Raw genomic sequence first — 47,451 nt, forward strand, 5'->3', positions numbered from 1 at the left:
CAACTCGCCGTCGGCGGCGCCACCGGCATCGCCACCACCTTCACCATGGACGCCATCAACGGCAACCTCGGCGACGCCCTCACCAACGGCCTCGCCGCGACCTCCGGCGCCATCGGCGGCCTCTACGGCGGAAGACGAGGCGGCGGCCCCCACGACGAACCCCACCTCACCGACACCGACTTCAAACTCCCCGACCTCCCAGACCTCAACACCCCCGGACCCGACAACGCAGACGGCATCTTCACCACCCCCCTCCCCCTCGACCCCACGCAAACCGGCAACGGCACATGGGCCCGCACCCAATGGCAACAACAGAACCCGCCACCCGCCCACGGGGAGCATCCGGAGGAGTCGCCGAGTGCGGCGGTGCAGCGGGCGTGGGCGCAGGAGCGCACGGATCTGCCGCCGGGGGTGCGGGCGTCGGCGATGGCCGCGGTGGCCGCGAACGAGCGCTCCTTCGGCACGGGGGAGGCTGACAACGCTGTCATCGATCCGGTCGAGGTGCGGCGGCAGCTGGACCGTCAGGCAGACATCGAGCAGGTGGTGTCGTCGGCGGGGGAGCGGTTCGACAGTGTCTTCACGGCGTGGGCCGCGTCGGCTGGAGCGCCAGTCTCGTCGGGTGGGAAGGGCGCGGGGCCGGAGTCCGATCCGCGTGCGCATGTGCTGACGGTGCCGGGTGCGGCGCAGCGGGTGCATGAGTCTGCGTGGCGGGCGGTGGAGCGGGATGTGCGGGCGTCGGCGGTGGCGGGGCGTGCTTTCTCGCAGGGCGAGCTGCAGGTGCACCGTCTGCTGGACCGTGCTGCGGCGGACGATGTGCGGAAGGTGGCGGCGGTCCGCGCGTTCGACCAAGCGGTGCTGCGGGGTGTGCAGGGCGGGCATGTGCTGGGTGCCGACGGGGTGCTGTCACAGGTGGGCGAGCAGCACCTGCGTCGGGAGTTCGTGTCGCAGGTGTTCGCGGACCATCGGGAGGTGTTCGGTGATCCGACGACGAACGGGCGTGTGCCCTTGGAGTTGTCGGGCCCGGGGGCGTCGGGCGGGGACACGGGAACCGTTGCTGGCGGCGTCACTGGTGCTTCCGGTGGGGTGGGTCCTGTGGTGGGGCGGTCGTCTGCGGAGTCGGTGCGGAGGGCGGCCACGCCTTCCGAGCAGCCGCACACCGTGAACACGGCGAGCACGGCCAGCACAGTCAACACCGCGGGTACGGAGGCCCGTTCGGCGCCTGGTGCGCGCACGACGGGGGCCGACACACCCGTTCCGACGGCAGCGGCGAGCGAGCGCACGGCGACCGGCGGGCGCGAGGCGAACCCCCCGGCAGTGGGCGTTCGCTCGAGCGTCGATACTCCGGCAGGGCAGCGTGCGGCCACGGAGGGCGTGGGCGGTTCGGATGTCAGCCGGTCGGTGCAGCAGTCCCGTTCCGAGGCGGACGCGCCAACCCCCCTGCCCCGTAGTGTCGGTGGGCTCGACGCGGGGCGTGGCGGTGACGTCAAAAGCCCCGCAGCGGAGGCCGTCGCGTCGCCCGAGCGGGTGTGGCAGGACCGGGTCGCTTCCCGCTTGGACGCGCTGCCGGGCAGGGTGGAGGTGGAGTTGGCCAAGGAGGCTGCAGCGCGCAACGCCATGGACACCGTGCACGAAGCCGCGAAGGGGTCCTGGCGCCAGGCGCTGCCCGACCTGGGCAACCGTTTCACCGAGGCGTTCGGCCTGGACCGCCACGGGGCCGACAGCCGTACCGAGCAGGCAGCCGCGCTCGCGCTCGCCCGCGACGCCCACGCCCGTATCGACACCTGGGCCGCCGCACCGCACGGCCCGAAGGACCCCGGCGGCACCCCGCTGCCCGGCGCCCGCCATGTCGCCGAGGAGGCCACTGCCCCGGCCGCGGCGCGTCACCAGACGGCGTTGGCCGTCGCGCGCGCGACTGCTCTGGACGACGCGGCTCATGAGGCCCGCACGCAGGCCCGCCGGCAGCCCGGCAGCACTCCCGACAGCGTCGAGCGTGCCGTCGAGGAGCACACCGACCACGTGGGCCCCTTGTTCGACCGCCTCTTCCGCGGTGCCGGACCCGGTTCGCTCGACCGCGCCACCGCCACCTGGACGACCGAGCGCGGCGGTCTGACCGCGCGCCTGCACCAGGATGTGGGGGTCGGCGCACCGCACGTCCCCACTGCGACGACCGAGACGCCCGAGACGGTTGGGCACGCCCCCCTTGTTGGGCGCGAGGTGACAGACGAGGTCGTACGGTCGGTGCGGCACGAGGTCAACAGGGCGCTGCGCACGCTGAAATGGCCAGGCTCCGCCACCGAGGCGACCGTCCGCGAGCGCCTGGCCGATCTGCCCTTGCACATTGCGCGTCAGCCGGAGCGGGCCATCGGCGAGTGGATCGCGGGCACCCTCGCCCACCACGGCGACCCGCTGGGCCTGAGCGGCGGCGCCCCCCGCCCCGACAGCTTCTCGCACGAAGAGGGGTCCGAGGCCGGCCCTTCCACCGTGACCGCCCACCTCGACGAGCCGTCCACATCCCCCCTCGTCCCCGAGCCGCCCGCCGTGCAAGGGAACGACGTGCCGACCGAACTCCCGTCCCCACAGCTGGCGCACTCCTCCTCCATGCCCGAACTCCGCGGCGCCGATGGGCTCCGGCACGACACGGAACCCTCGACACTGCCGACGCCCCCTACGCGTCCGGCGCCCGTCCCGGACCGGGCCGCCGCCCACGGGCCGAACCTCTCGCCTGAGCCGCAGCCACGCTCCGAGGGCGAGGGCACCGTGCAGGACCTTCAGGCCGTACGGGTGGCGAGGATGCTCGTCGCGCGGCCCACCGGGATGGACGAGGACCTGTACGAGGCCGCCATACGGCAGGTCGCCGAGGTGGTGCGCGATCCCGACATCGGGATCCGGATGTGGGACAACGGCGTGCGGGTCGAGGTCGGCCGCGCGGTCACGGCGGCCGACCGCGGCGGCAGGACGGTCCGGCTGGACGAGGCCGACCTCGACGGCAGCGCGGTCGGCCGGGACGCCGTACTACGGGAGGTGGCGATGGCCGTGCACGCGCACGGGCTGACGGACGGCGAGCGGGCCGCGGTCGCCACCGCCCACGTGCGGGCCCAACTCGCTGACCAGTACGGCCTGGAGGCACCAACCACCGACGAATACTTCGGAGACCTCACCGTCCGCCACCTCGACGGCTCGCCCCTGCTCCCGCCCCCCGAACTCACCGATCTGCTCAACCGGTTGTACGACGACCGCTCCGACACTCCATTCGAACGGGAGGAGTTGACGACCTCGCCTCCGCCCCTTCCGGACACACGCACCCACCGCGAGCGCTACCCGGAGATCTTCCGCAGCGACGACGACATCCTCTTCCGCGCCGCCGCGGACCAGCGTGCCGACCGCGACCGCTTGGCCGACCTGTTCGGCTCCGAAGAGGACTTCCTCGCCCCTCGCCCCCCTGACCGCTCCCGTCTGACTGCCGGACTTCCGCCAGAGCCGGCACCCGTACAAGGCCACGCCCCCTCGTCCGGCCGCCCCGCTCCTGTGCGGCGGCCCGTCGAGGACGTGGTGGACGTGGTGGAGGACACCGGCGAAGGGGCCCCGCCTGTCCGGGAGCCGGTCAGGGACACGGTTCGGGATGTAGTTCAGGACATCGGCCGGGATACGGAGAGGGACACCGCGAGCGACGCGGTCCACCACACCGCCCGGGGCGCAGCCAAGGTTCCGGCGGCCGAAGAGCAGGTGACCGAGGAGCAGAGGCTCAAGGAGAAGGAGCCCGAGGCCGAAGTCGGCAAGGCGCCCAAGGAGAAGGACACCGAGGCGTCGGTCACCCGCAAGGCCCTGGCGACCCCGAAGGAGCCCGAGGGCGCCACCAAGGAGAAGGCCCCCGAACCGCCCAAGAAGGCACCCTCCGTGCACGAGGAGCCCCCCTCGCACGAGCGCCCGAGGATGCGCGCGGGCAAGGAGCCCACGCGCGGCGAGCGGGACTTGGAGCGCCGTGATGAACGGCCGCGCCGCGAGCCGAGCCCGGTCGGCCGGGGCCGGGACAACCCGGCGTGGGCCGAGCAGTGGCGGCGCCCCATCGGCGTGCCCCGGGCCGGGCTGCCGCACATCCCGGCTGTGGTGGAGCGGCTGCGGGACTGGGCCCAGGAGCTGGGCTACATCGTGCCCGAGGGGATGTGGAACCGCCTGCCGCAGCGGCTGCTGTCGAACTACCCCTTCATGGTCGTGGGCCGCGGGGACCGCCCGGAGGGCCTGCTGGTGTCGCTCGGCCCGGTCGAGGCGTTGATCGGCCTCGACCCCAGCGACCCCCGGCCGTACGAGGGCTCAGGCCCAGTGAACGGCCGTCGGCTGCCGACCATCGCCGAGGAGGACGAGGGCGAGGACGGCGGGCCGGCCACCAGGGGCGACGGCACCCTGGTGAGAAAGGCGAAGGCGGACACCCGCAAGCCCTACCACGCGACCGCCACCGTCAACTCCTCCTTCGCCACCGGCGGCCACACCCAGACCGAGTCCGGCGGCACCTCGGGCACCCGCGTCGGCGTCTCCACGGGCTACGGCATCGGCCTGCCCGGCGTGGCCCACCTGCTCAACCTCGGCGTGGGCGTTTCCGGCACCGCGAACGCCTCCAGCCGCTCGCGCACCCACCTCGCGGACTCCGAGCGCGGCCACGTGGAGGACAATCGCGACGGGCGCGGCCCGCAGCTGCTCTCCTACCGAGCGAACTGGCAGCTGCGGCTGCGCCCGGTGGACCGGGGCGCCGCGTGGCCAGCCGCTCGCCGGGTGCACGAGCCCGACAGCGAGTCGCTGCTGCTGTGGGTGGCCCGGCCGTACCTGGACCGGCCCGGAGAGCAGATCGTGGCGACTGGCCCGGACGTGCGGACCGACCGTATCCCCGGCACGTACTTCGCCTCGGGCCTGACCGGGCTGCCTGCGCTCTTCGACGGCATCGGCCGGGTGATGGCCGAGGGCGGGCTGCCGCTGTCGGCCGACCCGCGCACCCGCAGCGAGCTGGTGCATCGGCTGTGGAACCTGCAGACCTTCCTGGACGAGGCGGTCAACTCCCCGCAGGGCTACACTTTCCGGCTGCATGACCGCTACGGGCGCACCGTGGCGACGATCCGCGTGCACAGCCAGCGGCTGCTGCCCGGCGAGGAGCAGGTGGTCGGCGTCAGCAGCAGCACCGCGCACCTGGAGAACGTCCGCACCTCCATCGACGGCATCGGCGGCGGCCACACCCTCGCGCAGAGCTCCACCCTGACACCGCTCACCGCCGAACTCGACATGCTGCCCAGCCCCGTCAGCCACCCCGACGCCGGGCTCGGGGTGAACCTCAACCTGTCGACCACCTGGAGCAGCTCGGAGGCGGTGGGCTCGATGCGCACCGGCCTGTGGGTGATGGTGCCCCGCTTCAGCGGCCCGACCTCCGCCTACGTGGGCAGCTTCCGGCACTACGCCGAGGTGACCCTGCGCAGCGATGGCGCGGACCAGGTGCACTTCACCGACCCGGTGCCGGGAGACGCGCTGATCCGCGTGCCGCGCCACCTGGCGTTCCAGCACGGCTTCCCCGTGGACCGCGACGCGCTGCACGACGACTCCGCCGTCGTCGGTGACACCGTGGCCTACGACGCGGACGCGATCAAGGACGCGCCCTCGGCCGAGCAGCGCCAGGCTCGCCCGCTGCCCGCCCACCTGACCGACCCCGCCCGCTACACCGGTATCGGCATGGGCCTGGTGGAGGTGCACGAGGAGACCGCCGACCGGCTGTACAACGCCATCTCCGGGGTGCTCGACCAGCACGGCTTCCTGCTGCCGCGCCAGGACAACCCGGTCGGCGGCCGCTCCTGGTGGCAGCTCGGCTCCGGTCTGGACAGCCGGGTCGACAACGAGGACATCCTGCGCAAGTTCCTGGTCGACGGCCTGCCGTCGCACCACGACCGGATGCACCAGGCCGACGGGATGGTCCTGGAGCTGCACCGCCGGCGCGGCTTCGCCGGGGTGGAGTTCGACGTGGACACCGCCCGCATCACCATCACCGCCACCCGCACCAAGCCCGTGGAGTTCCTGGACTCCGCCTCCGACCACCACCTGGTCAACCTCGCCATGGGCATGGACAGCGCCTCGGCGACCGCCGCCGGCGGGCACAGCGTCTCCGCGGCGCTGCGGGTCAAGGGCTCCTTGCGGCAGCTGCTGGGCGGCGCCGAGGGCTTCGGCGTCAACTTCGGCCGCTCCGCCTCCGACTCGGTCTTCTACCTCAACAACCGCCCCGAACTGCTGGAGTACGGCGAAGGCGACTTCCTGCGGGTGCGCATCACCAGCACCTACACCGCCACGATCACCTTCCGGCACAGCGGCTGGGCCGGAAGCGTCAACCCCGGGCGTAGGGACCCCGTACCGGTGTACGTGACCGACCAGCCGGCGATCGCGCGGGTGCTCCCGCTCGGCGACGGCAGGGAGGGCTACGCGGTCGGCCCCAAGGACCACACGCCCGCCCGCGTGCTGGACCAGGCGGTCATCTACCACCTGGACACCAGCGGCTTCCGCCGGGTGCTGTCGGACTCGATGGGTGCCGACCTCGACGGGCCGTCCGGCCCGGCCGCCCGTTTCGCCGACTCCATGACGGCATCCTTGCGCGCACACCTGAAGGAGGCCGCCTTCGGCGCGCTGACCACCGACCTGATCTTCGACAACGGCCTGTTCCGCGACACCCACGTCGCGGTGGACGTGAAGGCCTCCCTCGACCGCTCGGACTTCATCGGCGCCACCAACAAGGCGTTCGTGCACGGCATCATCAAGCTGTGGCTGGCGCAGTCCACCATCAGCACCTCGACCTCGCGCGGGGTGACCTGGATCCAGGCCGACATCACCGCTGGCGGGCCCAACGCGGCCGGCACCGTGAACACCTCGGGCGGCGCCGACGCAAGCCGGCACTTCCAGTTCAACTCCTCGCAGAGCCACGGCGTCGCCGGCGCCAAGGAGCTGATCGCGCTCAGTTTCTCGCACGTCTACCTCTACCGCTCGCACGCCGCCTTCGACATCAACACCATGCGCGAGGCCCACGGCAAGCTCGCCCCAGCCTCCTACCGGCCCGACAGCCGCCAGGTGCGCGGCCGCGAGGTGATGTACCTGGTGCCCGAGCCCGAGGCGCTCGGCCACTACGCCGACGGCGACCTGCCGGTCTCTCACGAGCAGCTCACCGATGCCATGGACCGCTGGACCGCCGGCGACCTGAAGCTGCACCCCAACACCGCGGCCGGCGTGCTCGCCCGCTGGCAGCAGACCCCCGCCGGCCGTGCCGCGACCGCCCCGCACGCCGCCGCGCTCCACCAGCGCCACCACGACGGGGCCGACGTCGTCTGGGACGCCAAGGCCCGCGCCGACTTCACCGCCGCCTTCCCGCACCTGCCGCTGGACGCGCGGGCCAACCCGCTGGCGTCCCTGCGGCTGCCGGAGTACCTGACCCGCCAAGACGTCGGCGGCAGCCTGCTCGGCCACAGCAACGTGCTGAGCATCGACCACAAGGACGGCCTGTCCACGGCCGACCTCTTCCACCAGGCCGTGGACGACGCCGCGCCCGGCCTGCTCACCCACAGCCCCCACCTGTGGACCGCGGGAGGCCGGCACATCGGCCGCCTGCAGGGCTCGCTGGACACCGTCGTCGGCCTCTTCGGCCGGGGCCGCGACGACGCCGCCTACGAGGACCTGCTGTCCGCAAACGGCGCCGAGTTCTACCTCACCAACCAGGTCGGCTGGTTCCTCGCCGACGTCGTCAAGGTGACGATCCGGGCCCGGCTGCTGCCCGGCGCCACCGTCGTCGGCCGGCGCGCCGACGCCGGCCTGGAGAACTACAGTCACCACTACACCAACACGTCGGTGGGCGCCTCGCGCGACGACACCCAGTCCGCCACCGCCGGCAAGATTGGCGCCGCGCGCCCCGACGGCGGCGGCGGGACCGCCCTCGCCGCCGCCAGCGGCGTCCACCGCGGCACCACCCACAGCGAGGCCGGCGTCCAGGAGCAGACCGTCTACAGCTGGAACGGGCTCGCCGAACTGCACGTCCCGCACTACTTCACCGTCACCGCGGTCCGCGTCGACATGGCCCACCGCCCGCTCAACGAACTGGCCATCGGCGCCTTCCGGGCCGCACGCGGCTTGGGCGAGCCCGGCATCGCCGGGGCCCGCGGCATCACCCGGCTGCAGATCCCCGGCGCCCTCGTCGACGCCACCCACCACCCCCAGCCGGACCCGCTGGCCGCCCTCGCCGACCTGCCGCCGGCCACCGCCGGCTCCTCCCACCACCCCGCCCCGAGCTTCGACCGCGACCTGCGACGGCTGCCCAAGCTGCCCGGCGACGCCTACGTCGCCGGCGTGGTCGTGGACGACGCCCTTCCCGCCGCCCGCCGCATGCTGCAGCAGGCGTTCGGCAACGCCGCCGACGCCGAGCGCTACCGCGGCAGCCCCTCCCTGCCGGTGCTGCTCTCGCGCACCCACCTGGCCAACGTGCTCGGCCGGATGGGCCCGCAGGACCGGGCGCTGCTCGCCGAGCACCTCTTCGTCCCCGGCCGCTCCTCCTACGGCCTGCGGCTGCACCTGCAGAGCAGCGCCTACGACCTCCAAGTGCTCTCCGACATCGACGGCACCGGCACCGGCCGCTACAACAAGCACCAGAGCGGCACCAACGTCTCGGCGAGCACCGACCACTGGCGGCCCACCCTGTCCGCGAACGGCAACGCCGGCAGCCCCTTCGCACGGCACCCCGCCGACTCCGGCTCGGGCTCCAGCAGCGCCAACCACCTCACCTCTCTGAACCACGCCGCCGCCGGCACCAACAACTACCGACGCGAGCAGCACGTCAAGCAGCAGGGCGACACCCAGCTGGTCCGCATCCGGGTCCAACTGCGCCTGCACGCCCAAGGCTTACACCGGCACATCTTCGCCAAGCCCAGGCCGGACGGGGAGTTCACCAGCGAGCCGGTCAACGGCGAGATGTACGTGGAGATGTCGCGCGACGAGGTCGCCCAGGTCCGCGCCCAGCTCACCGAGATCCGCCGCAGCACCGCCGGGCAGTACGCGCACTGGCACAGTGCGGCGACCGCCCGCCCGATCGACCTCGCCCCGCTGCTGCTGGGCGCCGCGAACGCACCCGGCGCCGACGCTGGCCGGGCCGACCTGGCTGTCAGCCGCCTGGTGCGCGAGGACGCCGGCGCGTCGGCCCCGGACGCGCCGCGCGGCCTCGCGCTCACCGTGGACGGCGATCACCTCGCGCTCGAAGGGCACCGCGCGATCCTGTCGTGGGCGGTCAACACCCTCTCCGACGACCACGCCGCCATCCGCACCGCCGACGCGTCCGCGCCGCCCCCCGAGGAGATCAGCTCCTTCACCACGCAGCTGCACGCGCTGCCCGCCGCCGCCTCCGACCCGGCCCGGGCCGCCGCCTGGCGCAGGGCCACCCGCGACATCGTGGCCACCGTGCAGAAGTACCACGTCCAGCGGCCCGATAACCCCCTGCGCGACGGAGCCCCTCTGCCGCCCCGGGCGACCTTCGCCGCCGTGGACCCCCGCGCCCTGGCCCGCGACATCGCCCACCACCTGGACGCCTACGTCCGCTACGTGCCCCACGGCAACCCGGACGAGCCCCAGTGGATCGCCCCGGACGGGGAGATCCACACCGTGCGGCCCGCCCCGCCGGCGATGCCGCCCACCATGGCGTACGCCTTCACCCCGGCGCCGCTGCGGATGGGGCCGCTGCGCTCGGCCGCCACGGCCGCCCGCGAGACCCGCCTGGCGCTGGGCGGCGCCCCGCCGGTCGCCTCCGACCTCGTCACCGGCAAGCCGTCCGACTGGTACGCCGGGAAGCTCGCGCACACCCCACGGGCCGGCCAGGAGGTCAACCGGCCCTCCGGCAGTGGCGCCGTCCGCAAGGAGACCCCGGCCGTGGCACCCGTCCCGAACCCGGTCCAGGCACCCGCGCCCATGCAGGAGCCCGCGCCCGCCGAGTGACCGCTGCGGGCGGGCCGCCCCCGGACCCGAAATGGACCCGGCCCGTACCGCAGGTGCAGCTTGCGGTACGGGCCGGGCCTCAAGGGAGGCACACGTTCTTCGATTCACTTCACCGAGCCGGCCATCACCCCCTCCACGAAGTGCCGCTGGAAGGCGAAGAAGACGATCAGCGGCACAATCAGGGACAGGAAGGCACCCGGCGCGAGCACGTCGATGTTCGCGCCGAACTGCCGCATCTGGGACTGCAGCGCGACCGTCAGCGGCTGCGAGTGGCTGTCGGCGAAGATCAGCGAGACCAGCAGGTCGTTCCACACCCACAGGAACTGGAAGATGGTCAGGCTGGCCAGCGCTGGGCGGCCGACGGGCAGGATCAGCCGGGTGAAGATCGTCCACTCGCTGCCGCCGTCCATCCGGGCGGCCTCCAGCATTTCCCGGGGGATCTCCGCGAAGTAGTTGCGGAGCAGGAAGATCGCGAACGGCAGTCCGTAGGCGACGTGGAAGAGGATCACGCCGTAGATCGAGCCGAAGATGCCGATCGCGCCGAAGAACCGCGCCACCGGCAGCAGGCCGATCTGCACCGGCACCACCAGCATCCCGACGACGATCAGGAACACCGCGTCGCGGCCGGGGAACTCCAGCCAGGCGAAGGCGTATCCGGCCAGCGCCGCGATCACCACCACGGCGGCGGTGGCCGGCACCGAGATCAGAACCGTGTTCCAGAACGCGTGCGTGATGTCGCCGTTGTCCAGCAGGTGCGAGTAGTTGGAGAAGGTGAGCGTGGAGGGGTGGGTGAAGGCCGTCCACCATCCGGAGGAGTCCTCCTGGGCGCCCGGCCGCAGCGAGGAGACCAGCAGACCCACGGTGGGGGTCAGCCAGACCAGGCCGACCACCACCAGCACGGCCTGCACGGCGCCGCTGCGCAGGATGCCGCCGGCCCTGCGGGCCAGCCGGGAGCCGGCCGGTGGGTGGGAGGCTGCCGGGCCGGGACGGGCGGGGGCGTGGGTGGGTGGTGTGGCGGGTGCCGGGCCCGCGCTGCTCGCGAGAGTCATGAGCCGCTCCTGCGGAAGCGTCGGATGTTGAGGACCATCGCCGGCACCACCAGCAGCAGCAGGACCACGCCGATCGCGCTACCCAGCCCCTGGTTGTTGCCGCCGCCGAAGGAGACCAGCCACATCTGCAGCGCCAGCACATTGGCGTTCTGCTGTACCGGGCCCGGCGCGATGATGTAGACGAGGTCGAAGACCTTCATCACGTTGATGACGAGCGTCACGAACACCACGCTCAGCACCGGCGCCAGCAGCGGCACCGTGATCCGGCGAAAGGTCTGCCACTCGGTGGCGCCGTCCATCCGGGCCGCCTCCAGCACCTCCCGCGGCAGTGCGGCCAGGCCCGCGCCGATCAGCACCAGCGCGAAGCCGGTCCACACCCACAAGTAAGCGGCCATGATCGCCGGTGTCACCAGGCCCGGGCCGAGCCAGGAGATGCCGCTGTAGGCGGTGGCGAAGTTCGACTTCGGCAGGATTACCTTGTAGGAGCCGTCGGGCACTTTCGCGAAGCGGAAGGTGCCGTCGGGACCGCTGGTGGCCTTCGCGACGGTGTGCCCGTCCTTCTGCAACTGGACGTGCACGCTCGGCAGTCCGCGCTCGCCGCTGTCCACCTGCCCGGGTCGTCCTCCGCCGCCGGGCCGGAAGTCCAGGAAGACGGTTCCGGTCACGCTGCCGGGCCGCGCGGCCGCGGGCGCGGCCTGCACCGAGTCCTTGGGCAGCTTGGCCGGCAGGATGCCGACCATGCCCAGGCTTACAGTGCTGCCGGGCGAGGCGGCCGCCGAGGTGGTGTACCCGCCGTGCCCGTCACCTTCGAGGGCGGCGCCCGCGCCCTGGCGGGCCCGGGCCCCGGGGTAGCTCGCGGAGTCGTGGAAGGCGTCGTGCACTGAGACGGCGACCGCGTTGAGTACCCCGCGGTCGGGGTCCTGGTCGTACACCAGTCGGAAGGTGATGCCGGCGGCCAGGAAGGACACCGCCATCGGCATGAAGATGACCAGCTTGAATGCGGTCTTCCAGCGCACCCGGTCCGTGAGCACCGCCAGCAACAGTCCGATGCCGGTCAGCAGCGCCGGGACGACCAGCACCCACACCATGGTGTTGCGCAGGGCGATCAGCGTCGCGTGGTCGCTGAAGAGCGTCCGGTAGTTGTCGAGGCCGACGAAGTGGTCGCCCTTGGCGTCGAAGAGGCTGCGGATCACCGAGTAGACGATGGGGTAGCCGACGAGGGCGCCGAGCAGCACCAGGGCCGGAAGGGCGAACACCGCGGCGGTGATCTTCGCCCGGCGGGACCGGCGGCGGGCGCGGGTCTCCAGGGGGCCGCCTGCGCGTGCGGGCGGCAGTGCGGTCTGAACAGTGGCCACGGGATCCGCCTCAGCCCTGGTACGCCTTGGCCGCCGCGGACTCCAGCGTCTGCGCGGTCTTGGCCGGGTTCGACGGGTCGCGCAGGAAGTCCTGCAGGATCTTCCACTCGCCGGTGCCTGCCGTGCCGCCGAATGCCGCGGGCGCCTGGTCCGACATGTCGAACCGCACCCCGTTGCCCGCGTCCACGATCGACTTGGCGGTCTCGCGCAGCGTCGGGTCGGTGTAGTCGGTCAGAGGCACCGCCTTGTTGGGCGAGATGAAGCCGCCGGCCTTGGCCCAGATCGCCGCCGCCTGCGGGCTCGCCAGGTACTTCACCAGCGCCATCCCCGCGGCCTTGTCCTTGCCCTTGTTGAGCACCACGGCCGCGTCGCCGCCGCCGACCACCGGGGGCTGTCCGCCGTCGACCGCAGGGAATGGGAAGAACTTCGCGTCGGTGCCGACCTTCTTGTGCAGCGACTGCACGTTGCCGCTGACGAAGTCGCCCTCGTAGGTCATGCCGGCCTTGGGCGAGTCGCCGAAGACTTGCTCCACCGAGGTCGGGAAGTCCGTGGCCAGCGCGCCCTTGCGGCCGCCGGCGATCAGGTCGTCCTGCTTGAAGAAGTCGCCCAGCGTGGTCAGCGCCTTGACCACGGTCGGGTCGGTCCACTTGATCTGGTGCTGCGCCAGTTTGTCGTAGTTGCCCGGCCCGGCCTGGGAGAGATAGATGTTCTCGAACCAGTCGGTCAGCGGCCAGCCGTCCTGCCCGCCGACGGAGAAGGCCGCGAGGCCTGAGTCGGAGATCGTCTTGGCGTCGGTCATCATCTGCGCGTACGTCGTGGGCGGTGTGACGCCGGCGTTGGCGAACGCGGTGGGGCTGTACCAGACGGTCGACTTGTCGGACGCCTTGAAGTAGAGCGCGTACAACTGGCCCTTGACGGTGCCGTAGTTCTTCCACACCGGCGCGTAGTTCTGGGTGACCTCCGCGTCCACCGCGGAGGACAGCGGCTGCAGCCAGCCGCTGCTGGCGAACTGCTGCACCACGCCGACCTGCGGCACCATCACCACGTCGGGCGCGTCGCCGCCGGCGATCTTGGTGCCGATGACGGTGGAGACGTTGTCGCCGGTGGAGACGAAGTCGGTCTTGGCCCCGGTCGCGTCGGTGAAGCCCTGCAGCACCTTCTTGAAACTGGCCTGCTCCTCGCCGGTCCACACACCGGCCACCGTCACGGTGTGGCCCTTCAGGCTCTGCCCGCCCTTGGCGGCCGACGAGCCGCTGTCGGAGGAACCGCCGCCGCAGGCGGTCGCGGTCATCGCCAGGCCAGCCACGGCTACGGCGGCGGGAAGGGTGTGTCGCACTCTCATGGTGAACTCCGTTGTCCTTGGTGAGGGCCCGCCGGCGGCGGGCGTTCGGGCCGCGACCCGGGGTGGTACTCAGGTGGGGCCGGGGCTTGGGGCGCGGGCCGCCGGAGGAAGTGCGGCACCTGACGGGGGGGGAAGGCGCCGCGACAGGACGGCGGCCCGCGCGTCTTGGGGGACCGGCAGACGCGGTCCGTTCTTCTCGGGGTGGGCTGCGCGGGGAGCGGTCAGTCGGCGTCGCTCGGCAGCACCCACCAGGCGGCGGTGTTGGCCGGCAACTGCCCTTCCGTACAGGGCCCGCTGGCCAGCAGCGGCGCGCCCGAGGTCGGCGCGGGCACCGGCTCGGTGCCGAAGTTCACCGCGCAGACGAGGCTCTCGCCGCGGACGAAGGCCAGCACGTCCGGCTCGCTGTCCAGCCAGCGCAGGGACTCGCGGGACATCTGCGGCAGCCGGGTGCGCAGCGCGAGCGCGTCGCGGTAGAGGTGCCAGGAGGAGCTGGTGTCCAGCTGGGCCCGGTCGGTGGTGTACCCGGCGAACCACTCAGGCTGCGGCAGCCACGGCCGGGCCGCGCCGCCGGAGGCGGTGAAGCCGAACGGCGAGGCGTGCCCTGACCACGGCAGCGGCACCCGGCAGCCGTCGCGCACGTACCGGCGGCTGCCGGTGCGGCGGAAGATCGGGTCGGTGAGCACGTCGTCGGGCAGGTCCAGCACTTCGGGCAGCCCGAGCTCCTCGCCCTGGTAGATGTAGGCCGCGCCGGGCAGCGCCAGCATCAGCAGGGCGGCGGCCCGGGCCCGCGCAGTGCCCACCACCGGCGTCTGATCGCCGTAGCGGGTCACCGTGCGCACCTGGTCGTGGTTGTTGAGCACCCAGGTGACGGTCGAGCCGGTGCCGGCGATGTCGCGCAGCGCATCGCCGATCGCCTCACGGAAGGCATCCGCGCTCCAGGGGGCGCTGAGCAGGTGGAAGAAGAACGCCTGGTGGAGCTCGTCGGGCCGCACATAGCGGGCCTGCTCGGCGGCGGTGGGCACCGACACCTCGCCGACCAGCAGGCGTTCGCGGCCGTCGCGGGCGGTGTACTCCTCGCAGATCGCCCGCCAGCGCCGCCACACCCCGTGTACCTCGGGGCGGTTCCAGGCCAGCGGGTTCACCGAGTCGCGGGCCCGCTCGTCGGCCTCGGGGTCGGGGGAGTCCGGCAGGTCGGGGTGGCGGAAGAGCCCGGCGGCCACGTCGATCCGGAAGCCGTCCACGTCCCGGTCCAGCCAGAACCGCAGGATGCCGTCGAACTCCACCGCCACCCGCGGGTCACGCCAGTTCAGGTCCGGCTGGTCAGGGGTGAACAGGTGCAGGTACCACTGGCCCGGGGTGTCGTCGGGTTCGGTGACCCGGCTCCAGGCCGGCCCGCCGAACATCGCCCGCCAGTTGTTGGGCGGCAGCTCCCCGTGCTCGCCGCGGCCGTCGCGGAAGTGGAACAGCCCGCGGTACGGGCTGCCCGGGCCGCCGGCCAGCGCCGCGCGGAACCACTGGTGGTCGGTGGAGCAGTGGTTGGGGACGATGTCGATGACCACCCGCAGCCCGTGCCGGTGGGCGTCGGCCACCAGCCGGTCGAACTCGGCCATGTCCCCGTAGACCGGGTCCACCATGCGGTAGTCGGCCACGTCGTAGCCGTGGTCGCGCTGCGGGGAGGGGTAGAAGGGGCTCAGCCAGATGCCGTCCACGCCGAGCCGGCGCAGGTACGGCAGACCGGCGCGGACCCCGGCGAGGTCGCCGATGCCGTCGCCGGTGCTGTCCAGGAAGCTGCGGATATAGACCTGGTAGACCACGGCGTTGCGCCACCAGGGGTGGTGTGCGGCCTGGCCGGTGGCGTCCGGTCCGGCGGGAGTCGGCGCGGCGCAGGAGCCGGGCTCCTGGGCGACGGGGGTTGCGTACACCCAACACCGTCCAATGCGGGATCAGTAGAGCAGAACAGACAGGGACACGAGAGACAGGCAGGGCAGGAGGGGCAGAGAAGCGGGAGGTACGGGCAGGGCGGGGCAGCCTGGCCTCCAGTTGCCCGGCTGACTGCTCGTTATACATACACGTTAGCTACAACGGAGCGAGTCGTGTCAACGGTGTTGCGCCCAAGTGACGGCCGAATTGCCGCTTCGTCCTGCATGCTTGGTAGAAAAGGGCACACTCTGACCCTGTGCGGGGCGCAGGCAGCTGCATAACGCGTAAGAAAGAGGGAATCCCGACTGGAGGTGGTGGGCGTGGCGCAGCGCTCGGCCCGCCCCGCCGTCGCGGGGCCCCGCGGGCCCGGCGGGGTGCGGTCAGCCGGTGCGGACGATCGCCGCCAGCTCCCGCTTCAGCCGGGCGAGCGCCTGGTCCACCGTCACCCGGCCGCGCAGCGCGTCCCCGGCCACCGCGGCCACCGCCAGGCTCACTTGGTCGTAGTGCGCGCTCTTGGGCCGCGGCTGCGCGTGCTTGACGCTCTGCTCCAGCACCGGCAGGTAGGGGTAGCGGCGCACCAGTGCCGGGTCGGTGTAGAGCGAGGCCCACACCGGCGGCAGCGAGCCTGCGGTGAGCACCTGGCGCTGCACGCCCTCGCTGGTCAGATACCTCAGCAGGTCGGCAGCCGTGCGCGGGTGCCGGGAGTGCGCATTGACCGCCAGGTCGGAGCCGCCCAGCACGCTGGAGCCGGGCCCGTCCGGGCCGGGCAGCGGCACCACCCCGAACTTCCCCGCCACCGGCGAGCCCTTCGCCGACGCCGAGTCGTACACGTAGGGCCAGTTGCGCAGGAAGAGCAGGTGGCCGTCTTGGAAGTCCCGGCGGGACTCCTCCTCCTTGAAGCCCAGCGCCGCCTGCGGGATCCAGCCCTGCCGCACCCCGTCGACCAAGAACGACAGCGCCTGCCGGGCCGCCGGGGAGTCCACGGTCACGGTGCGGCCCTCGTCGCCGAGTACGGTGCCGCCGACCGACTGGATCGCCTCGGTGACATTGACCGTCAGGCCCTCGTAAGGCAGCAACTGGCCCGCGTAGCCCTGCAGTCCGTACTTCGGCGCGATCGTCTTCGCGTCCTGCTCCAACTCGGCCCAGGTGCGCGGCGGCGCCACCCCGGCCGCGGCCAGGACGTCCTTGCGGTAGTACAGCAGCCCGGCGTTGGTGACGTAGGGCATCGCGTACAGCCGGCCGCGGAAGGTCGCGGTGTCCAGCACCGAGGGCAGCAGGTGGCCCAGCGGCAGGCTGCCGCGGTCCAGCGGCGCGATCCAGCCCGCGGCGGCGAACTCCGAGGTCCAGGCCACGTCGATGTTGAGCACGTCGAAGCGCGAACTGCCCGAGCGCAGGCTGCTGGCCATCTGCGCGTACGTCTCGTCAGCCGCCTCGGGCAGTTGGACCAGCGTCACCTTCTCGCGCGGGTGGCCGGCGTTCCAGCCGTCCAGCACGTGCTGCAGGTAGCCGGTCAGGTCCCGCCCGGTGGCCAGCGTGATGGGGCCGCGGTCTTGGTCGCCGGCACCGCTCGCGCCCTGGGAGCAGGCGCTGAGCAGCATCAGCAGGGCGGCGAGCAGCAGCCGTACGGCCATCCCGCTCCGCCGCCGCATGATGTGCCTCCCTTGCCTTTCGTGCTGACTGGCCCGCACGCCGGCAACACGTCATGTATATCGGTCAGGGAGCATGCGATGCTAGGGTCTGGCGCAGACCGAGCGCCGTCCGCCCGGAGGGCGGGGCCCGACCGGCCCCGGCGCCGGACAGGGCCGGGAGGAGGCCGATCCGACGTGCGCTTCGCGCTGCTGGCGCTCCTCGCCAAGGGACCGGCGCACGGCTACGAGCTGAAGCAGGCCCTGGAGGGCCGGCTCGGCGCCGCCTACCCGCAGCTGAACATCGGCCAGGTATACGTCACCCTGACCCGGTTGGAGAAATCCGGGCTCATCCGCGGCCGGGACGTCGAGCAGGCGGGCCGCCCCAACAAGCGCACCTACGAGCTCACCCCCGCCGGCCACGAGGCGGTCGCCGCGTGGCTGGAGGACACCTCCGACGAACCGCGGGTGCGCGACGAGTTCTTCATGAAGCTCGCCCTCGCCAACGACACAGGCATGGCCGACCCGGTCGGCCTGATCAACAAGCAGCGCAGGCACTACCTCAACCTGATGCGGGCCATGTCCCGCCTGGCCGACGTCGACCAGCCCGGCAACCCCTTCCCGCGGCTCCTGGTCGAGGGGGCCGTACTGCACCTCCAGGCGGATCTGGACTGGCTGGAGAAATGTCAGGAGGAACTCGAGTGAGACGCAATGGCGCGTCCGGCCAGGACGGGCAGGAAGCCGAGTCCATACTCCTCGTCGCCGACCTGGTGAAGACCCACCGGGTCGACGGCTCCGTCGTGCGCGCCGTGCGCGGCGTCGACCTGCGGGTGGAACCCGGCGAGTTCGTCGCCGTCACCGGCCCCTCGGGCGCCGGCAAGTCCACCCTGCTGCACCTGCTCGGCGGCCTGCAGCGCCCCGACAGCGGCCGCATCGAACTCGACGGCCGCCGGGTGGACCAGCTGGGCGAGGCCCGCTGGGCGGTGCTGCGCCGCCGCCAGATCGGCATCGTCTTCCAGTTCTTCAACCTCGTCTCCACCCTCACCGTCGCCGACAACGTGGAGCTGCCCGGCCTGCTCGCCGGCCGCTCCGCCCGCCAGGTCCGCGCCCGTCGCGAGGAGTTGCTGGACGAGCTGGGCCTTGCCGGCAAGGAGGACAGCACCCCGCAGGACCTGTCCGGCGGCGAGCAGCAGCGCGTCGCACTCGCCCGCGCCCTGGTCAACCGGCCCAGCCTGCTGCTCGCCGACGAGCCCACCGGCAGCCTGGACAGCAGCGGCACCCGCCAGGTGCTTGGGCTACTTACCCGCTACCACGCCCAGGGCCAGACCATCGTGCTGGTCACCCACGACGCCGGAGTCGCCAGCGCCGCCGACCGCGTGGTCAGCCTCTTCGACGGCCGCGTCACCGACGATGTCCGCTTCGCCGAACCGCCCACCCTGCAAGGGGCCGCCGGCGCCGTCGTCCGCCTCACCGGCTGATCGCCGTGCGCGCCGTACTGCGCTGGGCCCAGGCCGACTTGCGCACGCACCGGGGCCAGGCGCTGACCATCGTGCTGGCCAGCGCGGGCGTCACCGTCGCCCTGCTGATGTCCGTCGCCCTGCTGGTCGCCGCCGCGCACCCCTGGCAGCGGCTGTTCACCGCCACGCACGGGGCGCACGTGTGGATGCGGGTGGACCCGGGCGCCGACACTGCCGCGCTGCGGCACCTCGACACCGTGACGGGGATCGCCGGCCCCTTCCGCACGGTCACCGTGACCGTGCAGCACGGCGCGGACAAGGCGGCGGTCGGGCTGCGGGCGGCCGAGAGCAGGCCGGCGTCGGTGGGCCGCCCCGAGATCGTCTCGGGCGACTGGCTGAGCACGGCGGGAGCGGTCTCCTACGAGGTGCCGGTCGCCGGTCCGCCTGCGGGCGGCCCGGGGGATACGCCGTCGGGCACCGGGAGTTCGGCGTACGCGAGCGCCGGGAGGCCCGGCACGGGCGGTACGCCCCAGGGGCCGGCGAACTCCCGTGCGCACGCCGGGACTTCGGGTTCCGACGGGCCCGCGTCTGGCGCTGTGCCTGCCGGGTCCCAGGACTCCGGTTCCGGGGCCGCCCCCTTCGGGCCGCAGGCGCCCGTCGAGATCGTGCTGGAGCAGTCCGTGGCGACCGCGCTGTGGGCCTCGCCCGGCGACGTGCTCACCGCGCGCGACGGCGACCGCACGCTGCAACTGCGCGTGGCCGGGGTCGCCGACACCGCCGAGGCGCACTACTCGCCCGGCGGCTCCCCGGGCATCGGCTGGGCCCCGGCCAGCTTCGTCGGCGACCTCGCCGCCCGCACCCACCAGAGCACCCTGACCGTCGGCCTGGTCACCTCCGACCCCGGCGACACCCGCTACCTGGTGCAGCAGGCCGTCGCCGCGGTCGGCCCCGACAAGGTGGTCTCGGTGTCCACCTGGCGCGACGCCCGCGCCGACGCCGAGGGCGACAACCACCTGCTCGGCCTGCTCACCGGCATCTTCGGGCTGGGCGCCCTGCTCGCTGCCGCCGTCGCCGCGACCGGCGGCATCGGCGTACGGGTGCGCGCCCACGCCCGCGACGTCTCCGTCCTGAAGGCGATCGGCCTGACACCCCTCCAGGTCGCGGGGATGTTCCTCATCCAGCACCTGCTGCTCGCCGGGGCGGGCGTGCTCGCCGCCCTCGCCGCCACCGAGGCGCTGGGCACCCGCGTGCCCGGGCCGCTCGGCCAGGCGCTGGCGGTGTGGCAGACCCTGCCCTCGCAGAGCTGGGCGCTGCCGCTCACCGCGCTCGCCACCCTCGCCGTCATCGGCACCGGCACCGCGCTCGCCGGCTGGCGGGCCGCCCGCCTGCCCGCGATCCCCGTCGCCCGCACCGCCGTTCCCGGCCGCCGGCGGCTGTCGGGGGCCACCCGCACCGCCCTCCGGCTGCGGGTTCCGCCCTCGCTGGTCCTCGGCTGGCGGGCCGTCGCCAACCGCCCGGGCCGCTCGGCCGCGGCAGCCGCCCGGCTCATGGTGCCCGTCTTGATGATCAGCGCGGCCCTGGGCACCTGGGCCACCATGGACGCCTTCCAGCACCAGCCCGTCCGCTACGGTCTGGCCGGCCAGCTCACCGCCCGCGCCGGCACCGATCCCGCCCGCGTCGCCGAGCAGGTGGCGCACGCGCCCGGCGTCGCCGCCGCCCGCTCCGAGGTCGAACTCGCCGCGCTCGCCCCCGGCCAGACCGAGACCGTCACCCTGCGCGGTGTCGGCACCGCGGCACACCCCTACCCGTACGCGATCGTCGACGGCCGGGCGCCCACCGCGCCCGACGAAGCGGTCGCCGGGCAGGGCCTGTTCACCGCGCTCAACGTCTCGGTCGGGCAGTGGATCAGGCTCACCGTCGGCAGCACCCCGCACATCCTGCACCTGGTCGGGCGCTGCATCGAGACGCAGAACGCCGGTCGGGTCGTCTCCACCGGATTCGACACCCTCCAGGACCAGGACCCCACCCTGCGCCCGGCCTCCTACGAGCTCCAACTCGCCCCCGGCACCAGCCCGTCGGCCGAGCAGAGCGCCCTCGCGTCGGCAACCGGCGGCACCGTGGAGATCCACCGCGTCACCGATCCGGCGGCTAACGAGTTCACGCCGATGCGGCGGGTGCTGATCGGGCTGGTCGTGATCCTCGCACTGGTCGTCCTCGCCGAGATGTCCACCTCGATCGCCACAGTGATCCGCGACACCCACGACCTGCGGGCCTACCGGGCCGTCGGGCTCACCCCGCAGCAGACCGTGGCCACGATGGTGACGGGCAACGCGCTGCTCGCCCTCGCCGCCGCCGGGGTCGGCACGCTGCTCGGGGTGCTGGTCTCGCGGTTCCTGGTCGAACTGGAGGGCGCCGCCTCCGGCATCGGCTCCGGGATCGCCCGCACGCCCTCGCCTGCGGTACTGCTCGCGCTGGTCGCGGCCACGGTGGCACTGGCGGCCGCGGCCTGCCTGCTGCCGGCCCTGCGGGCGGCCCGGACAGCGGCAAGGGGGGCAGGGGAGGAGTGAGCCGGCGGCGCGGGCCAGCAGCCGGCCCGGCGGTGCGCCGCATTCGGCGGGGGAGGCGCAGGTGCGCGGGCGGCCGCGCCGCGAGTCCGCGGTGCTCGCCCGAGCGGTTCACTCCTCGGGGCCGCTAGGCGCGACGGAGACGCCCGTCCCGTTGAGAGCGTTGGCCAACTGCACGCGGGAATGGACACCGAGCTTGGAGAAGATCGCGCGTGTCTGTGTTCCTACCGTGTTTACGGAGACGCCTAGCTGGGTCGCCACGGATCTGTTGGTGAGGCCGGCGCTGATCAGAAGGGCGACTCGTTGTTCTGCGGAGGTCAAAGCCTCCCAGCCGAGGTTCTGTTTGACGAGCGGCCCCGCCCATTTGGTTCGGTGAGCGCCAGCGTCGCGCATCAGCTGCTGTGCCTGGGCGCGGCTTGCCAGGGCGCCCATGCGGTCGAATACGTCCCAGGCCCGATCGAGCTGCGCGAGCCCGTCGGCCTTGTGGCCCGTTTCCAGCAGGGCTCGGCCGTACGCGATGGCTCCGTCGCCACGCAGGAACGGTCGCGGGCTGGCCTGCAGAACGGTGACGGCCTGAGCCAGCAGGTCGAGGTCGTTGTCTCGCATGCCGCGCAGTTGTAGTGAGATTCCCTCGAGGCTGGCTACGCCGGGGTTCTTCCGGGCCAGGTGTTGCGCCGCCTCTGCGATCTCGGCGGCGAACTCGCGGTCTGCGGCTTGGGCGGAGGCGGCTGCGAACTGGCCCAGCCAGCATGGCCAGAGCGGCCAATAGTGACAGGCTGCGTCGGCGCCCCGCATCACCGAGCGCAACGTCTTCATGGATGCGTCGAGATCGCCGCGCCTGGTGGTGAACCAGCCTCGCATGACTACGAGCCACTGGTTGCGGACGGCACGGTCGGCATCCACGAGCTCGTCGGCGGCGGACAGCTGCGCGGCCGCGCCTTCGATGTCGTCACGCAGCAGCGCGACTCCGGTGCGGACGATGCGCGCATCGAGGACGTGTACGTTCGTGCCGAGCTGTTGGCCGAGCTCGAGCACGGCGGCAGCGCTCGTTTCGGCGTCCTCGACACTGCCGGCGAGGAAGTCGTGCCACATCTGCGCGTTCTGGACGGCGGGCAGCAATTCGAGCCGGCCGCCATCGACGCGGCGAGCGAGGTTCAGGAGCGTCTGCGCATCGTCGTAGCGGTCGAGGAACTGGAGCGCGGTGATTTCATCCGGCAAGCAGACGGCGCCGGTCAGCATCCGTCGTTTCCTGAAGTATTCGAGCGCGTCGATATGCCGGCCCTCGATGCGCGCAGCTTCTCCGGCCGCTTGCATGGCCAGCGCGAGGGCAGCGGTGTCACCGGATGCGCGGGCCTGTTCAACAGCGCTCGTCGCATGTGTCGAGGCAGGTTCGCCCGCGCTCGTCCGGGCGCGCGCGAGCGCGCGCGCCGCGCTCAGCCGGGACGCGGTCGCACGGTCGAGGCTGCTGCTCGCCAGGATCCGCTCGACACGCCTGGAAAGATCGGTGTCACGGCCGCTGAGCCACAGCGCATAGGCCGCTTCCGCGTACACGCGGCCGACCACCGTGATGTCGTCGGAGAAGGCCAGAATCACGTCGGCGGCGGCGATCGCCTCGCGTGCACGCTCGGCGCGGACCAGCACCGACAGGCAGCGACGGCTCAGCTCCAGCCACTCCGGGTGTTGTGGACTCAGCGTCTGGAACGCCAGCATCGCCAGGTCGGCGGCGTCGCCTTTGCTCAGGCCGGACAGCTGCTCGGCAGCGCACAGCAGGATCCGCGCGCCCGCCAGGTCGCCTGGCTGCACCGCCGCGCGTGCATGGGACGCGGCCATCACCGGATCGCCGACCTCGTCCAGATAGTGGATGGCCAAGCGGCTGTGGACGTCGCGCAGGAGCTTGCGCGGCATCGCGGCACGGACCGCCGAACCGAAAAGGTCGTGCCGCATCGCCAGCCCGTCCTCGGTCGAAATGACCAGTTGCGAAGCCATCGCTGCTTGCACAGCACCGTCGACCGGCTGGACCAGGGCGAGGACATCCCGTAGCGCCATCGGTCGTCCAGCTGTTGCGAGCAGTTCCACCAGATCTCGCGCGCCGCTGTCCAAGCCGGCCAGCCGCTCGGCGACCGCCGCATCGAACTCCATAGCCATAGTGGCGCCGGCTCCACCGCCCGCGGACGCCGCGCGCGCCATGCCGTCGATGACGCCTGTCGCGAGGAGTGCGTTGCCGCCGGTGGCAGCGAGGTACCGGCGGGAATCCTCGTCCGGCTCGTACCCGAGGCGATCGTGCGCAATTGCGGCTACGGCCTCGAGGCTGAGCGGCTCGAGTCTCTGTGAAAGCACTCTGACCGCTTGGTGGCCGCCTGAGAAGTCGTCCAAGGTCTCCTCGCGGCTGGTGAGCACCCAGACGACAGGGAAACCGGCGAGCCGCGGCACCAGAGTCCGAAGGAGAAACAGGCTCACAGGGTCAGCCCAGTGCACGTCGTCGATCGCGATCAACACCGGTCCGCTGCTCGCCGCGGCCGCCTCGAAATGGTCGGCGATCAGTAGTGGTTCGTCGGCGTCTTGGAGGATTCGCGCGAGCTCCCCGGCGCTTACGAGGGGAGCCGAGCCGGAGCGCAGCAGAGCCAGCACCGCTGTGCCCGGTCGGATCCTGTCGATCTCGTCGCACTTGCTGCGGGCAACCTGCAGGGACATGACGGCGGCCTGCCTGCACAACTCCGTCACGACGGAGGTTTTGCCGACTCCGGCGACGCCGGAGATCAGCAGTACCGAGCTCGTACCGTGCTGCTTGGCCGCACGCAACGCGCTGAGCAGCCGGGCGATCACCTCGCCACGGCCACGCAGGGGTGCAGATGACCTCAAGGGTCCTCACTTCCGACGGCGCCGCTGCGCACGGACCGATTTGTTTTGCGAGCTCCACCGCCGTGTTCGACTCTACCCGACTGCATCGACACGGCAGCTTCACCTATTCATGTGATGGAAGGTGCGGGTGCCGGTGGAGTTATCTGCGAGCGGACCCCGAACATACGAACGTGAAGCAGCAGAAGGGACGCGAGTCATGGCTCACACTGCCACCGCGACCAAGAACACCGTTACACGGCTTGATATCCCGACCGGTCGGGACTTCGATGAGTTCATCGCTGCTTTCGAGGCAGCCGTACCCCCGTTCGACCTCCCCCGTATCAAGGAGATCGCGGCCGCCGGCGGTACATGGGATGAAGTCGAGCGAGCAGTCGCCGAGAACGCGCCGAACGGCTTCGTGGTCTTCGGCACCGTCGACGGGCAGGTGCTCATGTCGATCGCAGGCCACCGGCGCAAGGCGATTCAGTACCTGATGGGCAACCATGTCATCGCCGAACGAATGTACCGCCACCACCCGGACGCCGTGCTCTACGCGCCGCCCCGAGTCCTGATCTACGAAGGCGATGACGGCAACGCGGTCTTCGTCACCGACCAGCCCTCGACGGTGTTCGCCGGGCTCGGTGTGGCAGCGGTCACGGCGGTGGGGTTCGAGCTGGACGGGAAGTTCGCGCAGTTGCTGCGACTGCTGGGCGTCACCGTGCCCAAGGAACTCGAATCCGCCTGATCCGGCACGGGCGCTTTGAATCCCCTGAATACGCGAGGGCGGGCGGGGCCGCTCGCGTGATCGCGGCTGACCCGGTCGACAGAGACCAGTCATTCACGATACATCCAAGACAGGAGCATTGATGTGGACGTCGAAATCCTGAGTACGGAAGGGCTCGGCGACCGGACATACGTCGTGCACGACGGTCACGTCGCGATCGCAATAGATCCGCAACGCGACATCGACCGGGTTGAGAATCTCGCGGACGATCTCGGCGTTACGCTCGCCGCGGTGGCGGAGACGCATATCCACAACGACTATGTGACGGGCGGATACGTGTTGGCTCAGCGTAGCGGTGCCCGCTACCTCGTCAGCGCCGGCGACCCGGTTTCGTTCCACCGGATCCCGGTGAACGACGGCGACGAGATGATCTTCGGTTCGCTGCATCTTCGGGCAGTGAAGACGCCGGGGCATACGCCCCACCACCTGTCCTACGTGATCCGCGATGCGCGGCAGCCGGATCAGCCGCCTGCGGTGTTCACCGGCGGATCGCTCCTGTACGGGAGCGTGGGCCGCACCGACCTCATCGATCCGATGCAGACCCTGGCGCTGACCGGCCTCCAGTACCAGTCCGTGCACCGGCTGGCGGACGGCTTGCCGGATGACACCTCCGTCTTCCCGACCCATGGCTTCGGCAGTTTCTGCTCCGCAGGTGAGACAGTCCCCGACGACAGCAGCACGATCGGCCGGGAGAAGATCCGGAACGATGCGTTCACTGCCGCGGACGAACGGACTTTCGTCGCGAATCTGCTCGCCGACATCGCCGCGTACCCCGCTTACTACGCACACATGGCATCCCTGAACCTCGCGGGTCCCACGCTCCCTGACCTGACCGCCCCCGAATCGGTAAAGCCGGAAGAGCTGCAGCGCAGGCTCGAGGCAGGGGAGTGGATCGTGGATATTCGCAACAGGAGGGCTTTCGCCGCCAACCATATCGATGGCTCGGTCAGCATCGAATTGGGCGATCAAGCCGCGATCTACCTCGGCTGGATCCTGCCGTGGAACTCGTCCATCACACTCATCGGCGAGAGTCCTTCGGACATCGCCGCGATGCAGCGGCAACTGGTCCGCATCGGCATCGATCACCTCGCCGGTGCCGCGACCGGACCGTTCGACGAGATCAGCGCCGGTCTCGGCCACGGAAGCTACCCGCGAGTCGATTTCGCCCACGTCCCCGCGGCCTTCGGCGACGACGAGGTGATCCTGGATGTGCGCCGAGACGACGAACGAAGGCGCAGCGCCATTCCCGGCTCACTGCACATTCCACTCACCGAACTCCTGGACCGCATGGACGAACTGCCCCAGGCGCGCCTGTGGGTGCACTGCGGATCAGGCTTCCGCGCCGGCATCGCCGCAAGCCTGCTGGACCGTGCCCATCGGCCCGTCGTCCACATCGACGACTTCTACGCGAACGCAGCAGACCGCGGACGTGACGTGGGCTGAGCAGTACGAGGGCCCATGGTCGGAAACCAGCAGGTCCCCACACGATCAATCACACATCCACAGGAGGTATGACGATGTACACGGAAATTCGAGTACCCACACCGGCGGGTGAACTCTACGTCCGCGATCACCCGGGCGAGGGGCCGGCCTTCGTGATGCTGCACGGCTTCCCGGACAACCTCGGAATTTTCGACAAGCTAGCACCGCTGGTCGAGGAATCCGGTCGGCGAGCGGTCGCTTTCGACTTCCTCGGCTTCGGAGATTCGGACAAGCCCGGTACGGGTTACTCGTTCGAGCAGCAGGTCGCAGATGTTCTGGCTGTGGCCGACGCTCTGCACCTGGACCGCATCATTCCGGTCGGGCACGACGCGGGTGGCGCGGTAGCGGTGAACTTCGCGCTCGCCTACCCTGAACGCACCGCCGAGGTGGCTCTGCTCAACTGCTTCTATGGGAGCAGCCCGTCGTTGCGTTTCCCCGAGCTCATCCTGTTCTTCGCCACTCCCGGGCTGGCCGCACTGAGCCAGCACTTCCTGCGCACCCGAGCCCGCTACGCCGAGATCGTGGAGTTCCAGCGCGCGAAGTTCCGCGAAGTCCTCGAAAGCGAAGAGCAGATCGACTACGACGAGTTCCTGGCTCCTCTCATCGACGAGAATTTCACCCGCCAGGGCGCGGGTCCGGCGTTCGCTCAGATGACAGCGCAACTGTTTGCCGAGGTGGCCCGCGAAGACCAGAAAATGCCCGAGCTTGAGAAGCTCGACATTTTCTTCCGCGTCATCTGGGGTGCCAAGGATCCCTATCTCACACCGGCAGTCGCCGGCGACATCTCCAAGCACCTGCTCAATGCCACGACCACCGTTCTGCCCAGCGCCGGACACTGGCCGCAGATCGACCGACCCCACGAAGTCGCCCGCGCCCTTCTGGCGCATGCCGACTCTCGGTAAGGAGAGGAGATCGCCGTGCTGGGACCCGGCCTCGCGAACAGCCTCGTGCCCGCCGCGGCCGCTGCGCTGGGTATGGACGGGCGGCCGTTTCGGGTCGTCCCGGCCGCCTGCGGCGAGGCCACTTCCGCACACGGGCACGTCGGGATCTTCTTCACCTCGGCAGGCGTGAGGCAAACGGTCGCGGCGGGCCAGGTATCGGCTACTGGCGCCGTGGGACATGACGCTCCCGCGACGCGCTCACCCAGCGGAGTACGCGGACCACACCCGGTTGGAGCGTCTGCAGGGCGTCACCGCGGCGCTTTCTCGTCCCGCGCGGAGGCCCGAGGTCCTTTCGGGTGTGGGAGCACGTCCTTCCGGGTGTGGGAGCAACACGGATGGATCTCGGGTCGCGGACGGAGACCGTGACCCGAGATCCTTCGGTGTTGCTCCCACCCGTTGGCCAGGCTGCCAGCGAACACGATCATAAAGATCTTCCCTGGGGCGGCTCACGGATTCGTCTTCCAGTACGACGAGGGATCCGCTGCCGACTCGCGGTGTGGCGTGGCGTGCCTGATGGAACAGATTCAGTAGCCACTGCTGCGTGCCGCGTTCTTTCGGGTCCAGCTGTTTCCGTCACCGAAATTCAGAAACCCGGCGAACTTCGGCAGGCTCCCGATCGCCACCTGCAGTTTATTCAAAGAAGGACAACGAGATGCACAGTCAGCATTCGATTCCCGCGATCAAGATTCCGGGAACCACCAGCCACATGCTCGCGCCTCGCGGCGCAGACAGCAGTCAGGGAAAGCTGCGCTACCTCCAAGCGGGAAGCGGCTCGCCGCTGATCCTGCTGCACACCGTACGCACGCAGGCCGAGCACTTTCGGTCCCTGATTCCACTTGTCGCGGACCGCTATACCGTATACGCCCTCGACCTACCGGGGATGGGTTATTCCGAGATCGTTCCCGGCGCCTCCTATGAAGAACCGGCGATGCGCGCGGCGGTTGAGCGGCTGATCACGGAACTCGACCTTCGCGATGTGACCCTGCTCGGCGAGTCGATGGGAGCGGTATACGCTCTGACCACCGCCGCCGACCTGCCCGGGCGGGTCAGGCGCGTCATCGCGGTCAACGCGTACGACTTCCGTGGCGGGATCCTCCGATCCAGCCTTCTCGCCCGGCTGATCATCGGCGGCGTGCTCACACCGCTGGTCGGCCCGGTGATGGCCAGGATGGAGACAAAGGCCATCCTGCGTGGGGTCATGCACGGAGGTCTCGGCGACAAGTCCGCCCTCAAGGCGGACTACGTGGAAGAACTCTCCAGGGTGGGCCACCGTCCTGGCTACGCGGTCGTCGCGCGGGCCGTGTACCAGAACATGGCCAGCCTCATCGCCGCCCGACCGCGCTACCGCGAGGTCAAGGCCCCCGTCCACCTCGTCTACGGAGAGAAGGACTGGTCCCGCGTCTCGGACCGGGAAGCCAACAAGGAGCTTCTGCCGTCCGCCGATGTCACTGAGGTTGCGGGCGCGGGCCACTTCATTGCGCTCGAACGACCCGACGTGCTGGCCGAGCTGCTCAACGCAGCGGGGTAATCATGCCCCTATTCGACGGACTCGCCCTGTGCCGAAGCCATGACCATCGCGCCCGCCACGCGCGAACCATCCAACCCCAGGGGTCCCGATGATGTCCGCAGCCGTTGGCGCCGGGCCGGATTCCAGCGCCCGGGATTCCACCGGGTCCGTCGCGTCGGACCTGCACCCTGCCACACTGGTCGCCGACGCCCGCTGGACCACTCGCTCCGAAAGAATCAACCTGCTGTCGATATCGCTGGGCGCAGCGGGAACCGGCGGAGCATGGCAATCAGCCTCGGCCACGCTCTCCGTCCCCATCGGAGTGAGCGATGTGCTGTTCACGATCAGCGGCCTGGTATGGGTTGTGCTGCTCGGCGAGTACATCCGCCACGGAGGTGCCCGCTGGAGCGCTCTGCAGCACGACCTGCGCCATCCTGCGCAGGGCTTCACGCTTGCCTACATACCCATCATCGGCATGCTCTTCGCCGGGCACGTCTCCAGGTTCGGACTCGAGGCTGCTCGCTGGTCCTACGCCGTCTTCGCTGTCGTGGCCGGCCTTGTAGCGGCCCGCCTGCTGGCCTACTGGTTCACCGGAACGCTGAATTCGACAAGGCTGCACCCGGGATATCTGCTCCCGGTGTCGTCGGGACCGTTCATCGCCAGCATCAACGCGTCGGTCGTTCAATGGCCGAAGGTCGCCGACGCCGCCTTCGCCATCGGCCTGCTCTACTGGCTCGTCTTCGGCACTGTCATCCTGAGCAGCCTTGTGGCAAGCAGCGGCATGCCCGTCCAGGCACGCCCGACCCTCACCGTGCTGATCATTCCGCCGGCCGCCGGCGGACTGGCGTGGATAGCCGCTCACCCCGGACCCGTGGACGCCGTCGGGTACGGATTCGCCGGGCTGCTCGCGTTCACCATCCTCATAGTCGCTTCCCTTCTGCCGGACCTGGCCCTGCCCACGTTCCACACCGGGTACTGGATCTTCTCGTTTCCGGTCGCGGCGAGCGCCAACTTCGTCATCCGCTGGTCCCACGGAGCGGATCTATCCGGCTGGCAGACGGTGAGCTGGTTGATGCTCGCAGCAGCGACCCTGTTCTGGCTGGCGCTCGCAGCAGCCACCATCGCCCATGCCTTCCGGCCAACGCGGGGCACGGCTCAGTAACCGGGCTTCACGGCAGCCGCCGAGGCCCGCCGACCACGCGCTTTTCCTGAAAGCGAGGCCATCATGGAACGCAATCTCCTGGTGATCGGGGCCACCGGTAAGACGGGTAGCCTGACGACAGAACTGCTCCTTGAGCAAGGCCACCACGTTCGCGCGCTTGTCCGCCGCAGAGACGAACGCGCCGCGAGGCTTGCCGACCGCGGTGCGCAAATCGTGAGGGGCGATGTCCAGGACATCAACACCCTGACCGAGGCGACCAAAGGCATCGACGCACTGTACTTCACGTATCCACTGGCGCCAGGTCTGGTGGAAGCCACGGCGAACGTCGCCCAAGCGGCAGCCGAGAACGGCGTGCAGGCAATTGTCAACATGTCACAGATCTCCGCCCGCCATGAGAGCGCCAGCAACGCAGCGCGCCAGCACTGGATCGCAGAACGGGTGCTCGACCGCTTCCCGGTAGCCGCCACACACCTGCGACCGACCTTCTTCGCCGAGTGGCTGGTCATGATGTGGGACGGAACCGGAACGCTACGGTTCCCCTTCGCCGACGGTCGCCACGCACCGATTGCCGCGAGCGATCAGGCAAGAGTGATCGCCGCCATCCTCGACGACCCCGCCCCTCATGCGGGCAAGGCATATTCGCTGTTCGGGCCGGTGGAGCTCGACCACCACGAGATCGCCGAAAAGATGTCGCGGGCGCTCGGCCGCGAGGTCATCTACCAGGCGATCGAGCTCGAGGACTTCGCCGCCATCCTGGAGAAGTGGGGGGCATCCAAGCATCTGGCCCAGCACCTTCTCGCCGTCGCGATCGACTATCGCAACGGCGTTTTCGCCGGCACGAACGAACTTGTCGAGAAGATCAGTGGCGTTCCCCCTATGGACGTCGAGAGCTTCGTCTCTCAGAACCGTGCGTTCTACGACAACACACGAGCTGACGTCGGCAGGCCCACGACTTTGTTCAACGCGAAACCCACTCAGGGGTCGGTTCGACCCCGCAAGGAGTAGCGCCGTGACCTACAGCGAAACCGGCATCATCGCCACCATAGAGCGGCTCACAGGAGTAAACGTGACTGCACTGCCGCGGGAGCAGCTCGATGACATCGACCAGTATCACGCCGGCGGCCCCGAAGCGATCGAACGCCTGATCCCGCATCTCGCACTCACCGCCGGGACGACGGCACTGGACGTCGGCTCCGGCCTCGGCGGTCCAGCACGTCAAATCGCCCGGACCACCGGCTGCAATGTCGTCGGCGTCGACATCACCCCCGCCTATGTGGACGCTGCCCAAGCCCTGACCGACGCTGCAGGACTCACCGCGCAGACCAAGTTCTACCGGAGCGACATCGGCAGCTTCGACCAGACCGGATTCGACGCCGCATACACCATCCACGTCCAAATGAACATCGCGGACAAAAAGGCGTTCTACTCCGAGATCGCCCGGAGGCTTCGGGCGGGAGGGCGGCTCGCAATCTTCGAGGTTTGCCGAAGCGCCGACGGTGTGCCAGCACTACCGTTGCCGTGGTCGCTCGATGGCACCGACAGCCATCTGACCACCGCCGACGACCTGCGCGACACGATCCAATCCAGCGGTTTCACCCTGCTGGACTGGGCCGACGACAGCGCTTGGGCACGCCAGTGGTTCGACGATCTGGGCAAGCGCCTCTCAGCCGGAACTGCTGCAGCCCAACTCCCTGCGTTGCTCACCGACGGCCCGGCGCGCATGCTCAACTTCGCGATCGCGATCGCCACGGGCGCCGTGACCATCAATCGCGGCCTGTTCACCGTGTAAAACCGATCCTGCCGGAGCGGGGCCGATGGCAGGCAGCCGCGTCAGGGTTCGATTCCCTCAACGCGGGGCGTGCTCGGCTATCGGTCCCGAGCTGGTAAACCCCAGAGCGTAGCCCTCAACCGCAGCGTCGGTTCGACCGCGTGGCCCCTGACAACGGCTGACGCAATGAGGCGGATTGGTTCTGGTGGCCGTGTCTGGCCTGTGAGTTAGGTGTTGGGCGGGTCGTTGGAGCCTCGCGTGGATTGTTTCGGATGTGTTGTGGAAGCAGATCGGGCCGATCCTGATGAAGAGGGTGCGGCGGTTTCGGTATCCGGGTCGCAGGCTAGTTCCGGACCGCGAGGTGCTGTGCGGCGGCTCGAACATCGAAATCCTCGCACCGGGCGCTTTCCTTTCATCGATCGTGCCCCTCGACGTCTTTTTCACCTTCCAGCAGTACTTCGTGGAGGGCGTGATGGTGAGATCCCTCAAGTGGAGCCGGTGCGGGGCCCGGTACCTCCCCTAGTCAGGGCCCCGCACTTTTGTCGACATCGGGCGGTAGCGTGTCCCCGCCGCTGCCCCGGACAAGCCGATGGGAGTCCTGGAGATGACGAGCCGGGCGCGGGACAATTTCTTCAAAGACTGCGAGCATATCGACCGCTTGCTCGAAATTCGCAATAAGGTCACCGCGGACGAGTATGGCGGGCTCCGGCAGGACGCAGACACGCTCCACAACTCAGCGTCGGTGTTATTGACAGCCTTCTGGGGTGCATTTTGCCAAGAACTCGCAGCCGATGCACTCGACCGCTTGATCGAGCACGCGCGCGGCGCGGACGAGCTTCCGGCGTATATCCAGAGGCTGGCCGACTGGGAGCCGCCATCACAGGCTGACGGGTGGGTCCGCGGGCATCCCACCGACCGAGATTGGTGCGCCTTGTTATCCGCTCGTGCAGTTCACATCCGACGATACAGCGGTGCGGGACTCCTGGCTCGCGCAACCACCCAGGTGAACGAACTATTCAAGACGGCCATCGGAAATGACCAGATCTCCCGGTCCTGGTACTGGCCCGGAATGGAGTCGGCGCAAGCCGCCGCCAGGCTCGACCTGCTCGTGAAGCTCAGGGGGAGGGACCATCGAAATACCGCGGCGGGACCTATAGTGAGCCGTCGGATCGACTCGGACTACCGCCATGTCCGCAAACTCGTCCGGCGTACCGAAATTGCCGTCGAACAAACACTCGCCAATATGACCTGGGGAGGCGAAGTACACTGACTGGAAGGAAAATTGATCGCGCATCGCGTGAGTGTCGTTCCGCTGCCCGCAGTGCGCTCCTGGTCGCTGAGTCGCTCGATTGCGCTTGATCGCCGTACAAAGGCCCACGCAATGAGCTTCTTCGAGGTGGCCACCGATCGGGTGATGGCTGTGAGTCGCATCGGCCGAGGCCTCCGGGCTGTTGATCGAGATGTCTGACGTCTCATTCACGCTGCTCGGGGGCCTCGTTGGTCGTCTATCCTGCCGCACTCGACCTGCCTCATGCGCTCGTGGAGTGGGTGACCATGCTGAATCGGTGCTCCTTCCCTCACGAGCCCGGGCATCGTCTGTGCCCCAGGCCGCGGTCATGTGAACGCATCGGCGAGCATGAAGACCGCCACGCCGAGCAGGACGAAGGCAAAGATGCGCTGCAGAGTGCCGCCGCTGATCTTCGCCGCCAGACGCTTGCCGTCCCAGGCCGCGAGGACGGCTGCTGCGGCGAATGGCCCGATCACCGCCCAGCGAAGGTCTCCTCCCGTTCCGGTGCGGGCGGCAAGTGCGGCGAGGGAGTTGACGTTGATGACCAGCAGGCTGGTGCCCACGGCCTGCCGCATCCGTAGACCGAGAACGTCCACCAGGGCGGGCACTGCCAGAAATCCGCCGCCGACGCCGAGGAACCCGGTCACGGCGCCCAGACCGGCGCCGGCAGCCGCCGCCTTCTCCGGCCGGATGCCGTGGCGCGCTACGGCTGCGGCGGGCCGGAGCATCCGCACTGCCGCCACGCCGGCGAGGACGGCGAACGCGGCGGTGAGCGCCGCCTGCGGGAGGTGCGCCGTGGCGGCACCGGCCAGGAAGGCGGGGATGATGCCGGCTGCGGCGAACCGGACCCCGGTCCGCCACGCCACGTTGCCGTCGCGGGCGTGTGCCGCCAGTCCCGTTGCGGAGGTGACCGTCACGATGATCAGGCTTGCGGTGGTGGCCGCCGCCGGGGTGAAGCCGAGCAGGTAGATCAGCGCCGGGACGGCCAATACGCTGCCTCCGCCGCCCAGGGCGCCGAGGGCCAGACCGACGACGGCTCCTGCAGCGAGGGCGAGGATGAGGATGCTCACGCTATCGAGCCGTGGTTACCGTGCTCGTTGACGACCGGGTACCCGGCCGCGACCCACGCATTCATGCCGCGGGTGTGGTGCGTCCTGTGGCCTGGGGTCGCCACCGCGGTCAGAGTCAGGGCGTCCTCCACGTCGACGGTGTCGCCATCGCTGAGGGCGGTGCGCGCGTAGGAGACAGGCGCGGCGGCCGGGACAAGGTAGGCGGCGCCGGTGATCCGTGCCAGTTCAAGCCCCCGGTGACGGAGTCGTTGTGGACGTGCGTCTCCGCCACGTGAGATATCCGCACCCCTTGCCGGGCCGCGGCTGCCAGCAATTGGTCGATGTCGCGCGGTGGGTCCATCACGACTGTGGTCAGCCGGCCCCCGGCCAGATAGCTCCGGTTGCCCAGCCCCTCCAGTTCGATCGTGTCCACGAAGAACACCGCGCTCCCTTCGAGTCAATGTACCCCCGGGGGTATGTCAGTTCAACTCTAACGGAGTTACCCCCAGGGGTATATTTCAGCGCCGCCCGCTGCGCGGTCGTCTCTGAAGAGGGCGACACTCTCACCTGGGGCGACCCTTACGAGTTGGTGCGTGATAGCGGGTGAGGCGTGCGGGTCCGTTGGAGGACCGCTGGTTCAGGCTTGAGCGGTGCGGTCGGAGACGAGGCCGGCGATGGCGCGGTAGGTGTCGGCCAGGCGGTCGCGGCGATGGGTCCAGCGCGTCAGTTGCTTCCAGCGTTTGTGATCGGCGAGGGCGTGTTCGACGGTGATGCGGTCGGAGGAGTGCCCGTGGCGGTCGCGTTCCCATTGTTCGACTCTGCCGGGCAGTGCTCCCGGGCGGGGTTTTCTGGGCGGTGTGATCGCTTGCCCGCGGTGGTCGCGGCTCAGGCCGAGGTAGCCGTCGTCCAGGAGGACCTCGACGTCACGGAAGTGCTGGAAACATACGGCGATGCCTTCGTTGCGGGCGGCCGTGGCGTCGTGCATACGTCCAGGCCGCAGGGCATCGGTCCACAGCGTGCGGCCCCGCCAGTCGGCGATCACGGTGGCTTTCATCGTGTTCTGTTTCTTCTTGCCCGAGACGAATGCACGGCGTCCGCCACGGTTGGCCGGCGGTCTGCGGACCTGGATCTCGGTGGCGTCCAGCCGCAGTTCGACGCCTTCGGCCTGGGCGTAGGCGAACACGTCCGTCAGCGTCCGAAGACGCAGGCCAGGACGGTCGGGGACCGCGCACCCCCGCTCGGCAAGGAGCGCGCGTATCTCTGCGATCGCGCGGGTGACGGTGGAACGGTCGACGCCGAACAGCAGGCCCAGCACCGAATGCGGCAGGTCGTGCCGCAGATGGATCAGCGTGGCCACCAGCCGGTCGACGAACACCAACTGGTGGCGGGCACCGGCACCCGCGGTCCGTTTGCGGGCTCCTCCTCGTGCAGCATGGCGTCGGCCCTCGACCCCGGCTTGCCACGGCACGGCCAACTCCTCGGCCAGGCACGACAGATGCTGCCGAGAGATCCCCGTAAACAGCCGATGCGCCAGCACCGACCGGTTGACCATGATCACCACACCCCGGATCATGCCACCCGCCAGACCCGACGCCTCACCCGCTATCACGCACCAACTCGTAAGTGAACGTGCAGCACGAACGAGGAGGTGCGGCCATGGGGATGGCGGTGGACGAGGAGTCCATGCAGTCCGAGCTCAACCGCCTGCGGCGAGCGCAGGGCCAACTGTCCGGAGTCATCGCCATGATCGAGGCCGGCCGTGACTGCAAAGACGTTGTCACCCAACTCGCCGCGGTCTCCCGCGCCCTGGACCGCGCCGGATTCAAGATCGTCGCCAGCGGGATGCCGCAATGCATGGCAGCGGCAGATGGCACCGCGCCGCCCATGACCGAAGCCGAACTGGAGAAGCTCTTCCTCGCACTCGCCTGACTGGCGCCGCCGCAACGGTGGCTGCCACCCGCGGTTGGAGCTCCGGAGCAAAGTGCGCCTGCTGAGAGGGGCGATGGCGGCAGCGCACAACGAGGGTGGCCTCACGTGGCCGATCATGTCGTACGAGGCCGGGCTCTTGCACGTCCCGAGGACGAGGCAGTGCCCCGCCTGTGCTCGGCGTCGTGTGGATCATGAGGCCTGCGAGGTCAACGCCCTGTGTACGGATCCGATCGCGCCCGCTCCTTCACCGACCGCGGCGGCCACGCGCTTCATGGAACCAGCGCGAACGTCGCCCGCGGCGAACACCCGGGGCAGAGTTGTCTCGAAGGGCAGGGGCCTCCGCCCCAACGTTGTCCAGCACGAGTCGAGCAGTGCGTCATCGACTCCCACGTCGGTGAGGATGAAGCCGTGGTCGTCGAGCGCTACGCCGTCGAGCCAATGAGTTGCCGGCGTCGCACCGATGAAGCAAAAAAGTCCCGAACACCGTAGCTCTTTTTGGCGCCGATCGTCTCTGAGACCACTGCGGATGGTCAGACCCTGCAGGGCCTCATCACCGTGCAGTCCAGTGACTTCCGTCGACGTGTGGACGCGTACGGCAGGATGGGACAAAACACGGTCCGCCAGGTAGGACGACATGCTTACGAGGATGTCTGGCCCGCGGACGATCAGGTTGACCTGACATCCCCTGCCGGCCAGGAAGAGTGCAGCCTGACCAGCCGAGTTGGCTCCGCCAACCACTGCAACCGGCCGTTGTCCACAGGCCCTGGCTTCCAGCTCCGTCGCGGCGTAATAGATGCCAGCTCCCAAGAAGTCGTCCCACCGGGGCAGTACCAGCGATCGGTAGCTCGCTCCGGTGGCGATGACTGCTGCCTTGCTACGGATCTCGGTCCCGTCGCGTAGTAGCAGTTGCAGCAGATCCGCGCTCGCGTCCAACCGCGCGACCTCGCACGGGGAAGCGATCCGAGCCCCGAACTTCTCGGCTTGTACCATCGCGCGGCCGGTGAGATCCGCGCCGCTGATCCCCGAGGTGAAGCCAAGGTAGTTCTCGATTCGAGAGCTGGCCGCTGCCTGACCACCGGCTGCCAGCGAGTCGAGGACCAGGGTCTGTAGTCCTTCCGACGCCCCGTACACGGCAGCGGCAAGACCGGCCGGTCCGCCGCCTACAACGACGAGATCAAGGGTTTTGCCAGCCGCCGGGCGATATGACATGCCTAGGTGATCGGCCAGCACGGATGGTGTCGCCCGGCGCAGGACACCGCTGGTGGTAATGACGAGCGGAAATTCGTCCGCTGCCACGTCGGCTGCCTGCGTCAGAGCCTGCCCGGCCGGTGTGTCCACGGCGACCCAGGTGTGCGGTTGGCGTTGCCGGGCTGCATAGGTCCGGAGGGACATGGCTGCGGCCGACCTGTCGTGGCCGACGATCACCATGCTGCTGGCTCCCGCGTTCGTACGCAGGCCCTCACGGCGGGCAAGCAGAGCTCGCAGAACGATGTCGGAGAGCTCGGCGTCCTCGTCCATCAGCCGCCGAAATGACTCGGGACCAACGCGGAGGACCACTCCCGGTTGGGAGACTCGCGCACTGAGAAACGTCGACTGGCCCGTGAGCAGGTTCAATTCCCCGCTGAATTGACGCTCTTGGTATCTGGCGACCACGACTTCTCCGTGGCCGGTCCAGGCCGGCCGAAGGATTTCGATCTCGCCCGACTCGACAAGGAGCATCGGGCCGCCCGTCTCACCGGGGTCGAATAGAATATCACCGATATCGGTGATATTCTCTTCCGTTCCGTATGTCCGCAGACGAGACCACTGCTCGTCACTGAGGTCGGGCCATCGGTCCATCTCTTGCGGCGTCGACATCACTCGTCCTCTTGCTTGCATCAGACCGCCCGTGGCTCTCGTCGTTCAGTCGCGTCGGCCGATTGTCTCGAGCCTGACCCTTCGGCTTTTCATTGGACGGCGGCAGACCACTTGCCCACCTTTTCAGCCTAACCGACGCTCGATGCCTCTGCCTGGGGCCGGTTACGATCGCTGCGGGGGCCAGTTGCTCGCAGGACATACGTACTGTCGCCTTTGCTGCAGGGTCGCTGTGGTCGCACGGGCCGGCCCGAAAGCCGCGGGGAGTACCGGCGCGCAGCTGTGAACCGCAGCTTGGCCACCTGGGTTCCGTCCTGGTCGACCGGGCTATGTCGTGGTGCCCCTCCTCCCAGTCGATGCCACAGAAGATCTTGCTCAACCTGTACCTCCGTATGAATCTGCGGGTCAGTCCCAAGCGGAGCACGCGGCGCTCTAATAGAAGTGCTCCAGGCACGCCATCTCATAAGCCGTTCGTGTCTCCAGGGACCGACACGGACCTCGGTCTGCTGGAGAGCTCAGTCGTTGTTGTCGTTCCGGCCGTGCGGGATGTGTTTCGAACCGGGGTTCCCGTTCGGGTAGTGGCCGGGAGTCGGCGCACAAGCGTGGGTCCTTCTCGATGCATGAGATTACTCAATCGAGCTCCGTTTTTGTTGTCCCACCGCGGATGGCATTCATGATCGCCTCCTTGTCGGCGAGATACATACCATAATACGCCCAGCTGATAGGAGTGGACGCGTAGTAGCGCAGCAGCGTCGGTGATCCTTCGAGTTGGTTTCTGTATCCAAATCGCTCCCCCACCGGCAGATAATGGAAGAGGCCCTGGCGGGCAGCTCCCAGGAACCCGCCCAGGAGTTCGAGAGCATAGCCACTTCCGCTGGTCTTGTTGCCCGTCACGTGAGCGACTATGCCGTCGAGTTCCATGTTCCCAACGGCGATGTTGATTCCCTCTTTGACTCCCGCGTAGAGCGATTCCCTTGCACGCTTCGGCTCGAACGGGCGATATGGTGAGGCGATACTCTCGCTGTCTGTTGCGTCGCTCGGACTTTCGGCCGCACTTCCCCGGGACGACGTCGGCCCCAGCCCGGCGAACGGGGGCTCGGAAGGCACCGGTTCCGGGGCCGGTGAAGCCCGATGTGAGACGTCGGAGTGGTGGGACGGAGAAATGACTTCGTCATCCTGCGCCAATTCGCGGGACAGGGGTTCGGCCGATTCCGCGGTTTCCTTCGCGTGAGGGCCCGAAGCCAGTGGCGACGGTTCGCGGACGATGGATGCAGGGTTTTCTGGCGTGTAGGGTATTTCAGTCCTGATCTCTCTCGGAAAAGGTGAAGGAAGGGGCCGTTCGATGGGCTCGGCGTGTGGCACGGCAGCCTCCTTTGCCGGCAAGGACGGTGCGGATACCTCGTCGGATTCCCGGGGCAGGTACGTTTCCTCGGGCGGGGCGTCCACCCTCGGTGGAGGAGTGGCTGTGGAAGCGGGTTGTGGTGCCGTTCCGGTGGTGTCGGGCAGAGGTGCCTTCTCAGGGGCGCTCTCCGGCGCGGGAAGTCGGACTGTTCGCGGGATCTGGGCGCCGGTCTCCGTGGCGATATGCTCGGCTGAGGCTTGGCCTGTTCTGGCCGATGGGGTGACGCCGACAGGGTGGAGTACCTCGGCGGCCACGGCCTGCTGGTCGGGCGGCTCCTCCGCCGGCGCTTGGCGGGGAGGTGTCTCGTCCCGGACGTTCGGTGCGGGGATATCGTGATCGACTGCGGGCTCAGCCTGCGCGGTCAGCGATTCCGCGGGAGAAGTCGCTGTGGCGTGCGGGAGGCCGGCCTGGTCAGCAAGGTCGGCCGATCGTGCCGGGTGGTCTGTCCCGAGCGGCCGGCCGGTGATCTCATGCCTGGCGGGCGGTACCTCCCCCCGTGGGCTCCCCCCTGGCGTTTCCGCGACAGTTGCGTCGGCAGGCAGCGGAGGGGCATCGGCGACAGGGATTTGCGGCTTGTCGGCGAGGGGCGTGCCCGGCGAACCGAGGGGCTCCTCTTCCCGGATGACGGGACGGGTGTTTGGGGTGTTCGCATGCGGTTCCGTCGCGGGAGAGGTGCGGATATCTTTCGGTGCTTCCGCGGCCGACTCCGGTGGGGAAGTGGGGGATTCGGATACGGGCAGGGGAGACTCGGCAGCCGGCTCCTCTGTGTGCGGCGCTTCCTTGCCCGGTACTGCGAAGGAGACCTCCGGGCCGGTTTCTGCAGCGCTGACAGGTTGCGGATCATCGAGTCGAGGAGGATCGAGGATCCGCTCGACTTCCTCCGGAGTCGGACGGGGAATGGGTTCTTCCCGAGCGGCCTCGCTTTCCGTGGCGGGCGATGCGGGCCGGCTCCCGGTACCGGGAAGCCGGGAAGCACTCCGGGAACCCTGCTCAGCCGGGTCAGCCAAGCGCGAGGAGGTGCCCACAGGCCCACCTGGAAGTGCCAGGGCATCACCTTCGGGGTGGACCGAGACTGCGCCATCCGTGGACATCGGGACGTCGGCCTTCCCCTCCACGGCGGCTTTGAACCGCGCGCCCGCCCTGGTGGCTTCGAGGGCCTCCTCGACGAGGTTGTGTCCGATGTCGAGCCCCACGAACGCTGCCGTTTCCCAGGCGTTCGTCCGCCAGTCCACCGGCCGCCCGCTCATCAGCTTGGGCACTGCCTCGGCTACGTAGAAGCCGGTGAACCCCCGCGCGTTAGCCGGCGCGTTCTCGATCAGACTGACGATTCCCCTGCCGAGCAGCTTGCCGGCTGTCTCTCCCGCCTCTCCGGCGATCGCGCCGATCGTACGTATCGTCTCGGCGAAGCGGGCGAGCAGATTCTGAAATTCCGAGATCAGTGCGATGATGCGCTGGACCAATGGAGCAATCCGCAGCCAGACAAGGTCGGCCACACCCGCCAGAAGCGAGGCCAGGACCAGCCCTGCCGCAAGCATCTCGAGTATTTCGAGAGCGATACCGATGACCTCCCTGACGATCCGCCAGGCGTGGTTGGCGTGATCATCCACATGTTCGGCGGCGAGAACCATCGATGACGTCAGACGATCGGCCACGCGCACGTGCGCTTGCCACTGCGACACCATCGCATCCGCTCCGGGGCCGCTCCATTCCTGGCCGCTGACATGATCGGCCAGAGCGCTGTGCACCATTTGGACCTGTTCCGCGTGAATGCGGAGATCGTCCGAGTGGTCGAGGAGGCTCTGGGGGTCTCCCATCTGCCTCAAGACATTGGTCAGCCATGTTGCTATCGCGTCATTGACGTCCATACCGGACGCTCACGCCTGCGACGCGAGGCGGGAGGCAATCTGAGTGTTCTCTTCCTCTATGCGCCGGTAGATGATCCCTCCGTGCTGCAAGGCTTCGTGTGCCCGAAGGGAAAGCTGGGCGAGACGGTTGCACCCTTCGGAGATTTGCCCTGTCATCGAAAGGTAGGCGCGGTTTGCCGAATCGGCGGCGGGGCCGTGACCGAAGGACGATGGGCCGGGATTTCGGTCTTCAATGGTTCCGGTGATCCCGTCCAATTGAGTGGACGCCGCTGCGAAGTGTTGCGCCAGCCGTACCATTCCATCGGTGTCGACGAGTACGTGACTGTTCATGACTTCTCGTCCTCCATCATGCGCGCGACTCCAGGGAAATAATGTCCGTCCCGTACCGTGGAACCCTTCTGCACGAGAATTCACGGCTGTTCAAGTGTGGTTCCAGGCGATCAAGGCGCCCTCGGAAGGCCGGAAGGGAAAGCGGCGTGTCGAAAGCGCTGAGCAGCCGCCTGAAATGATGGCAACACGTCGGTCCGCGAAGTCGCAGTAGGCATCGCATGAGAAGCGTCTGGTGTCGGGTCAGCGCATGGACTCGATTGTCCCAGGCCAGAGCAGTGGCGGTGGTGGACCCGGACGCCGGCTGACGGGCGAGCCAGCGCATTTCGGCTTTGATGCGCGCGACCAACACATCGTCGGGTTCGCCGTCCGCCAGCACATTGAGGGCACCCGCATTCAGGAGTCCAGAAGACTCGACGGGCGAGCGTGAGACAAAGATGCTGGCGCGGGACAGTAACGTCAGAGACGCGGCGATTACGTTCAGGTCCGCCATCACGTCCTGACAGTCGATCACGGCCAGCGCATGGGGGGAATCCTGCAAGTATTCCCACCCACGCGGGTCGCCCCAACGGCAGGACAGGATGGTTTTGAGCCATTTGGGACGTAGCCGTCGCACCAGCCTGCTGTCGCCTGACTTTCCGAGTTCTATCACGATGACACTCGGTGCGGCGGGGTCGGCATGCGCCTCACTCGGCGCCAAACATGCGCGGGAGCCCATACGAGTACCTTTCTCCAGGGCTTGGTGTAGGCGCCGGAGTTCGCCATACCTACATGTTAGGTATGGCCTGGAAGCCCGCTCAAGGGATACAGCCCTGCGTCACCCAGAATTAACCTCGGGTTTTCACGAGGTGGGTTGTCCGAGACTTGATCATAAAAGCGGGAAGTGCCCCTGACCTGCAACGATAGGGCTTGTCGAGTGTCCCGTTGGTTGCGAGGAAAGAAGCACTCCCCAGGTGAACATGCGTATCGGGTTGTACCCACGTGTCCGTGTCGGGGGGCGGCGGACGTGGCGCGGTCTCGCAGGCCAGGGCTGTGCTGCTGGTGGAGACGGTCCGCAAGAGCGGTCTGGATACGGCGGTATCGGCGGCCCTGGCGCCGTGGCCCAAGGCGCCGTGGGGGAGTGTCTTGTTTTTCGTGTAAGCCCTGGTGGTGACGCTTCTTGGGTTTGGGGCGGTGTTACTGGTTGTCGATGACGCGGTCGCCGTAGAAGCCGGCGAGGGTGTTGATGGCCTCCTTCCAGTTGTAGGTGCGTCCGGTGGGGTTGCGTCGGTTGGGCTGGCGGTCGCGGATCACCAGGTAGAGGACCTTCAGGGCGGCTTCCTCGTTCGGGAAGTGCCCCCGGCGCCGGGTGGCCTGGCGGAACCGCGAGTTGAGGGACTCGATCATGTTCGTGGTGTAGACGATCTTGCGGATCTCGGGTGGGAACCGCAGGAACATCACGAAGTGCTCCCAGCTGCGGCGCCAGACTCCGATCAGTGCGGGGTAGCGGGCGCCCCAGATCTCCTCGAACTCCGCGAACCGCTGCTCGGCGGCATCCGGACTGGCGGCGGTGTAGACCTGGCGGAGTTCCTTGGCGATCTGCGACCAGTGCTTGGTGGAGGCGTACTTCAGGCTGTTGCGGACCATGTGGACCACGCACAGCTGGACATCCGCCAGCGGCCAGATGTTCGCGATGGAGTCGGGCAGGCCCTTCAGCCCGTCGCAGCAGGCGATCAGGACGTCCTCGATGCCGCGGTTCTTCAACTCGGCCAGCCAGGCCATCCACTGCTTGGCGCCTTCGCCGCCGGTGCCGACCCACATGCCCAGCACGTCACGTTCGCCGTCGAGGTTGATGCCGACCGCGATGTAGACAGGCCGGTTGGCGACCGCGCCGTCGCGGATCTTCAGCACGATCGCGTCGATCATGACGACGGCGTAGACCCGGTCCAGCGGGCGTTGCCGCCACGCTTCCAGCTCTTCGGTGATCTTGTCGGTGGCCCGGGAGATCAGGTCTCGGGAGACGTCGACGTCGTAGATCTCCGCGAGATGGGCCTGGATCTCGCCGGTGGTCAGGCCCTTGGCGTAGAGCGAGACGATGGCCTCGTCGAAGCCCTCCACCCGGCGCGCGTGCTTGGGCACGACCTGCGGGGTGAAGGTGCCGGCGCGATCGCGTGGCACGTCGATCTCGACCGGCCCGACGTCGGTCAAGACCCGCTTCCGCGACGTGCCGTTACGGGAATTACCCGACCCGGCGCCAGCCGTATCGCCCTTCTCGTAGCCGAGGTGATCGCTCATCTCGGCCTCCAACGCGCCCTCCAGGACCAGCTTCACCAGACCCTTGAGCAGCCCGTTCTCCCCGACCAGATTAAGCCCCTCACTGCGCGCCCGAGTCACCAACTGCTCAGCCAGATCCCGGTCGGTGTCGGTCAATCGTTGCCAACTCCGCCCCCGTGCGTACGATGTGCGAACTCTCACGGGGCCGCTCGTCCTTACTGCCCATCAGTGATCCTTCCCGGCAGAGACCACATCTCATGCCAGACCGGTCACATCGGGGCATACGCAAAATCTAGGACAGTCCCGGCCTTTCCGGAGGCCGGCGCGGTGGACGAACTGACCTCCGTGGCGGGGAAACTGACGCAGGATGCCTACAGGCTGATTGCCTGAGGCGGAGACTGGGGATGCACCTATGAGTATCGAGTTCACGATATGGCGCATCACTCTCACGGCGTACGAACGCGCGGCCGAGGCGGGGGCGCTGGGGCCGGAGCGCGTTGCCGTGGAGGAGGCGGTGTCCAAGGACTGGGACGTGCTCGCCCGGATTCTTGCGGACGGCCGGGTGCCGCTGCCGGTGACGGGTGCGGCCCGGGCGATTGCCGGGGGCGAGGTTCTTCCCGAGGACGACCTGGACAACGGAGGCACCCGGGTGCTGTCACCCGCGCTAGTGCGCGAGGTGGCGGGGGATCTGGCCGAGCTCGGTGACGCGGACATCGAGAGCAGGTACCTGACCGTCGACTTCACCGACTGCTACGGCACGAACGAGGGCGGCGCACACGCCAGTCCGGTCGAGAACTACCTGACATCCTTCCATCGCCTGCGCCAGTTCTACACCGAGGCAGCGAAGAGCGGTGACGCGATGGCGGTGTGGCTCGGCTGAACGCGCCCAGTACACGAGGCCGATCGAGAAGACTGCAGAACTTCTGACGGTGCCTCGTTGGGGTGATTCGCAAAGGTTCGGGGTGTAGTTGGCCGTGGCGGCCTACACCGTCGCCGGGGGGCTGGTTCGTCGTGCGCGTAGTTGCGCCAGTGTGGTGTGGGCTCGTCAGGCTGCGGGGGATGAGTTGGCCGGGCGCGTGGGTGAGCGTGGTGATGGTGATGGCGGCGATAGCAGCCGACGCGGTCGCCGGCGGCTCGCTGGCCCGGGAGTCGAACGCTGTGCTGGTCGAGGAGTACCTCGACGGCCCCGAAGTCGGCGTCGAGACTGTCTCGTTCGCCTGCGGCCCTCCCGGTGGCGGCGACCCGCAAGTACCCCGGGGGCTGTCGTACTTCGAGGAGACCGGCCATACGGTCGCGGCCAGCGACCCCGCTGCTCGCGGTGGCCGGGCCGGTCGCCGTCGCCACGTTCCGCGCGCGGGCCCGGCTTTCGACGGCTCGCTTTCGGCTCCGGTGTTCGATTGTCAGGAGTCCGCAAGAGGCCCACACTGAAGAAGAGACGTCGTGAAGAGAGATAGGACCAGTTGTAGGGGACCATATAGGGACCACACCTGATGCGCGTTGACGAGCGATAGCCGCATAACTGAACAAGGTGTGCGGTGAGTTCGCCCCGATTACCGGGTAAATGAGGCCCAATCGCGCGACTGGGGGTCAAGGGGTCGCAGGTTCAAATCCTGTCGTCCCGACGGTGCAGTGGGTTTAACGCCCAGGTCAGGGCCTTGTCTTGCGAGAGTGAGACGAGGTCCTGAGTTGTTTTCGACCCCTGCCTCTCACAACTTCTCACAAACGCTGTTGATCTTGGTCAGCCGAGCAGCTTCTTGAGCTTCTTCGACCCTGCTCGCAGGCTCTCCGGGTCGGGGTGCACGTAGGTCCGCTTGGTGAAGCTCAGATCCGAGTGCCCGGCCCATGCCGAAACGACGGTGTCCGGAACGCCGTTGTTAGCCATCCACGACAGGCACGCGTGCCGTGCGTCGTACAGCCGGACCTTGCGGACGCCCGCCGCTGCCATCAGCTTGTAGGCCTCCCGTCGCAGTTTGTCAGTCTTCCACGGGTGCCCGGTCTCGTCGACGAGGAGGTATCCGCTGTGCGAATAGGCTGCGCCCGCCTTGAGTCGTTCCTGCGCCTGCTGGGCGTTGAAGGCGCGCAGCGCCTTCCGGACCGGGACGGGGAGAGGCAAAGTGCGCCTGCCGGCCTCGGTCTTGGTGCCCTTCTCGACGACCTTGTTGCGGTCGCCCTTGTCGCGGGTGCGGTCATAGACGATGGTGCGGGTGTTGTCGATGGTGATGGTCCCGGCCCCGTCGAGGTCGACGTCCTCCCAGCGGGCTCCGCAGACCTCCGCCGGCCGGTTGGCGATGAGTGCGAGCATCATCGCGGCGTACAGCCGGTCTTCCCGGATGGCGGCGAGGAAGGTTTTAACCTCGGTCTCGCTCCACGGGGCGTTCCTGGCCTTGTGGGCGTCGGCCTTTCTCTTGGCCTCGCGGGAGATGGTGGCGTGCTCGGCGACATTTCGGACGACCCACTGGCGCCGCACGGCGAGGTTGAGCGCTGAGCGCAGACGGCCGAGGGTCAGCCGTACCGACCGGACGCCGAGGCCGCTGCCCGGCTGCCCGCCCCGCCGACGTCCGCTGGTCAGCATCCAGTCGACGAGGCCCTCGACGTCTTCTTCCGTGAGGGTCTGAATTTTCTTGCCCCCGAGATGCGTGCGTACTGGCCGGATGGCGCTGTCGTAGTTCGACGCGGTGCCCTCTTCCACATCCCGGGTCGCTGAGGCGAGCCAGACGTCCAGTAGTTCGTCAACCGTCATCGCACTCGGGGCGACGAACGTTCCCTGACGCATCTGATGACGGATTCGCGACAGCTCCCCGAGTGCTTCCTTCTTGGTGTCGAATGTCCGGGTCAACTGGCGGCGTTTGCCATCGTCATCCACGCCGATGTCGACGACCAGCCGAAAGCGGGTGCGGCCGTCTTTGTGTGTGACCTTGCGTATGGGTTCTTTCACCGGTTCTTCCTCCTGCCTGGGATCGGGGCGTTGTTGATGCGACTCGCGGTCAGCAGGGGGAGACCGGCAGCGGCCGCGAGCGGCCCAGGTGCCGGCCCGTGGCGCGAAGGGGCTCATGCCTGGTCGTCTACCGGGCTTTCGTTCGGATGGGGTTGGTCGACGAAGGTGAGTTCGTCGGGGAGAGCGGGGGGCACGAGGCCGTCCTGTCGCATGTGGCTCCGCAGGGCGCGTAGCTCCTGAAAGTCCTCGTAGGCGTGCTCCTCGTAGCCTTCGGCGCGCTGCAGGAGGGTGGCCCGGCGGGCGCGGTCCAAGGTGGTGCTCGCACTGCGTCGCCGTTCCCTGGCCAGGGCTGTGGATGCTGCCGCCCCGGCCACCAGGTCGCCGTGCTGCCGGAAGACGTCGAGGATGTGGCGGGCGGTGCCTTCGGTGGCGGGTCGGTCCGTTGCTCTCTCGCCGGTGAACCACGTGAGTGCGTCCCAGGTGGACACTTCCTGTCCCGGCAGGACTTCCACGGTGGCGGCGGAGCCGAGCGGGAAGAGGAGCGTCACAGGGGGACGCCTAGGAGCTGTCCGGCCGATCATGTGACTGGCTCGTCCGTCGCTCGTTGGTCCGGGCATGGGGCGGGATTTGCGTGGTGATCTGTCGGATGCCGAGTGGGAACGGCTGCGGCCGTTCCTGCCGGTGAGCAACGGTCGTTGCGGGCGGTGGCGGGACCATCGGCAGGTGATCGACGGGATTCTGCATCGGGTACGGACCGGGGTGCAGTGGCGTGAC

The 47,451-nt window shown here is 69.1% G+C and carries 32 protein-coding genes and 3 pseudogenes; 19 read left to right on the forward strand and 16 right to left on the reverse strand.

Annotated features, from left to right (window positions below; translation table 11 throughout):
- Positions 1 to 45: 45 nt before the first annotated feature.
- A complete protein-coding gene (locus tag BMW99_RS41600) occupies positions 46 to 9,981 on the forward strand; it encodes a hypothetical protein (RefSeq protein WP_218159326.1) in 9,936 nt (3,311 codons plus the stop codon).
- A gap of 104 nt (positions 9,982 to 10,085) precedes the next feature.
- Here the strand turns inward: BMW99_RS41600 and BMW99_RS33760 are convergent, their stop codons facing one another.
- The 5 genes from BMW99_RS33760 to BMW99_RS33780 form a co-directional block, all read right to left on the reverse strand.
- A complete protein-coding gene (locus BMW99_RS33760; RefSeq protein ID WP_079176277.1) occupies positions 10,086 to 11,030 on the reverse strand; it encodes a carbohydrate ABC transporter permease in 945 nt (314 codons plus the stop codon).
- Positions 11,027 to 12,385 carry an ABC transporter permease subunit gene (locus BMW99_RS33765; RefSeq protein ID WP_069465976.1) on the reverse strand — a complete coding sequence of 453 codons (1,359 nt, stop codon included), beginning with the start codon at positions 12,383 to 12,385 and terminating at the stop codon, positions 11,027 to 11,029. Before BMW99_RS33765 ends, BMW99_RS33760 begins: the two co-directional genes overlap by 4 nt.
- 10 nt (positions 12,386 to 12,395) lie before the next feature.
- Positions 12,396 to 13,727: an ABC transporter substrate-binding protein gene (locus BMW99_RS33770; RefSeq protein ID WP_069465977.1), complete on the reverse strand. Its 1,332-nt coding sequence runs from the start codon at positions 13,725 to 13,727 to the stop codon at positions 12,396 to 12,398.
- A 221-nt stretch (positions 13,728 to 13,948) separates the two neighbouring features.
- Positions 13,949 to 15,541: a glycoside hydrolase family 13 protein gene (locus BMW99_RS33775; protein ID WP_069465824.1), complete on the reverse strand. Its 1,593-nt coding sequence runs from the start codon at positions 15,539 to 15,541 to the stop codon at positions 13,949 to 13,951.
- A gap of 486 nt (positions 15,542 to 16,027) precedes the next feature.
- On the reverse strand, positions 16,028 to 17,245 hold the full coding sequence (locus tag BMW99_RS33780; RefSeq protein WP_107451674.1) for an ABC transporter substrate-binding protein: 1,218 nt from the start codon (positions 17,243 to 17,245) through the stop codon (positions 16,028 to 16,030).
- 225 nt (positions 17,246 to 17,470) lie between these two features.
- Between BMW99_RS33780 and BMW99_RS33785 the strand changes: the two genes are divergently transcribed.
- The 3 genes from BMW99_RS33785 to BMW99_RS33795 are packed head-to-tail and all read left to right on the forward strand — an operon-like array spanning position 17,471 to position 21,296.
- Positions 17,471 to 17,977 carry a PadR family transcriptional regulator gene (locus BMW99_RS33785; RefSeq protein WP_069465813.1) on the forward strand — a complete coding sequence of 169 codons (507 nt, stop codon included), beginning with the start codon at positions 17,471 to 17,473 and terminating at the stop codon, positions 17,975 to 17,977.
- Complete coding sequence (locus BMW99_RS33790; protein WP_079138791.1) at positions 17,956 to 18,750, forward strand: ABC transporter ATP-binding protein; 795 nt, start codon at positions 17,956 to 17,958, stop codon at positions 18,748 to 18,750. Before BMW99_RS33785 ends, BMW99_RS33790 begins: the two co-directional genes overlap by 22 nt.
- 5 nt (positions 18,751 to 18,755) lie before the next feature.
- Entirely contained in the window at positions 18,756 to 21,296 is a 2,541-nt protein-coding gene (locus tag BMW99_RS33795) for an FtsX-like permease family protein (RefSeq protein ID WP_069465814.1), read from the forward strand.
- A 108-nt stretch (positions 21,297 to 21,404) separates the two neighbouring features.
- Here the strand turns inward: BMW99_RS33795 and BMW99_RS33800 are convergent, their stop codons facing one another.
- Entirely contained in the window at positions 21,405 to 24,152 is a 2,748-nt protein-coding gene (locus tag BMW99_RS33800; protein WP_075018138.1) for an AAA family ATPase, read from the reverse strand.
- Positions 24,153 to 24,348: 196 nt separating this feature from the next.
- Between BMW99_RS33800 and BMW99_RS33805 the strand changes: the two genes are divergently transcribed.
- The 10 genes and pseudogenes from BMW99_RS33805 to BMW99_RS43235 form a co-directional block, all read left to right on the forward strand.
- Positions 24,349 to 24,876 (forward strand): DUF302 domain-containing protein, encoded by a 528-nt coding sequence (locus BMW99_RS33805; protein ID WP_069465816.1) that lies wholly within the window; start codon positions 24,349 to 24,351, stop codon positions 24,874 to 24,876.
- A 123-nt stretch (positions 24,877 to 24,999) separates the two neighbouring features.
- A complete protein-coding gene (locus BMW99_RS33810) occupies positions 25,000 to 26,358 on the forward strand; it encodes an MBL fold metallo-hydrolase (protein ID WP_107451673.1) in 1,359 nt (452 codons plus the stop codon).
- Positions 26,359 to 26,426: 68 nt separating this feature from the next.
- Positions 26,427 to 27,299: an alpha/beta fold hydrolase gene (locus BMW99_RS33815; RefSeq protein WP_069465818.1), complete on the forward strand. Its 873-nt coding sequence runs from the start codon at positions 26,427 to 26,429 to the stop codon at positions 27,297 to 27,299.
- A 691-nt stretch (positions 27,300 to 27,990) separates the two neighbouring features.
- Positions 27,991 to 28,866: an alpha/beta fold hydrolase gene (locus BMW99_RS33820; protein WP_069465819.1), complete on the forward strand. Its 876-nt coding sequence runs from the start codon at positions 27,991 to 27,993 to the stop codon at positions 28,864 to 28,866.
- Between the two features lie 88 nt (positions 28,867 to 28,954).
- On the forward strand, positions 28,955 to 30,007 hold the full coding sequence (locus BMW99_RS33825) for a TDT family transporter (RefSeq protein ID WP_075018139.1): 1,053 nt from the start codon (positions 28,955 to 28,957) through the stop codon (positions 30,005 to 30,007).
- Between the two features lie 63 nt (positions 30,008 to 30,070).
- Positions 30,071 to 31,012 carry an NmrA family NAD(P)-binding protein gene (locus BMW99_RS33830; RefSeq protein ID WP_079138793.1) on the forward strand — a complete coding sequence of 314 codons (942 nt, stop codon included), beginning with the start codon at positions 30,071 to 30,073 and terminating at the stop codon, positions 31,010 to 31,012.
- A gap of 4 nt (positions 31,013 to 31,016) precedes the next feature.
- Entirely contained in the window at positions 31,017 to 31,796 is a 780-nt protein-coding gene (locus BMW99_RS33835; RefSeq protein WP_069465821.1) for an SAM-dependent methyltransferase, read from the forward strand.
- A 253-nt stretch (positions 31,797 to 32,049) separates the two neighbouring features.
- Positions 32,050 to 32,298, forward strand: coding sequence for a hypothetical protein (locus tag BMW99_RS43230; protein WP_069465822.1), 249 nt, complete (start codon positions 32,050 to 32,052; stop codon positions 32,296 to 32,298).
- An 81-nt stretch (positions 32,299 to 32,379) separates the two neighbouring features.
- Complete coding sequence (locus BMW99_RS33845) at positions 32,380 to 33,045, forward strand: hypothetical protein (RefSeq protein ID WP_141726332.1); 666 nt, start codon at positions 32,380 to 32,382, stop codon at positions 33,043 to 33,045.
- A gap of 227 nt (positions 33,046 to 33,272) precedes the next feature.
- Positions 33,273 to 33,353 (forward strand): annotated as a pseudogene (locus BMW99_RS43235) (IS5/IS1182 family transposase); the annotation flags it as partial.
- Between the two features lie 36 nt (positions 33,354 to 33,389).
- On the opposite strand, the gene BMW99_RS33850 reads toward BMW99_RS43235, so the two are convergent.
- From BMW99_RS33850 to BMW99_RS33860, 3 genes and pseudogenes are all read right to left on the reverse strand, one after another.
- Positions 33,390 to 34,133: a sulfite exporter TauE/SafE family protein gene (locus BMW99_RS33850; protein ID WP_075018140.1), complete on the reverse strand. Its 744-nt coding sequence runs from the start codon at positions 34,131 to 34,133 to the stop codon at positions 33,390 to 33,392.
- A gap of 71 nt (positions 34,134 to 34,204) precedes the next feature.
- Positions 34,205 to 34,554 (reverse strand): annotated as a pseudogene (locus BMW99_RS42405) (MBL fold metallo-hydrolase); the annotation flags it as partial.
- Between the two features lie 195 nt (positions 34,555 to 34,749).
- The gene (locus tag BMW99_RS33860; protein ID WP_176735436.1) at positions 34,750 to 35,664 is read right to left on the reverse strand and encodes a transposase family protein; all 915 of its coding nucleotides are present in this window, start codon (positions 35,662 to 35,664) and stop codon (positions 34,750 to 34,752) included.
- Positions 35,665 to 35,774: 110 nt separating this feature from the next.
- On the opposite strand from BMW99_RS33860, the gene BMW99_RS33865 reads away from it, so the two are divergent.
- Complete coding sequence (locus BMW99_RS33865) at positions 35,775 to 36,041, forward strand: metal-sensitive transcriptional regulator (RefSeq protein ID WP_069462722.1); 267 nt, start codon at positions 35,775 to 35,777, stop codon at positions 36,039 to 36,041.
- 189 nt (positions 36,042 to 36,230) lie between these two features.
- Here the strand turns inward: BMW99_RS33865 and BMW99_RS33870 are convergent, their stop codons facing one another.
- The 4 genes from BMW99_RS33870 to BMW99_RS40955 form a co-directional block, all read right to left on the reverse strand.
- Positions 36,231 to 37,898 carry an FAD-dependent oxidoreductase gene (locus BMW99_RS33870; protein WP_069462721.1) on the reverse strand — a complete coding sequence of 556 codons (1,668 nt, stop codon included), beginning with the start codon at positions 37,896 to 37,898 and terminating at the stop codon, positions 36,231 to 36,233.
- Positions 37,899 to 38,525: 627 nt separating this feature from the next.
- Positions 38,526 to 41,162, reverse strand: a complete 2,637-nt coding sequence (locus BMW99_RS40945) for a WXG100 family type VII secretion target (protein WP_141726056.1) — start codon at positions 41,160 to 41,162, stop codon at positions 38,526 to 38,528.
- Between the two features lie 9 nt (positions 41,163 to 41,171).
- On the reverse strand, positions 41,172 to 41,492 hold the full coding sequence (locus BMW99_RS40950) for a hypothetical protein (RefSeq protein ID WP_141726055.1): 321 nt from the start codon (positions 41,490 to 41,492) through the stop codon (positions 41,172 to 41,174).
- Positions 41,493 to 41,508: 16 nt separating this feature from the next.
- Positions 41,509 to 42,141 (reverse strand): hypothetical protein, encoded by a 633-nt coding sequence (locus BMW99_RS40955; protein WP_141726054.1) that lies wholly within the window; start codon positions 42,139 to 42,141, stop codon positions 41,509 to 41,511.
- A gap of 307 nt (positions 42,142 to 42,448) precedes the next feature.
- On the opposite strand from BMW99_RS40955, the pseudogene BMW99_RS42410 reads away from it, so the two are divergent.
- Positions 42,449 to 42,596, forward strand: a pseudogene (locus tag BMW99_RS42410) (IS1380 family transposase); the annotation flags it as partial.
- Positions 42,597 to 42,665: 69 nt separating this feature from the next.
- Here BMW99_RS42410 and BMW99_RS33880 read toward each other — a convergent pair.
- Positions 42,666 to 43,898: an IS256 family transposase gene (locus BMW99_RS33880; protein WP_107451501.1), complete on the reverse strand. Its 1,233-nt coding sequence runs from the start codon at positions 43,896 to 43,898 to the stop codon at positions 42,666 to 42,668.
- 256 nt (positions 43,899 to 44,154) lie between these two features.
- Between BMW99_RS33880 and BMW99_RS33885 the strand changes: the two genes are divergently transcribed.
- Together BMW99_RS33885 and BMW99_RS33890 are read left to right on the forward strand one after the other, a co-directional pair.
- The gene (locus BMW99_RS33885) at positions 44,155 to 44,622 is read left to right on the forward strand and encodes a DUF1877 family protein (RefSeq protein WP_069462718.1); all 468 of its coding nucleotides are present in this window, start codon (positions 44,155 to 44,157) and stop codon (positions 44,620 to 44,622) included.
- Positions 44,623 to 44,801: 179 nt separating this feature from the next.
- The gene (locus tag BMW99_RS33890) at positions 44,802 to 45,170 is read left to right on the forward strand and encodes a hypothetical protein (RefSeq protein ID WP_141726053.1); all 369 of its coding nucleotides are present in this window, start codon (positions 44,802 to 44,804) and stop codon (positions 45,168 to 45,170) included.
- A gap of 310 nt (positions 45,171 to 45,480) precedes the next feature.
- Here BMW99_RS33890 and BMW99_RS33895 read toward each other — a convergent pair whose 3' ends face one another.
- Entirely contained in the window at positions 45,481 to 46,677 is a 1,197-nt protein-coding gene (locus tag BMW99_RS33895) for a tyrosine-type recombinase/integrase (protein ID WP_069462716.1), read from the reverse strand.
- A gap of 113 nt (positions 46,678 to 46,790) precedes the next feature.
- Positions 46,791 to 47,225, reverse strand: coding sequence for a hypothetical protein (locus BMW99_RS33900; RefSeq protein WP_322899569.1), 435 nt, complete (start codon positions 47,223 to 47,225; stop codon positions 46,791 to 46,793).
- Positions 47,226 to 47,292: 67 nt separating this feature from the next.
- Between BMW99_RS33900 and BMW99_RS33905 the strand changes: the two genes are divergently transcribed.
- Positions 47,293 to 47,451, forward strand: a 159-nt coding sequence (locus BMW99_RS33905; RefSeq protein WP_143080594.1) for a transposase, incomplete at its 3' end; no start/stop codon positions are given.

The sequence above is a fragment of the Actinacidiphila rubida genome (genome assembly GCF_900110255.1).
Lineage (GTDB): Bacteria > Actinomycetota > Actinomycetes > Streptomycetales > Streptomycetaceae > Actinacidiphila > Actinacidiphila rubida.

Coding starts and splice junctions, on each gene's coding strand:
- BMW99_RS40950 (WP_141726055.1), bottom strand. CDS start 41,492: ATGAACAGTCACGTACTCGTCGACACCGATGGAATGGTACGGCTGGCG.
- BMW99_RS33790 (WP_079138791.1), top strand. CDS start 17,956: ATGTCAGGAGGAACTCGAGTGAGACGCAATGGCGCGTCCGGCCAGGAC.
- BMW99_RS33780 (WP_107451674.1), bottom strand. CDS start 17,245: ATGCTGCTCAGCGCCTGCTCCCAGGGCGCGAGCGGTGCCGGCGACCAA.
- BMW99_RS41600 (WP_218159326.1), top strand. CDS start 46: ATGGACGCCATCAACGGCAACCTCGGCGACGCCCTCACCAACGGCCTC.
- BMW99_RS40945 (WP_141726056.1), bottom strand. CDS start 41,162: ATGGACGTCAATGACGCGATAGCAACATGGCTGACCAATGTCTTGAGG.
- BMW99_RS33760 (WP_079176277.1), bottom strand. CDS start 11,030: ATGACTCTCGCGAGCAGCGCGGGCCCGGCACCCGCCACACCACCCACC.
- BMW99_RS33820 (WP_069465819.1), top strand. CDS start 27,991: ATGCACAGTCAGCATTCGATTCCCGCGATCAAGATTCCGGGAACCACC.
- BMW99_RS33860 (WP_176735436.1), bottom strand. CDS start 35,664: ATGGTCAACCGGTCGGTGCTGGCGCATCGGCTGTTTACGGGGATCTCT.
- BMW99_RS33830 (WP_079138793.1), top strand. CDS start 30,071: ATGGAACGCAATCTCCTGGTGATCGGGGCCACCGGTAAGACGGGTAGC.
- BMW99_RS33865 (WP_069462722.1), top strand. CDS start 35,775: ATGGCGGTGGACGAGGAGTCCATGCAGTCCGAGCTCAACCGCCTGCGG.
- BMW99_RS33815 (WP_069465818.1), top strand. CDS start 26,427: ATGACGATGTACACGGAAATTCGAGTACCCACACCGGCGGGTGAACTC.
- BMW99_RS33890 (WP_141726053.1), top strand. CDS start 44,802: ATGAGTTGGCCGGGCGCGTGGGTGAGCGTGGTGATGGTGATGGCGGCG.
- BMW99_RS33870 (WP_069462721.1), bottom strand. CDS start 37,898: ATGTCGACGCCGCAAGAGATGGACCGATGGCCCGACCTCAGTGACGAG.
- BMW99_RS33825 (WP_075018139.1), top strand. CDS start 28,955: ATGATGTCCGCAGCCGTTGGCGCCGGGCCGGATTCCAGCGCCCGGGAT.
- BMW99_RS33805 (WP_069465816.1), top strand. CDS start 24,349: ATGGCTCACACTGCCACCGCGACCAAGAACACCGTTACACGGCTTGAT.
- BMW99_RS33845 (WP_141726332.1), top strand. CDS start 32,380: ATGACGAGCCGGGCGCGGGACAATTTCTTCAAAGACTGCGAGCATATC.
- BMW99_RS33770 (WP_069465977.1), bottom strand. CDS start 13,727: ATGAGAGTGCGACACACCCTTCCCGCCGCCGTAGCCGTGGCTGGCCTG.
- BMW99_RS33885 (WP_069462718.1), top strand. CDS start 44,155: ATGAGTATCGAGTTCACGATATGGCGCATCACTCTCACGGCGTACGAA.